The organism is Bradyrhizobium sp. USDA 4502, assembly GCF_054063355.1.
The window spans coordinates 3,805,640-3,861,227 of the sequence record NZ_JBSSGF010000001.1 but is presented as its reverse complement, the minus strand read 5'-3'; the positions used below and the strand labels follow the sequence as shown (position 1 = coordinate 3,861,227).

The window sequence follows — 55,588 nt, the reverse complement described above, 5'->3', positions numbered from 1 at the left end:
CGCCGTTCTCGCCGCGGCGGCAGACGGTGACTCCACTGGCGAGGAGATGTCGCAGGTCATCGCAGGAATTAGGGACGGGAAGGATCTGCTTGCAGTCGAGCGGGCTCGCCTCATCGCGTTCGCCGTCACGATTTTCAATAACCCGCCCAAACTTTCGAGAGTCATGAAGCGTCTGGCAGAGCGCAGCGATGCCGAGCGGGAGGCCATCGCCAACGCCGCAGTCGCCGTGGTGAGCGGTGACCGGAACGTCCGGCCCGATGAGGTCAGATTCCTCGAACGGCTTCATAAGGCCTTAGGTCTTCCCAAGGAAAGGGTCTATTCCGAACTCCATCGCAGCGTTCCGCGACGTGATGAGCCGGTGCCGCTGTCCGTCGAGAGACGCGAGGCAGGTGTGCCGATCCCCGAGGACAGGCCGGCCACCGTCATGACGACTGCCGTCGCGCCGCCCAATCCGGCCGCCAGTATCAGCATCGACGCCACGCGCCTGGCGCGAACGCAACGGGAGACGGCGGCGGTTTCGGAATTGCTGGCAAATATATTTGAAGAGGAACCGACGTCCGTTCCGGTCGAGACGCCGGTGGCCTCCGCCGCGAACAGAACAACCTTCGAGGGACTGGACCGCCCGCATACGGAGCTCGTCGAGCTCCTCGAGCTGAAGGGCGCGATTGGCAGGGGCGAGTTCGACCAAAGGGCCCGCGCCATGAAGCTTCTCGCGGATGGCGCCATCGAGCGTATCAACGATTGGTCTTTTGATCACTTCGAGGAGCCTCTGCTTGAAGACGGCGACGAGATCGTCATGGTTCCGCATTTGCGGGAGCGACTGGCTGAACTGAGAGAGACCGCGGCATGAACAAGACGCCGAAGACTATTAAACCTAAGGACCGGGACACGATCATCCAGGCGCTCAGCGCTGGCGTGGTGCCACGGGTCGGTCTTGCTCACATCCAGGTTGGTAGAGCCGCCGAGATCGGCGCGTTGCTGCGTGACGTCGACCGCATCGCGGACGGCGGCGCAGCTGTCAGATTTGTCATCGGCGACTACGGTGCTGGCAAGACGTTCTTTGCCAACCTCATCAGGCTGATCGCTCTGGAGCGGAAATGTGTGACTGTTCATGCTGACCTGGCACCCGATCGCCGCATTCATGCCAGCGGCGGGCAGGCGAGAGCCCTCTATTCCGAGGCGGTCCGCAACATGGCCACCCGGACCAAACCCGAAGGCGGTGCTTTGGCGGCGGTGGTAGAGCGGCTCATTACCGACACCGTCAAGGAAGCTGGGGAACGGCAGGTCTCGGTTGAAAAAGTGATCGACGAGAAGCTCGCACCGATCCAGGAATTTGTCGGAGGGTACGATTTCGCGACCGTCCTCAAGGCCTACTGGCGCGGCAGCGAGACCACCAACGAAGAACTCAAACTTGCGGCGCTCCGGTGGTTGCGCGGAGAATTTACGACCAAAACGGAGGCGAACAAGTCGCTCGGTGTGCGGACCATTATCGATGACGACAGCGTTTATGACTCGCTCAAGTCGCTTGGATGTCTGACGAAGGTTGCCGGCTATGCCGGGCTGCTCGTGATGTTCGACGAGATGGTCAATATCTATAAGCTCCAAAACGCCCAGGCGCGCAAATCCAATTTCGAACAGATATTGCGCATCGTGAACGATGCCCTCCAAGGCAACACCTCCCATATCGGCTTTGTCATGTGCGGGACGCCGCAGTTCCTGATGGATACGCGGCGGGGCCTCTTCAGTTACGAAGCGTTGCAATCGCGGCTCGCCGAGAACCAGTTCGCCACCAAAGGCCTCGTCGACCTTTCGGGCCCGGTCATCAATCTTCAGAGCCTGACGCCGGAAGATCTCCTGGTTCTATTGTCCAACATCAGGATGGTGTTCGCAGCCGGCGATCCGTCCAGATATCTGGTTCCCGATGACGCCTTGACCGCCTTCATGGCTCATTGCGATCGGCGTATTGGAGAGGCGTATTTTCGCACGCCGCGGACCACGGTGAAGGCCTTTGTCCAGTTGCTCTCGGTTCTTGAGCAGAACCCCGGCGCGAAGTGGCAGGACCTTCTGGGGGAGGTGCAGGTTCCGGCAGATGCAGGTGGACAGGCAGATTTGATGACGGACGGCGGGACACAGCCCGGAGGTGACGATGAACTCACCAGCTTCCGCCTCGGGACTTGAAGTCGCCTATCACCTGCTTCATCCCAGGATCCAGCGCTGGATACGCGATCAGGGCTGGGATGAACTGCGTGAGATCCAGGCGCGTACGATCCTGGCCGTGCTGCAGGGCGATCGGGACATCTTGATTTCAGCGACGACGGCGGCCGGTAAGACCGAAGCCGCGTTTCTTCCCATCCTCACGTCGATTGCGGAACGCAAGGTCACAGGCTTCTCCGTTCTCTACGTCAGTCCGCTCAAGGCGCTGATCAATGATCAATTCCGCCGCCTCGAGGGATTGTGCGAGAGCATGGAAATTCCGGTTGTGAAATGGCATGGGGACGCTCCCCAGGCCGACAAGAAGAGAGCTATGAACCGGCCGGACGGCATCGCTCTCATCACCCCGGAATCGATCGAGGCGATGTTCGTCCGTCGCCCTGCCGACGCCAAACGTCTGCTGTCATCCGCAGACTTCATCATCGTCGACGAACTTCATGCCTTCCTGCAAGGGCTACGGGGGCTGCATGTTGCCAGCCTGTTGCGGCGGATCGATGCGATGTCAAACAGACCCGCCCGACGCGTCGGGCTTTCCGCGACCATCGGCGATCTTGATCAGGCCTGTTCGTGGCTACGGCCAATCGATCCCGCGAAGGTCGAACAACTCAAGGCCAAATCCGATGCGCCTGAATTGCGCCTTCAGGTCAGAGGATATGTCGAACCTCCCGACCTCGACGATCCCGATCATGCCGAAGGAGGCGGGCCCGCAACCGGACAGGAAAGGCCGCACCGGATCGCGCTCGATGCGATCTCCGACCACCTGTTCGAGACGCTGCGCGGCGAGAACAATCTTGTGTTCGGCGGATCGCGGCGCACAGTGGAGTCCACCGCCGATCGCCTGCGGCGACGCTCCGAGACGGCCAATGTCCCCAACGAGTTCTACCCGCATCACGGCAGCCTTTCCAAGACACTCCGCGAGGAGCTCGAAGACCGTCTGAAGGACGGCAGGTTGCCGACAACGGCGGTCTGCACCTCGACGCTCGAGCTCGGGGTCGATATCGGCTCGGTCAAGTCGGTTGCGCAGATCGGCGCACCGCGTTCGCTCGCGTCATTGAAGCAGCGATTGGGACGCACGGGGAGGCGCCGCGGCACGCCGTCGATCCTGCGCATCTATCTGCGCGAGCCGAACATCGACCAGAAATCCGGTATCCTCGATCGACTTCGTCCCAACACGATCCGGTCCGTCGCTGTGGTCCGCCTGTTGCAAGAGGGGTTCGTCGAAGAGGCCCGCATCGTCCCCGAAATCGCCTCGACGCTCATCCACCAGATGCTGTCCGTGATCATGGAGCGCGGCGGGATCAGGCCCAAGCCTCTGTATGATCTGCTCTGTGGAGCTGGACCGTTCTCGTCGATCTCGACGGCCGAGTTTGCCGGACTGCTGCGGCATCTCGGCAGTCCCGAAGTTCGTTACATCGAACAGGCCGGTGACGGGACCTTGATGCTCGGCCAGGAGGGCGAGAAGGTCGCGCAGTCCCGCAGCTTCTTTGCGGTGTTCGAATCGAACGAGGAGTGGCGGTTGACGGCGGGCGGGCGAACGCTCGGAACCCTGCCGATCATGCATCCCGTGCACAAGGACGGGCTGGTCGTTTTCGCGGGCCAACGCTGGATCGTCCAGGACATCGACGAGCAGACGAAGACGTTGGTGATCGCACCTCACCCAGGTGGCGTTGTGCCGCGCTTCGAGCCTGCCGCCGGTGAGCCGGCTCACGATCGGCTGATCGCCATGATGCGCGAGGTCTATCTCGCCGATGACGTCCCGTCTTATCTCGACACCAGGGCGCGAGATCTGCTGGCTGAAGGGCGCGACACATTTCACCAGCTCGATCTGGAGACGCGGGCGCTGGTTCCGGAAGAGCGCGACCTGCACGTCTTTCTTTGGCGAGGATCGCAGGCGACCGCGGTCTTCAGCGCGGCTCTCGCGATGGCAGGCCTGCAATCTGGCGGGCATGAGCTCGGGGTCTCGGTTTCCAAGATCAAGGAGGGCGAGCTGCGTCCGATCCTGTCCAAACTTGCCGGAATGCAGCAGATCGATCCGGACGACGTTGCCGCATTTGTCGCCAACATCAAGGTCGGCAAGTTCAGGGAGCAGGTCCCGGAAAGCCTGGCAAGATCATTGTGGGTCCGCCAAAACCATGACAAGGTCGGGGAAATATCCGCGATGGCCGCGCTGGCAAACTGTTCGTAGCGAAGGACTGTTCCGATGCGCGGAGCGCCGCGAAGTCGGATGCCGAAGTCAAGCGCGGCAACCAGCCTTCCGGCCTACCCGGGGATGAAGCGGCTTTCGCTCCGGTGGCCGTAGTAGCACCGCCATTTCGACGATGAAGGCCGTTGAGGGCAGTAGTGTAGAGCTCGCAGATTTCGGTGCGCGGCGTTCACGAGTCCCCCACACCCTGGCCTACATAGACGATACCGGCCTATCCTCAGGGCGAACACCGTCGAAGCTCGCTCTGTTCAGATCAGAATTGCTGCCAGGACCGGTCTCTTCTTTCCCTTGGTTCCGATGAAATCGGAGGGGCGATCCTCGAACTTCGACATACCGGTTCTGGGTGCGAAGCATTGGTCGACTGGCTTCAAGAACATGGCGCTCGAATCCGCCACGCGCAACGTCCCGCTGTCAAAGGGGTCGTGGCGGTTCGCGCAGAGGCGGGTGCAGGGTGACAATATGAAGGCGTGGTCGGTTGGGCCGCGCCTCCATTTTTGTCATTCTCGATATCGCAATCCGCAACATTTGCCGTCACACCGCGGCAAGGAGAGAAGGCGTCGCATGAACCCATCGGATCCTGTTGCGGCGCCCCAAGTCAAACTGACCGAGCCAGTAGCCAGGAGACGTTCGCCCCACGTCGCGTACGCTCCTGCGCTCAGAACTACACCGGCTTGCCCGTATATGGCATCGACGCGGTCAAGCCGCCATCTACCGCGAACGCTTGGCCGTTGACATACGACGCCTCGTCGCTCGCCAGGAACAGCCCCATCGCCGCTAGTTCGTGCGGTTGTCCTGCACGCTTGAGCGGATTGAGCTGACCGATCCTGTCCGAACTGCCGCGTTCCTTGGCACGATCGAAGGTCGCCTTGGTCATGCCCGTTTCGATCAGGCCGGGACACACCGCGTTGATGCGGACACCGGTGCCGGAGAGCGAATAAGCGGTGGTTTGCACCAGGCTGATCACGCCGGCCTTGCTCGCGGAGTAAGGGTGTCCGCCGGCACCTGCCCTGAGGCCCGCAACTGACGCAGTACAGATAATCGCGCCGGATTGTTGCCTCACCATATGCGGGATCGAATGCTTGACCGCCAGGAACGTGCCGATCAGGTTGACGCGCAGGACTTCATGCCAGTTCTCCACGGTCTGTTCGGTTATTGGCGTCCGCCCAGCGCCGATGCCGGCGTTGGCCCAGACCACGTCCAGCCTGCCATAAGCCGCGACAGCGCGATCGATGAAGTTGACTACGTCCTCCTCCAAGCCGGCATCGGCCGTGACAGCTTCCGCTATGCCACCGGCTCGCCTTATCTCCTCGACGGTCTCTTTCACACTGTCGCTGCGATCGACTGCGATCAGCTTTGCTCCGTCCCTGGTGAAGAGCAGCGATGCCGCACGCCCGATGCCGCTTCCAGCGCCGGTGATGATGACGGATTTACCTTGGAGGCGGCCCATATATTTCTCCCTTCTGGTTCACGCGCCTTGCTGCGCGATTGACGTGTCCTGCAGCACGTCCGTTCCTCACGTACTGCGACATCAAGCAGGATGAAACAGCAGACCTTCTGTGAAAATAGAAAAATGATCGCTCGCTCAGAAAACTATTTTCAAGCGGCTCGGCACACAACCACAGGAGAGGTTCTGGACACTCAGGTCTGCGGCCGCGGCGAGATCAAGAATTGACTTTAACTCAAGCCACCAACCAAAGAAGTCGCCTGCCTCACAGCTTGACAGTTTTCTTGCGCGCTCTTTAGAAGCATTTGATGCTCTAAGCCGTGCCAAATGAGCCGCGGAATCGAACTGAGGTCGTCGACGGATGGAGCCGAAAATGCAGACAATCACAACGGTCGCCGAGCTTCGCAGCTCCCTCGCTGAGGCTCGCAGAGCCAACAAGCGGGTCGGAGTTGTGCCGACAATGGGCTATCTCCACGATGGCCACTTGGCGCTGGTCGAGGCCAGCCGGGCTCAATGCGACGTCACCGTGGTCAGCATCTTCATCAATCCCACTCAGTTCGGACCAAGCGAGGATCTCAGCACCTATCCTCGCGACTTTGAACGGGATGAGAAACTGTGCCGCGACGCCGGTGCTGCGATCCTTTTTGCGCCGGACGTTCAGGAAGTCTATCCGACTCAATTTGAGACCTTTGTCGAGCCGGGTGAACTCGCGAAACCGCTATGCGGAGCATTTAGGCCTGGACATTTTCGTGGTGTCGCGACGGTCGTATGCAAGCTGTTCAACATGGTGCAGCCGGACATCGCGTTTTTTGGACAGAAAGACTTTCAGCAATGCGCGGTCGTTCGCCGCATGACGATCGATCTCAATCTTCCGATCGAGATAGTCGCCGTGCCGACCGTTCGGGAGCAAGATGGACTCGCGATGAGTAGCCGCAACCGGTATCTCAGCGAGGAAGAACGTCGGCGGGCCCTTGCCATCAGTCGTGGGCTGTTCGCTGCGGCCGACGGGTTTCGCTCAGGTGAGCGTAACGTGAAGAAGCTGATCGCGATCGCGATGGGGCATTTGGAGCCAGTTGACCGAGTGCAGTATCTTGAACTTGTCTACAGCGACACGCTCAGGACCGCGGAAAGTCCATTGCGGCGACCCGCGGCGCTGTGTGCCGCAGCTTACGTCGGCTCGACCCGGCTGATTGACAATGTCCTATTGGCATCGCCAACTTCGTAGCGCAGTTCAAGGGCAATGGGGCATCCCCATCCGATCACGGCGAGCGGCTGCGAGCCGATCGCCTACACGCCGCGGCGGGGCGGACGTCCGGCGCAAGCGCGCCGCACGGCTTTCAGCATCGCGCGCCCATAGGATGGCGCGATGGGCGAACAGGAGCCACGAGCGTGCGGCCCCGTAGGGATGCCGCGGGTTGATTTTAACTCAAGGTACCCACCCAAGAAGTCGTTTGCGCGGAGCGCTGTCAAATCATACCCGAATGCTGACCTAGGTCGGTCCGGCCCAAGAGCGCCAATCGGGAGAGGAAGCTTATGACCCGTCACGTTGGTCTCGTGAGCCGCGAGGCATCGTCCCGGTGTTCAATCGCCGTCTCAAGCACGGCCTCAAGTGCCAGCCTCACGTCGTCAAACTTTCATCAAGCGTAACGCCGGCTTGCCATTCACGTAACGGAGGCGGTCACCAAGGATGTCGAGCAGGGGCTGCAGCGATCGCGTCTATTCCTGACATTCGCGATCGTGCGATGAAGAGCGCAGACGCGAGGAAGGACATGGCATCCAGTCCTTCACGGAAAGCGGGACGCCGCAATGCTCCACGCGCGCTGACATGGCTGTCGCAATTTTCGGAACACCCGCAACATGGCCGCGCGAATCGCGACTAGGGACTGGAAGATTGGAGAGAAGAAATGAATATGCACGGCCTGTTTTGCAGGTGCGGAGCGCACCATCATCCCACCGCCGCCGAACACGGCTCGGCAATTCCACGCGCCAAGGGCGAGACAGTCGCAAGCTTGGTATTCACTGGAAGCGGCCTTGAGTGGCAGGAGCGCGCAAAGCCGCGGATAAAGGCGTCCGTTGAGGCGATAGTCCGGCCGATCGCGTCCACTACCTGTGATCTCGATCACCATATCTTGGCAGGCAAGACGCCAATTCGTGCACCATTCTCCATCGGCCACGAGGCGGTGGGCGAGGTCGTCGAGATAGGCGATGACGTCAAGACCGTTTCGATCGGCGATATTGTCAGTATTCCCTGGCATTTTAATTGCGGAACGTGTGACCGCTGCCTTAGCGGCCTGACTGCTCATTGCCGCAAGGTTACTCCTGGATCCTGCTACGGCTTGCCACCTGGCGAATGCGGTGGCTTGTTCGATGACCTGGTTCGCGTGCCTTGGGCCGACGGGATGCTGCTCAAGCTACCGGAAGGCGTCGATCCGGTTGCCGCGGTTTCAGCCAGCGACAACTTGTCCATTGGATGGGAGGTCACGGCCCCGCATCTGAAGAACAAGCCGTCGGCGCGCGTTCTTGTGATCGGAGGGGTGAACAGCATCGGTCTCTACGTCGCTGAGTTCGCGCGAGCTCTAGGTGCAGGTGAGGTTGTCTATTGCGACACGAGTGAGCGTCGCCTAGCGATTGCCACGCAACTCGGCGTCACGCCGCACGCAGGCCTACCCGACGATGCGATCGGCACGTTCGACCTCAGCGTTGACGCTTCGTGTGATCCCTCCGGTCTACGTCGAGCAATTACGGCGCTTGAGCCCGAGGGAGTTTGCGAGAGCGTCGGTATTTACTTCAGTGACGTGCCACTCCCAACGTATGCGATGTATAGCCGCGGCGTCCGCTTTCGTACTGGTAAGGGCAACGCAAGACATGCGATGGGGGCGGTCCTAAAGATGCTGGCCGACAAGCAAATCCGACCTGACCTAATCCATTCAGTCGTTTTGCCATGGGATCGCGCTGCGGAAGAGCTTGGCGCCTCTGATAAGCCGGTCTTCACCCGCTCCCCGATGACGCGTTGACATTTTCCAGATCTCGCCAGAACAAACGCCGTGGTTGCCAGCTCAGTCGATGCGTTCGACATGGTGCCAACCCAACTCAGGAGACCTTTCGCGCAGCCTCGTCGTGGTCTTCCAGCAGCGGCACATCTAGGCTTGAGATTTCCGGCATGGCCTTGCCGGCAATGGCTTGCAAGTCGCCGACCATGCCGACCGTGGATTCGATCACGGATACAATCTGGGTCTCGCGTTTCGCCCATTGGCGGCCCATGAATTTGCGTTCCCTGTCGAGATCGTCCCGCATATCGTTGAACTTCTCGACGACGGCTTCCACCCGCTGCCGGAATTTGGTGCCGGTGAGGTACTGATAGACCTGCTCCATCTTGGACTGCTGGCCCTGCTGAACCAGCCGTGAGCTGTTGACCTCGATCAAGGTCTGTCTCAGCGCCACGGCGACCGGAACGGCGCAGCGCGGATGAGCGACCCATACGCCGTCCAGCAAATCAAACTGCTCGATGTGCCTGGGGAGCGCCTGAGAGACAATGAGCGCAATATCGGCTCCGCAACGCCGCTGGTCATCGCGGAGCTTGGCCAGCCAGCCATCGCTCCACGCCTTGGTGCGCTTTAATTCCCACAGGATGATGCCGGCGGACTGGCCGATGGAACCGTTGACTTGCTGGACGACATCCGCGCCCAGCTCTCCCTTGCCGACCGGCTCGATGTGGTCAGTCGGGAAGCGTCCACGGAGGAGGTCTTCGAGCTCGAGCTCGAGCACCTCGCCCTGGGATTGCTGCGACCCTTGCTCGGCCTTGCGCTTCAATTCCTCGATCGTGCGCGCCATGGAATCGATGGTCTGGTCTTTTTCCAGTACGCGCAGCCTCGCGGCTTCATCCGCCTCCACCCTGGCCTTGGAGCGAATGTCGTCGACGGATGCCTGGACACGCTTTTCAACGGTGAGGTCGAGCTCACGCTTTGCCTCGTCCAGCGCGCGCTCCTTGCGCATCAGTTCAGCCTGAGCCTGCTGGGCCTCCGCCAGCTTTGCGTTGTTGGCTTCCAGGGTCTTGCGAAGTTCATCGAGTTCGGCGCCCTTTGACTGCAGTTCCGCGGCAGCGGCGTCGCGGGCTTTCCGGGCCTCGAGGGCGGCGATCTGGATGCGCTCGGCCGCGAGCCGCTGGGCGAGCTGGTCCTCAATCTGCTCTCGCGACCTCTCGATTTGCTCGCGTTCCAGCCGCAGGGCTTCGGTCTTGCGCGCGACCTCGGCATCCTTGCTGGCGAGCTGCTCCTGAAACCGGCGGCGTGTCGCCTCGATTAGGGGCGCGGCCAGCGACTCCGTCAGCTTGATTTCATGGCTGCAATTCGGGCAGTGGAGGGTGGGTTCATGCGGCGGATGGTGTGGCGTTGCGTTCGAATTCATGGTCCTGCCTGACTTGTCGCCATGCTGCCGCAATGGAGGCCGTCCGGCCGGTCCGCCGGGCTTACGCTGCGGATTTACCGTGATTTCCGCATCAATGGTCGAATGCAATGGGCTTGCGCAGCAGCTTTTCCACCGAAACCCGCATCAACTGGCCGATATGGACGTGAATCCGCTCAAGCCAGTTGTATATCCGGTTTGCGGCGCGCCGCGCCGCTGCTGCAGGTACCGGTATGCTCCTGCACAAAACGGTCTGCGGCTTCATCGGCATAGTCGGCGCAGGCCGGCCAAATGGGTTGGATCAACGGCTTCCATCATCGCGACCATGGCGGCCGTGGCGGCCTTGCTCTCCTCCAGCGTCATCGAGGAGAACCCGATCAGGTCGTCGATGCTGTCCGAGTGCGATTCCAGCTGCACGAGACGCTCCAGCGCCGCGATGCGCTCATCGTCCAGCGTGGCGTTATCCCTTCGCAGCTGGCCCATTTTCGAAGCGAAACCCGCGCTTCCCGGGCAACGAAACGCCAGGAAGACGTCGAGAACGCGTCGCAGCACGTTCGGCATCATGTAGCCATATTCATAATCCGTATCCGTGCTGGCATCGAACTTCAGCACGTGATCGACCAGGTAGTGATACTCGGAATCATATTCACGCAGCAGCTTCGACATTTCGACGATCGAAGATGAGCGCGCGCCAGTTCCTTTCGGGATCTTGACGTCCAGAAATAGCAGGCTTGCGGTCGGCGCCGTTGCTTCATTGCGCGGCTTATGGAGGCCTTTCCAGGCTTTCTTGAACTCGTTCATGCAGTTCTGATTGTGCGTCAGCACGAACACTTGAGCCGCATTCGCAAGCCGGCTCAAGAGCAGCGAGCAGGCATAGTTCAGCGCTCTGCTGTCCAGGCTCGAGATCGGATCGTCCACGATGACGATGCGGTCCTTGATTGACCGTCCTTCAGCCTCCAGCGTGGAGAGGAAATAGCAGATCGCGATTGCGGTCTTCTCTCCTTCGCTGGGGCTGCTGTCGATCGGCCGCCCGCGGCGATGAATCTCGTAGCCTTCCTCGACGCTGGAAATCGAGAGCTCGTTGTGGCCGAGATAGGCCTCTATGAGACGGTTGATCTTTTCTGCCGCTCGACCGTGCTCCTTGATCCGGGATCGCAAATCGATCGCTTGCTGCTGAAGCTGATTGTAGCTGGCCGTCGTCGTGTCGACGTCAGCCTGGGCGTCGCTGATCGCTTGGCTTACGTTCTGAAACTCACTTTTCTTGTCGGCGAGATGGTGACGTCTGAGCGCAAGACGGGCTTCGTCCTGCCGCTGGGTGAATTTGGCAGAGGATTCGTTGTGCTTTTCGATGGCCGAATTGAGCACGTCCGCCCATGCATTGACCAGGCCGAGGGCCGAGGCAATCAGCTTTTCGTCATTCCATGCCAATTCCTCTTTCAGTGCGATCGTCGGGCGCTGTAGCTTTGCCTCAATGGCGGCAATGGCTGGGCTGAGCACTGTTTCGACGGCCTCCTGCAGGCTGTCCTTGACCCGGATCGCTGCATCCTCATAGGTGCCGCGAACATCGGCCGCGATCTCTTTCGAAGGTGCAAGGTTGAGAGCCGCCTTCAGGTAGCGATCCCGCTCCTTGCCCAGCACGTCCCGCACGTTTTCGAGTTGCGCCACAAACTGCTGGAAGCCCTCGTCAAGGGCGCGTTCCAGCAACTGCTTGCGTTCATCCGACAGCTCTCCGCCGCAGAACAGGCAGCTCTCCAGCCGGTGCTCCCGGTGATAGCTGCTGCCTTCCTGGACCCAGAGCAACATCTCCGGATGCTTTTGCAGTTCAGCGATGATCGTGAGGCTTGGCGTCTGGAGGAGCAACGTGGCTGCTTTTTTCAGCGCATCGTCCGTCGCACTCGTTCCGAATCCAAAGAGATCGACCTTGGGCATCGCCTGTTCCAGCCGGCACACCTCGCGTTGGGCGGCCAGGCCCTGGTCGTCCAGTTTCGCATCGGCGCCAAGGTCGAGATTGGCGTAATCCGATGTAAGCTGCGGCGCTTCGTACTTGCGGCTGGCTTGCCGCAGCTCCGCAGAGATTGCCCGGGCGCTGTCGCGCTTGAAGGCCGTAAGTTGTTGCTCCTTTGTGCGATGCAGGCGCTCGGCGGCGATCTTCCGCTCATTTGCCGCAGGAAGCGCCGCCTCGGTCTTCGCGAGCTCCGCTGCCAGCTCGGCCTGTTCCCGGCCGATGTAAAACACAGGCTTGGCCCGACCCGCGGACCATTGCAGATTGAGATTGATGAAGTCTTCATTGAAGACGGCGAGGGGACCGGCGAGGCCGTTACCGGGCCCAGCCTTGATCGTCGTCCCGTCGCTGGTCAAAACCTCGAATTCGCAACCGGCAGGAAGCCGCGTTGGTGGCGGATCGTCTTGCATGGCGGCAAAGCAGCGCGAGAGCGTGCTTTTTCCAGATCCATTGAATCCGTATATCAGATTGAAGCGCTTGAACTCGATACTTGGTGACTTCGCGTTCCTGTCCGCCAAAACACCGGCGTGAGCCAGCTTGGAAATATTGGAAATCAACATAGCAATCCAGCACCCCAATCAACAAACGTAACAATCACGACAGATGTGCGAATGCAAGCACTGCTTGTATCGTTCTTTGCTACAATCAAATTCCACGCGGCAAAATCACGGGGGCGGGGAGCGGACTTTGACGCCGGTGCGTTGGCACCACAGCGTTCGCCGCCGGCCCTCCGGAAAATCAGTTGAAGCGCATCCACGTCGCACAGCGGGTTTGGCGGCCGTCACCAATCAGGATCGGATGTGGACAGGCAATCCCGGCGCGCGGTGAAGGGCGCCCGTTGCCGGCGCTCCAGCAGGCCTATGACGCGCCGCGATCCTCAATACCTCAGTGCCGCCGAGACCGGGCGGCTGTCCCGCGCAAGGCAACGGCGTGATTGGCGCAACGGCTTACCGCCATGCGACGTCGCAAAAGACGATACCGGTGGTGGCAGGCACAGGAGCCTCAGAACCAGCGCACTCACGGCCCATCATCCAGCTTGCGAAGTTCGCGGGCCAGGTCTTTGACCGCTTGCGGGGCACTTGACCCATTCACGTCGCCGAGGATGCCGCGTGCGCGTTCCGGCGAAACGACGGCGGGGCCCATCGGATAGGCCAGCCGCAATCCCTCATAGTCCCGGTCCGATGGCAGCAGATTCTCCTTCGAATAACAGACGCTGGCTTCGCCGTTCTTCAGGAACGACGACTTGAAGAAGTACTTCATGATCGACAGCGGATCATAGGAAGACCAGGTGTAGCTGTGGCTGTCTTGATTGAGCTGCTTCAGATTGGTTTCATACTCTGCGTTGGTCCAGCCGTAAGCTGAGAGAACTGCGTCCTTGATGAATTCGGGCTCGCACTTCGCGGCTGGCGACTGATGCTCGTGATCGAAGCCAAGCGCATGCATGATTTCGTGCATGGTGGTTTGCTGGGCCGTGTCCGGCGAATAGTCGGTTGCGATGCCTTGGAGCATAACCGACGGCCCGTCCTTGACGTCCGGATGATGCGACGTCCGGCCGATATAGGCCGCGCAACATCCTCCGGAGAAGCTGACGCGAATGTCGCTCCTGGTTCCGGGCGCTGTGCATGACCTGAAGTCCGGTGCTGCGCCGAAATCAATTGCGATATTGACGTTCTTCCCGTCCAGCAGCTTCGCGACCGACGCCAGTACCAGCGCTTTCTCCTCGCTGCTGCCGCCATAAAAACAGGCCTTCAATTTCTGTCCCGGATTCCACAGCAACAGCCGGGAGTAAACATACTTCGCGTCGGGATCGAGCGGCTCAGCGAGCTTCTGCAGCGCATTGACATTGAGGTCCTTGCTGAGCCGGACGGACTTGTCTCCCAGTCCGTGCAGATCGTGGGCCGCCGCCGGAAACACCAGGCCGACCAATGCTGTCAGCAACAAAATGGTCCGTGAGGTTGTCATGATCCCGCGTATCATTTTCGCCCCCTGAAATCTGCTTGCGTCCTAAAAAGAGTATCAATACGGTATAGCCCGTTAAACGGGAAGGCTGACGGACATGAAATTTTCACCGTGGCCCATTTTTTTTGTATTTTTATCGATTTGTTTTCCGGCGCAAGCAGAGCCGGTGCCATTTCCGGGGGAGGCGGACACGCAACTGCCGAAGCGCCTGGCATTGGTCATCGGCGTCGAGAACTATCAGAACAGCAGCGGACTGTACCTCAGGCCGTTGCCCGATGCCGCACAGGATGCACGGGCGATCGCCGCGTTCTTGCCGCAGCTCGGCTTCGAAAAGCCCCAGCTCGTCATTGGGACAGACAGCAACATTTTTGTAACCAAGAATATTATCGAGGCGGCGATCGATGATTTCATCGGCAGTGCCAAGAAAGCAAAAGACGATAGCGGGCGGCTGCCAGTCCTGCTGGTGTATTTCTCTGGACATGGCTTTAGCGTCGATGGAGCAAGCTATCTAATTCCTTCAGACCTTTACGCGACGAACCTTAGCCAGTTTAAAACGTCATCTGTGCCGTTGCTGGAAGACATTGTGCTGCGGCTTCAGAATGAGGTGGAGCCGGCGCTGCAAATCATCATCACCGACGCGTGCCGGACGCCGACGCCAGCAACGATAAATGCCGCGCCCGGCACCAAGGACCTCATAAGCGGCACCGTCGATCCGAACCATGGCCGGGCTGCGGTCAAAACCGAGCTGGGAAAAAATCGCTCGCTCTTCTTGTATTCGACCCTGGACGGCAATCCGGCCTTTGGTACCGCTGGAGCTGGCGGCCGGTTCACGAATGCCTTGAAATCTGCCCTCAGCACCGTGGTCGCGCGCTCCGCGGCTGAAGACACCAGCCGGGTTTCGATTCGGGAGGTGTTCGACCGAGCCAAATTCGAGATGGACACCGCTGTGACGGGCAAATGGCAAAAGCCGTTGTTCGATGACAGCTTCGGATCGTCATTCTATCTGCTTCCGACCGTCACCGAGTTCAAGCTGGAGCGGGCGTCCTATGACAGCACCACGCTTGACGCCGGCGTGAGTGCGCGAGCGGCCTGGGACAGGCGCGTCTGCAATCTCCGCGAAATGCTCTTTCAGATTTCGGAATATTCGTATTACTCGCAACGCGTCATTGACGAGATGTTCCGGCCCCCCGCCTGGGGACCGCTCGACTGCGCAGCGGTACAGTCATTGGGTGGAGGTCAAATTGGCGCGGCCGCGCCCGCGTCCAAGGACGCGGGGAAATGGAACGTTCCAAGCTTGTCGGGCCCAAGCGCCTTGCCTTCGCAGGTGCGGTCACAAACCGGTCAACGGGGTGAGCGATTGCAGCGCGGTATCGACGGCTGGAGGATCGCATCGGAGCTGCAGATCGGCCGCATTGTCCCAGCGGCCGAGCTAACTACGCCGGCGCCTGCGCCATCAGGGCGGTCGTCGAATGTATTCGCTCAACTTTCGACCCCGGACAGTTCGACGGGCGGGGTGACGGTTCAGAAGAAGCCAGACTTTGGCGATGCCGCGACGGCAATCTCGCAATCGCCGCTTGTGGCCAATGCACCGCCGATCGCATTGCCGCCGCCCGATGTGCCGCTCGACCAGGCTGTCGTGGCGAAGGTAAATCTGTTCCTGCGGGAGATGGCCGATCCTCAATCGCCGCCAAAAGCGGTCATTCCTGCCGGAGAGTTTCTCCAGGTCATGAGTACATCGCCTGGACGAACCTGGCTGCTGGTCAAGCATGCAAGTCTGGGTTCGGGATATGTCTCGGGCGATCTGATCGAGGCGGCGCTGATGAAGTTGAGCAAGCTCGTGACGTTCCAACCCAACCAATTTGAGCTGGACGAAAACGCCAAGATTCAGTTGCTTGGCGCGTACGGACTGCTGGGCGGCGTTGCGATCGTCGATGCCGTGGCTGAATACCCGGACACGGATGGGACGCTAGGTTTTGCCAGAGCATCGGGCGCCGCGAAATTTGTCAGCGATGTCGCGACACCGCATGAGCCGAACCGCAAGAGCCAGCTCTACATTGCCGTGCGGGCAAGCAAGGACAAAGCGAGCGTCGCGGCGGGCTCCGTGCGCATGACCATTCTCGGTCTTCCACTCGATAGAAAGACGCGTGCCGCGCTTGCGCAGGTCTACCAATCAGGAACCCCGATCAATCTGGACATCGTCAAGTCGGCGAATCCGGCCGACCCGTCGAGGGATCCGGATGTTGATCTGCGATATTGCAACAGCCTGGGCGGCGCCTGCTCGACGCCGAAGCTGAAAGCGGACACGGTCGATCCACTCAAGGTCGAATTGGGCAAGGCGTTGACGGGCGGCGCCGACTCTCAGCCGCTCAATGATGTGTTCAGGAAGCTCCAGCCACTCGTCAAGTTTTGAAGCCTGTCTGTTCAGGCAGATTCTGATTGCGCTTTTTTTGAGGTGATTGGCCATGATTCGGCGGTTGATGATTTGTGCGGCGCTTTTGACTGTCATTATTTGTCATCCAGTCCAAGGCGCGAATAAGAGCAAGAGCTGTGGCAAGGATCTTGGTCAAGGTTGGACCCAGTGCGACCGAGACTGGTGGTACACCGTCACGCAGGGGTCGCGGCTACTGCCGCTCGGCTGGATCCAGGCTCTCGAACTGCCCAATGGCCGCGGCATGTTTTTGTCCGACGACAACATTCGTCGCTTCAACTATCTGACCAATGCCAAATCAGAGACCAACCCGTACGGCCTTCCTGTCGGGTTCGTTGTCGATTCCGGAAATGGTCAGCAGGCGTCGATGTGCCAGGTGCTGCCCAAATCGTGCGCCGGGGAGGTCATGCAGAAGCCGTGGGTGGGCCTCAATTGTTCGGCCTGCCACACGAATGAGATCACCTATCAGGGCAAGACGTTGAGAGTAGACGGCGCTCCCACGCTGGCCGACTTCCAGGGCTTGTTCTCCCAGATGTTGGACGCACTGATTGCAACGGAAGCAGACAACGGCAAATTCCAGCGGTTCGCAGACGCTGTGCTTGGCAATCAAAACGCCGTTTTCGCGCAGAAGTTACGCGGCGAGCTACAGGAAGTGATTGCTTGGGAAAAAGCGCTTCGTGACAAGAACGCATCCCGTGTCCAGTACGGCTTCGGCCGCCTCGACGCGCAGGGGCATATTCTGAACAAGGCGTCGCTGCTTCTCGGGGTCGATCCTCAATTGCAATTCCCAGCCGACGCTCCGGCAAGCTATCCCCACATCTGGAACGCCCCGCAGCACGACTTTGTGCAGTGGAACGGACTTGCGCAGAACAATCTCGAATACACGATCAACGGCCGCAAAACCAATGTCGGGGCGCTGGCCCGCAACGTGGGGGAGGTGATAGGCGTATTCGCCCAACTCGATCCGTCGAGGTCGGATTGGCTTGGCGGTTACAGGTCGAGTGTGCAGTTGGAGAATCTGATCGATATCGAGCGCCGGCTCGGGCTACTTCAATCCCCAAAATGGCCCCAGGAGCTTGGTCCGGAGTGGAAGATCAAAACTGAGCTGCTCGATCAGGGGAGGACAGCCTTCAAAGCGCACTGCGTCGAGTGTCATACGCCGCTCGCGTCCGACGATTTGAAGACGCCGATCGTCGCCGATATGCGATCGATCTCGGATGTCGGGACGGACCTGGCGCTGGCATGCAACACGTTCTTCCATCAGTCGAAGTCCGGGTGGCTGGAGGGCCGCAAAACCCTCATCGTGGTTGGCGCTTCGATCGCCGCCACCGATTCGACGGCGACGATCCTGCAGAACCTAATCGCAGGCTCCGTCATTGGCGGCCGTGAAGCCCTGGCAAAGAAAGCCATCAAGGACCTCCTGACCCCGCGACCGCGACCTGAGATTTCCGCTGCTCCTCCGCCTGGTCCCTCTGTTGAGTATTTGCCTGGCGTGACCGACGTGGAATTGAAGAAGCGAGCCGAGCGGTGCCTGCTGGCGGCGCGCACGGACTTCAAGACAAAGAAGCTCGCCTACAAGGCAAGGCCCCTCAATGGAATATGGGCAACGGCGCCCTATCTTCATAATGGTTCTGTTCCGACCTTGTACGATCTGCTGCTGCCAACGACGCTTCGAAACACGGCACCGTTGCCGGCCGCGGGCACTTCGGCGAGCAGTTCAGCCAACGGCGCGCCTCCTTCGACTGTCCGGCCGGATTTCTTTTACGTAGGAAGCCACGAATTTGATCCCGAGCACGTCGGATTCAAGTCACAATCACCGGCTGCCGAATTCAAATTCGAGGTTCGAGCGCCGGACGGGTCGCCGATTTTTGGCAACTACAATTCGGGCCACGAATACGGCACCGATCTAAGTGAATCTGATCGAAGGGCCCTTGTGGAATATCTGAAGACTCTTTGAGGCAGCTTGGTGTTCGTGGCCGAGCGTAAGGTTCTACAACTGTGCGGTGGACCATGCGACTACGCAACTACGTCTATTTGTCGAAGCGCAAGCTGGATATCTACTTTCCTCAGGTGTCCAAGCCATTTTGGGAAGGCGCCACCACCAAGGTCGGGTATGACGTGAAGGTTGCTAAAGCCGAGATTAGGGCCACTGAGAGCCCAGCCAGTACGGATCACGAAAAGATCGAGCGCGTTGTCAGCTTTCTCGACAGGGATTCGTTGGGACGATAGAGCGTCCTAGAAAGTTTTTCTCTGGAAGCTTCTCGGCCAGATCTATCGCGGACGGTGGTATCGTGTTCTTTGGTGGGCTGATCACATCTCCGGAGGAGAAGAGTTTTCTCGGGCTTGTCTGCTCGATCGATAACATGATCGGTCTCCGCGCTAGCGATCTAGGGACAGAACGATGTCAGATAATCTTCCGGTAAAGTCTCGCGAATTCACTGCTGTGGTCGTCGCTTCGATCGCAGCCTTCTTCGCGGCTTTGGCTGCTTTCGCAGCATCGGTCCAGGCCTATGTCTCTTGGGAGGGACGATCGGATGTTGCGAAAGCGAGCTTGGCTTCGATACTCGCAGTTCACTGCAACGAAGCTCTTACTATATTGGGCCATATGGAAAACAGGAACTACAGCATCAGCAACGATAAATCTGCCTCTTGGAATCAACTGCTTGACACGGAGAACGACGCCAAGCGCCTCAATCGCGAGGTGGCCTTGTTACAGGGGCCTCCGCGGGCGCTGATCGACAACCAAAAGGACTTTGTGCAGCGATACGTTTCGTCAAGTCATGCCCTTTATGATGCCATCCTCGAGCAACGCGCTATCCTCGATAAAACGGGGAAACTTGATCCCGGCGTTCAGAAGATCGGATACGCACTCCGTGACATGGCAATAGTCATTCCGGATATTTGTGCAGACGATCACTTCGCTCAGAAATAAGGATGACAACGCTTCTGTGTCCGTTAACAGTCGATCGCAAGACGCCAACAGCGCAGCGATATGGCTCGACGAAGGTGCAGGAGCCGATGACGGCGTGGCGCACCAAAGTTCAAGCGTTACGTGTCCTGCGCGCGCATCTGTGTCTGTGCCGCATGTCATGTTCGCGGCACGGCCAGCAACTGCAGGAGATCGTCGGTGCGGATGGCCTCGAACTTGATGGCCAGATCAACCAGCTGGTCGCCGCGATGGCGACCTACAAGACCAACAATCCGAGTTTCGATCCGACCACTGCAACTCAGATGCCGAGCGATGCCACTTTGCAGGGGACCATCGGGACCGCATGGCGATCATTAGACGATCGCGGATGCTGTAACTTCGGCGAAGATAGCCGCGAGTATTGTGAGATTTGTAAATTTAAGTCGAATGCAACGGGAGACCGCAATGGCTAGCTAGTCATCTGGAACGAAAGTTCGTCACATTAGTTGATGGCTCGAATCTCTATAGAGGAGAGCGTTGTGGCGAATGCAGGTGTAAAGGGCCGGCCGATCGCGCCGCTGGTGCTGAGTCAGCAGGAGCGGACGTACTTGGAGAGGCAAGTTCGTCGTCATCGTGTTGCCCGGTCGCGATCTGAGCGATGCCGCGCGATCCTGCGATGTGCGGATGGCTTGCCAAGCAAGTCCGTCGCTGCCGAACTCGGTCTCCACGAACACACTGTTGGCAAGTGGCGCCGCCGATTTTTGAAGGATCGCTGTGATGGCCTGCTCGACGAGGCCCGCCCTGGCCGCCCTCGCACCATCAACGACGATCAGGTTGCTGCGGTGATCGAGCGGACGTTGCGGACGACGCCGGCCGATGCGACGCACTGGTCGATCCGCTCGATGGCTGCCGAAACTGGCTTTTCCCACACCACGATCCGCCGAATGTGGGCGGCGTTCGGCTTGCAGCCGCACCGTAGCCAGACGTTCAAGCTGTCGAGCGATCCGCTGTTCGTCGACAAAGTGCGCGACATCGTTGGGCTTTACCTATCCCCACCAAACCGAGCCCTGGTCCTCAGCATCGATGAGAAAAGTCAGATTCAGGCACTCGATCGCGAGCAGCCGGTCTTGCCGATGATGCCTGGCGTGCCGGAACGTCGCACGCACAGCTATGTGCGGCATGGCACAACCTCACTGTTTGCCGCGCTCGATGTTGCTTCGGAGGGCTGCTGACACAACGTTGGCAGTAGTGAAGCCTTACCTTCGTTCGGATTGGATCATCCTGACATCGATGGAAAGGCAGCCAGATGAGCTTGGCGAATTCAATTGTGGGCGTTTGGAAGTACGTCAGCTTCTTCGACAGGTACGTCGAGACGGGAGCGATTGTGAAGCCTTTCGGCGAGAGCCCAAGCGGCTACATTGTTTACACGAAGGGTGGGCACATTTTATTCACCCTTGTGGGTGATCGGGACGTACCGAATAGTCCGAACCCATCCGCCCCCGAGAAGATCGCTTTGTTTTCATCGTCCAGCTCCTGCGGTGGACGATATCAAGTCGAAGACGATGACTCTGTGACCGTCACTTGGGACGCCTCTTGGAACCAATGGTGGACGGGGCGGTCTCAGAAGCGTCAGATTGAAATCGAAGGCAACAAGATGACGCTCACATCTGCTCCGACTAAGAGTGTTGCGACGGGAGATGAAATTGTCTTTATCGCGACACTGGAACGGGTTGAGTAGCCGTGCCTGCTAGGCGGGCCAACAACTCTGGCTGGCTAAGGATCGCTTTCGGCCCATCTGCGACCTCGGAGTTGTCCGCTCTTGGGCCGCTGTGCGGGGTGCCGGACATCAGCCGGCCAACTGCTCAATAGTACATGCCCCAGTTTGACCGCTACTGACACGATCGGTCGCCTCAACCGGACCGTTGGACAAGGAAGTACTCCCGCGACAGGGAGCATCTTTCCATTGTGTGGGTTTTTGCTTGATGGTTGAGGCGGCCGTCTTGTCAACCATGGACCACTCCAGCCATCTCGTCCTCTGCCGCTGCAACGACACGATCAGGTTGATCTGTCAGCAAGTCCTGCGGCCTCTTCCCACCCAGAAAACTGTTGACCGAGGCGAACCAGAAAGCAATGCCCCAGTCATCCTTCCGTTTGCGAAACACGCTAAGCACTCTTGCCAGTCCTTCGGCTGGCCGATAGCCGATCGAGGGATCCAAAGCGTAGCGAGGAAAGTAGTCGACCTCGCGATGGCGGACGGTGAAGATCTGCTTGTTTTCCTTCCACCTGTTCGGGTCGGAGAGGGGATTGCTGTCGCCGAAACCCGCAATCTGGACGATCTGCGCGGCAGTCAGCCAATCCCCGCTCTCAAGTACGGCTTTGCGCGCTTTGGCCGCCATGCGTCCCTCGGCTCTGGCGAGTGTTCTAGCGCTCGACAGTTCAGTTGGCTTATCGACTGACGCCATGGGCCAGACTCCAATTCAAGGCGGTTTGAACCTGCGCAAATCTTGCGCAGATTACCGGGGCGCGGGCTACCCTGATCTCACCGCTCTCCATCGGCGGGCACGATGTCGACCGCACTCAACTGGATACCGACCGCGTCCACGTTCCCTGTGGCTTTTCGCAGCATCAGAGTCAGTTGAATGGGCTTGCTCGCCATGTGCGAAAAACGGTGTGATTGCCAGTTTTACGGTTCGACCTAACTTGCTTCTGGGTAGGAATGCGCGCCCCGTGCAGCTCTCAGAGCGACTTATGAGGTACGCAGTCTCAAGGAGACGACATACCGTTGTTTGGTTAAGTCTCATTTTTGGGGATCAAGTTCCAAATCTCCCCAAGGGCTTCCAAAGCAATCTCGCAGGCTTTGTCGATGAATTCTTCACCCCGCGGGGTAGAGTTGATCACCTGTCTCATTTCCGATTGATACTTGTGCTTAGTAAGAACCAACCGGTTTTGCGCTGACGCCACGACATGCTGAGTGATTGCCGGACACTGGGCAATCTCAGCCAGGGCTGAACGATCGTACAGACAGATCGCGGCTAGGTCGAAGGCATCGCGTGCCGTGTAAGTGGATGCTCGATAGACCAACTTTTTGGTCGCGATTTCCGCTGATCGCTCCGCAGCAACGGAGCGTTCGCCAATCTTCAGCTGATACGTCGGATTGTCGATGTACGAAGGCGCGTTCAGAAAATCGATCTCGCCAACGTCGTTGAGGGTGAGTTTCAGATACTTACCAGGCCATTGCCACGTATCGCAAAGCGACTTGGTGACCGGGTTCATATTCGGCGCCAGGTTCTTCAAAACGGCGCTCGAGTCCAAGAAGATATCGACGTCGTAACTGATCCGATGTCCCAAGAGTAGCGCTAAAGCGGTGCCGCCGCCGAACGTCCACGGTCCGGGGCCCCCATCCAGACTATCGAGCGCGACCAGCGCTTTCTGCATGAGATCTTCCCATCTCGAAGGAAGCCATCTCCCTGACCCATCTTTCATTCTCTGACTCCGTGACCTGCCAGGTGTCGATTGCCTTCAATAGATCGTTGAACGTCACGAAATGATCGATGACGAGATTGTGGAGGACGGAAACATCGACCTCGTCGAACAACGCTTGCACGTACACTCGCCATTTTCGCTCGGAAATCTCGCCCCTCAAACATGCCAGCAGCGTACCTTCGTCGATGCGGACCGGCATCGGCGTATTGATCGTGGTCACGGCTGCGGTCAGATTCTCCGACGCGCTTTCCAACATTTTCCAGGCACCTGACTCCGACGCTTCTACCTACGAACAAAAGGGCGACATGGCGCAAGCTGCGAATATGGTGCCATTCCGAGAAAGGCTCAACCGGCGCCAACGTCACATCGTTAACTACATCCCGAGGCCCGGCCCGAGCTCATGGTGGCTTTCGGGGCTGGGAGCTTCGATAACCTCGATCCTGCCAAGGGACCAATCGGGCTGCTCTTCCAGAACAACAGACACCCCGACGCCCAGTCGCGTGAGGAGGCGGTACAGCCTTTCGACGCTGTAGGTCTCGGTGCGCCCGTTGCACAGTTCTGAGACTTTCGACTGCGCGAGGCCCATGATCTGGCCGGCCTGGATCTGGGTCAGATTCCGCTTTTCGATGACGCCGGCGATCTTGGAGACAAGCTTGGCCTTGAGCAGTTCCTCTTCAGCGTTAGGGAGTCTGAGGTCGACGAACACGTTGCCCGAACCGACGCGTCCGAGGGTGGAAGTGATGGTGCGCTTGCTATTTCGATTCATTTCGCTTCTTCCGTTTTCGTCGATGACCCGCTGCCGTAGCGCGTGCCAAGCCAGCAATTCTTCGATCTGCGCCTTCGTCTCTGGATGTTCTCAATCTTTCTGGGGCGCCTTTATGCGCTGGACGATCCGATTGATGTACTGGTTGTGCCTGCCAAGGGGCAAACCCGATCCGACGTCTCAGGTACTCATCTAGGGAGGCGATCAATTCCTTAGGAGCGCCGCGCGGAAGATGAGTCTCCGCTAGTTCTCTCTACATATATATCCCAATTGTGGTATAGTACAAGCCGGGTGGAGATAAGTGTTCGGGGGAGTAGGAGCAAACGTAAAGCGCTGGGGCTCTGGCGATAGAGCCTAGCTTGATCGGGTTGAACGCCGTCTGATCTTCGCGGCGCCCAGGTTGGCACGAGGAGCGCATTATGTTTCGCAAGACTGTAAAGCGAAGGACGACGCGAACCTTTGGTGCTCTTTCTTGTTGCAGGCTGGTTATCTATATTTTGAAAGAGGTTCACCGGGAGTCAGCTAAGGCGGGAATTGAGGCCGGTTCAAGCAATGAGCGACGGATTGAACGAAGGAATTGTCGGCGACACCGCAAACCTGATTATGCATCGACCGATCGTGCGGAGGCTCTGAAGTGTGGGACGTCCTCAATAAGTTCGATCGAAACCGGTTTTCCGGGTCAAACCTGTTGTCTTTCGATCCTCCTTTGTCGGATGTGGCAATCGACTGGTGGCGAGATCATATTTATGCGCAACACGGACTTTACCCAGAAGACCTCGGAGAACTTCTTTCTGCCAGCGCGACCGGCGACAAAGCCATAACCATCGTCGATCTTGACCCGAAGGTCGGCTCGTTCGTCGTCCGCATCAAGGGATTTCCGAGTGATAGCGGCGAGGCGTGGTGGACCCAACGCAAGCTGGATCTCAGCGGTCCACTGTTCGAAGCGCAGCGGATGCTCATCCCGAGCGAAGACAGACAAAAGGGCAAAGGCCGAATGCTCATGGCCGATCTGATCGATACCGCGGCAAGATTCGGCATAAACACGATCACTATCGAAGCGCAGGACATTGGGCGATATGCCTGGGCAAGATTTGGATTCGTACCCGACCGTACTGCCTGGATGCGGAGCGTAAGGGTCGAAGCTCGTCGGCGTCTCAAGATGGCGACCGCTGAAATTTCCCCAACCGCTATGGGCCTGTACCGTGACGTCCTGGACGGCGAAAATCCGAAGCTCATCCGCGAAGTCGTGAGTTGGCGTGATCCTGTCACAAGCATCGTAAGGTTCAACAAGGACACCGGTCTTCCAGAGAAGGTGCCGCTCGGACAGGCCTTACTGCTTGAAACTCAAGAGCAATGGTATGGCACGTTCGAATTGGATGATCCGGAGACGATGGAAATCTTCGAGCGATATATTGGGAGGAAATGATGAATTCAGTGAAATACGAGTCCAATACGGAATCTAGGGACCGGGAGGACTTCCTCAAACTCATTCCCGTTCCGGACGACGTGTTTCTCGCCGCCGCCAAACGTGCAGTCATTGCCTCCGGATTCTCTGCCGACGCAGTGGGAATACTGCATCCGGAGAACCACTCCGAGCCTTCCTGCCGTTGATGTGCGCCGCCGAAGCTACTCGGATGGACCACTGGTTATTTACGAAGCAGGTTTAAGATTACCGGAAAAGTGCTTTATGTACGTACGACGTACGGATAGGAGTTGTACGCCATGACCCGCGATCAGATTGTAAAGGCCAGCAAGGAAGCGTCTCGCAAGGTGGATAGTCCGAAGTCCGGAACGCCCGCCAGCAAGAAGCACGTCACACGCTTGGCTGAGATCAAGGCTCACAAGATTGCCCGGCAGAAGCCGGCTCCCGCAGAGCACCAGGAGCGCCGGAGGGCTTAGTCCCATGTAATCACCTGAGGTGTGGGATCAGGTTCAAGGCCGCCGTTTGGCTGCCTTTTTCATACGGGGGCCGCGATGCTGTGTTCTTGTTTTGCTTATAGCCAGAGCCCCCCGCGTGACACCAAGCAGGGTTCAGCAATACCGCAAATCCGATAATGGCCTCTAGCTGAAGGTCTGCTCGACCATGTTCACGTCAGCTCATTGGGGTTGAGTGGACGTCGCCCGGTTTGGTGGTCCAGGGCGGCGTTTGACCCAAACCGGAAGGCCGACAACCGTAGACGCAATGCTAGGCTTGAGCCGCGCCAATATGATCTCGTCGTGGTATGTGCCATCGATCAGGATCGCGCCTCGTTTGACGCCTTCCTCCATGAAGCCGACTTTTCGGTAGAGGGTTGCAGCTATAGGATTGGTAGGGGCGATGATCTGGATGGCGCAATGGGTATTCCCGAGCACGACAAGCTCTCGATAGACGATTTTTTCGATGCCATTTCCGGCAGCGAGGTTCGCTACGAGCTCGTAGGCGGCGTAGCCTATGCCATGGCCGGCGCCAAAGAAGGGCACAACGTCATCTGCAGCAACGTCCAGACAGCCTTCGTTCCGGCCGGGAAGAAGAATGGCTGTCGTACCACATCAAGCGACACGGCCGTTCAGACCGGTCCGGACACGATCCGATATCCCGAAGTCGTGGTGGATTGTGGCCCGCCCAATGCATCCGCAATGATGGCCTCCAAGCCGACCCTGATCGTCGAAGTCTCCTCGCCGGGCACCGCCGTCTTTGACTACGGAGACAAACTGCGCGAATACCAAGATTTGAAGAGCGTCGTCACGGTTATTCAGATCGAGTCCGAGATTGCGCTCGTTAAGGTTCATCGACGGCAGGAGGACGGAAAGTGGACCGAGGAAAAGTTCGAGGAATTTGACGTCGGCATTCCACTTCCGACGCTGGGCACATCCATCACACTGAACGAGATCTACGATACGCTCGATGTGAGGCCTCGACCGCGTCTCCGGCTGTAAGAAGCGACCATACTCCTCGTTAACCGGCAGCAGCATGTTCTGAAGGCGATCGGCGAGTCCGAGTTGAGGACACTCTGACCATCGGGCCTGAAGCAAAGCCACGCCGTGCTGGCGGGGCTTTTGTGTTTCAGACTAGGGGCCAACCAATCCCACCCACCGCACGCACCCCGCACCCCCGATTACGGGACCAACTTATTGGGGACCAACTTTGCCGACGGCTGCACGGCTGCAGCTGCACATTGCAGCTCCTCGATGTAGAAAGCTGAAAGCTTCGTCGATCCGTGGATCTCACACTTCTCGCAAGCCTTATCCACTTCTAACTCGATCCGCCGGTCTGGTCACTCCGCCGCTTGCAACAGATCGTCCGTCGCGTGGACTGCAGGTCCCCAAAGGGGCCAACCACGCTTCTTGCGGAATTCGATACGTCGTTGCAACCGCTCTTCTCCGTATCGAGCTCGATAGAACATCTCCGCCATGTAGTCGCGATCCAGGAGCAGGGGGTCGGCGGCGATCGCGCGAGCCGCCCAGTTCTCGCACCAGGCGACCCAAGCGTGCATCATTTCGCGTTTCCGGCGGACCGCCGGATCGGAGGAATAGAAGTGCGCCGTGACGTCCTTAGGGTCGACCCCCTCGAGATGGTCCAAAATGACGGCAGCTTCTCCCTTCGCGAAGCCAAGATCCCGTTCTCCGTAAGTGGCGAGGGCGTACCGAACCGTGTGGGGAGACATGCTGACGCCGGGCATTATTGAAAAATAGTCATTGAAAAGGCCGGCCTCGGCATGTCCACGGCTGGCCTTGGAACGTTTGTGCGCTGGAAACAGCCAACCCTTGCTGCCCTCAAAATCTGAAAGTGGATCAAGGCGCCTAACCGCCTCGGCGGCAAACCCAACGCAGGGGACCAAGTGGAAGCGGTTGCCGCGCTTCGTTCCGCTTTTGCGAAAGTAGGGTGGCATGTACCATGCTTCCTCACCCTCGATTTCCAAGTACGCATGGAAGCGCGTTGTATGTGCGCCGGTGACCGCCCGGCGACGCTGGCACGTGCCGATGATCAGCTGTATGCCCAGGGAGATGCGCTCGGGGAAATATCCCTGACGCGCGATTACGAGAGCTCGCCCAACCTCGATTTCGGGAGGCGCATCGCCGTGCTCAGCTTCCGGATCGAATTCCTTCTCGCCAATTTCAATTCGTGTGCGTGGAGGAGCTCGCAGTTTCAACATCACACCATCCGCCACGTTCGTCTGATCCTGGCGGGTAGCTTCCGCAAGCCAGTTCCAAAAACGTCTGATTGTTCGAACCATGCCTTCCGCCATGGCTTCTGCTCCACGCGCATGGACTGCAGCGACGGCTTCCGCCATTTCATTTCGCGTGATGGTGTTGACCATCTTGTCGTTGAAACGACAAAGCTCGCGAGGCTGCAGTTTCTTCCTGTAGTCGATGACCGTTCCCTCGCGATTTGTGCGTACTGCTGCAGCCAGGAACTCGCCCTTCGCTTGCTCCCACGTCCATGAGGGTTTTGGACGGGCAGCCTCACGCTTCAGATGCGCCTCTACCGAAATTCCGGCCGCACAGGCTGCGAGAAAGTGCGCGGGGTTTTGCCCATTGCGCGCCATCTCGTTGACAGTGTTGGCCCGCTTGCGGGCGTCATCCAGGCAGAGCCCTCCCACGCTCTCGTCGCCCTCCACGACAGGGCCGAGATCGTAGCGACGCTGGTGCCCGACAAGCATGACGCGCACGGACCAGCGGACGCAGGTTGCCTTCACGCGAAGCTGCAATCCGTGGCTCTTCGAATCCGTCTTGTCATAGCGCTTTTGGCCCTCGCGCTGGTGGCGCAAGGCGGCCTTCACCGTGTTGAGCGTGATCAACTCTGGCAATTTTCACTCCGGGTCATGCGCTGTTGACGTCCAAGCTGGGGCGAACTTGGGTCAAAGAATGACCAACCTGACCCAGAGTCAAGAACGGGACCGTCGTTAGCGGTTGAGGGAGCTGATTTAAGGTTAAGCTGTTGAAATCATTGGGCAGTAAATCGCGATTTACTGCCCAATCTCCGCATTTGGAGCAGCTGATTTTGATGACCCAGGATAACTGTAAATCAGCCGCCTCATGGCTTCGCAGGTTCGAGTCCTGCCTCCCCCACCAGCCTTCGCTCGCTTCGCGAGCTACGGCTCGGCAGGCCGGGAAAACTCCATCGTAGCGAAGTGAGTGAAGGCTGCCACGCCATAGCCCGAAGGGCGACGGCGGGCTGTATCGGCGAGGCATGAGGCGCTTCGCGACCCACGGCTCTGCAAGCCCGGAAAACTCCATCGTAGCGACGTGAGCGAAGCTAGGCCACAGCCCGCTCATCCATTCGACACCCGCTTCTTCACCCTATCCGCGCAAACAGCTCCAGCCGCCGCCGGCGTTCCGTTGCTCGGCCCGCGAGTGCAATGGTAGATTGCGCCATTTCATGATTGAGCCGTTTCAGAGGATATGAAGAAAATTTTGCACTGGGACGCTTCTGCAGGAGATGACCCGGCGCTGATGGTTGCCTGCGTCATCTTGCTCGGGGTCTCGATCCTGGTTTCGATACCGGCATTTGTCGGTGGTGGCGGCCAGGCCGGAATCGATTTTTCATGTTTCTGGGGCGCGGGCGCGATGGCGCTCGAAGGCCATGCGGCGGCGGCCTACGATTGGGAGCAGCTGCATCAGCAACTTGTTCTCCGGGTGCAATCCCTCAATCACGCTCCGTATCCTTACGATCAGGTGCCGGTTCCGTTCTTTTATCCGCCGGTGTTTTTCCTGGTTCTGGCGCCGCTGGCGCTGCTGCCGTTTCCGGTTGCGTTCTGGGTCTGGAGCGCGGCAAAGCTGTCTTGCTGGCTGCTTGTCGCTCATGCCATCCGGCCACGCTCCGCCGCGCTGCTGCTGGCACTCGCTGCTCCGCCAGTATTCTACGACTTCATTTCCGGCCAAAGCGCACTGCTCGCCGCATCGCTGCTCGGCGGCATCCTGCTGACATTGGACAGGCGTCCGCTTCTCAGTGGAATCCTGATCGCGCTGCTCATCTTCAAACCTCAGTATGGCGTGCTGCTTCCCTTCGTGCTGATCGCCACCGGACGTTGGCGCGTCGTCATCACCGCCGCTCTGGTGATTCCGGTCCTCCTGCTGCTCGCCGGGCTGATCTTCGGTTGGGATACCTTCGATGGATTCCGCGCCGCCGCCACCTTCGCCACGACGCAATTCCACCTCAGTGGCGCGCTGCCATGGTACAAACTGCAGAGTATCTATGGGCTCTTGAGAGACGCCGGCCTCGGCTACGGTTTGGCGATGGCGGTCCACGTCGCCATCGCATCCGTGGTTGCGATTGGAGTGCTGATCCTGTGGCGCGGCCATGTCAGCTTCGCCGTAAAGGCCGCGAGCCTCCTGGCGGCAACGCCGCTGATTTCTCCTTACTTCGCGATCTACGATATGCCGATCCTGGTGGTCGCGTTGCTCTTTCTCATGAACGCCAGCGCGGGCCGCCTCGCGTCGCGTTCGGGTCGAAGCGCCTTCCGGATCGCTGTCAGCGTCGTCTTCGTATTGGGATACGCTTTCCCGTTCGTGCGCACGCCTCTCGGCCCCATGATGTGCGCAACCGTGATCGCGCTGATCTGGATGAGATACCGGCAAGAGGCCGGCGAGACAGCTACAGGCGAGGAGTTGCAAAAATCCGCGACCGTCGGAGGCTAGTGTTCCGATCGCGAACAGTCGCGAAGATCATTAGGATCAGCCGTCCTGCTGCGCTGGCGGCGTTGCCGTGCCGGGCACAGCCTCCGCGCCAACCGGGTGCCTGGTGCCCGACGGATCGTCGCGCTTGAGCATCGAGGCCCAGGCGAAAAATGGATAGGCCAAAAGCGCCAGGTACCTCGTGGGCATCGGATGATCGACGCCGAATGCCGTCGGCTTCTGCGCTTCCGGAAGATAGAGGCTGCCGAACAGCACATCGTAGAACGAGAACAGCCCGGCGTAGTTCTTGTCCCTGGCTTCCCGCTCGCTGCTGTGGTGCCAGTGATGAAACTCCGGCGACACCAGGACATGGCGTAGCGGGCCGTAGCCCAGGCGCACGTTGGCGTGCGCAAGCCAGGATTGCCAGTAGTAGATCGCAAGATAGGTCCCGATCGCCTCCGCGGAGAAACCGAGCGCGAACAGCGGGAACAGCGAACCAACCTTCATGAAGGTCACGTCAAGCGGGTGCTGGTGGATCGCGGCGAGCCAGTCCAGCTCTTCGACGGCGTGATGAACGGCATGGATGCGCCACATGGCGGGCACGACATGCAGGATGCGGTGGGTCCAGTAGATGCCGAGGTCCCCGATCACGATCGCGATCGGCGCCTGAGCCCAATACGGGAGATCGCTGACCGCCTGCTTGACGGCCGAGGGCAGGATCGATTGATTGACCAGCGTCGCCAGTGCGATGATCGCGGTCACGCCGATGAACACCAGCCAGCCGTTGAGAAACAGGAAGGCCATATCGGTCGAAAGACCACGCCTGAAGATCTTCTGCTGCCTCGCTGCAAAGAGTTGCTCGAACGGCACGAAGATCAGGGGCGCCAGCAAAAGCTGATATTGTTCCAATAACTCGCGCATTCAAATGGCCACGTGAAATGGCGACAGCCTACCACCCCGGTCCCCGATGGCGTCAATCGGAAACGAAACCCGGGTTGTGGGAGCGTTAATCAGCATCCCCGTGCCGCTACGGGGATCACCGGTGTCCGGGAGCCGGGTTCGTCCGCATGCCCCAATCCCACCGCGTCACTCCATCCTTGCGAACATCTCCACCAGCGTCTCGCGCAGCCAGCGTTGCGCGGGGACGGTGTCGTTGCGCTGGTGCCAGAACAGGCTGACGATGCGCGGCGGCGCCGGCAGCGGCACCGGCATGGCGTGCAGATGGGGCGCGTGGCGGGACTGGGCGCTGAGATCGCGCGGCAGCACGGCGATCAGGTCGGACTGGCGCACGATCTCGTAGGCGGCATTGTAGTGGTTGACGGTCGCGACCAGATTGCGCGACAGCCCGCGCGAGGCGAGAAACTGGTCGTAGGTCGGCAGCGTCTTGCCGGCGAGGCTGACATCGACATGCTTGGCGGCAAGGAAGCTCCGGGTGTTGAGCCGCTTCTGCCTGGCCAGCGGATGGTCCCGCCGCATCATGCAGGCATATTCGACGGTCCACAGCGAGCGTGAGCGGATCACGGCCGGCGGCTGCTGCGCCTCGTTGACATAGACGCTGAGCACGCAATCGACGCGGTTGTCCTCGAGCCGGTCGCCGATCTCCAGGATGGTGTTGGGCACGGTGTGGATGCGCGCGGACGGCGCTACTTCGCTGAAGCGGTTGAGCAGCCGCGGCATCACCAGCGAAGATACGTAGTCCGACATCGACAGGATGAATTCGGCCTGGGTCTGTCGCGGATCGAAGGCGTCCTCGTCGAGCGCGTGGCGGACATGTTCGAGAGCATCGCCAATCGGCTGCCACAGCGCCACGGCGCGCTGCGTCGGGCGGATCCCGCTCGCGGTGCGCACGAACAAGGGATCGCCAGCGCGTCGCGCAGCCGCGCGAGCGCGTTGCTGACCGCGGGCTGCGTCATGGTCAGCGCGCTGGCGGCGCGCGTGACGCTGCCCTCGGTCATCAGCGCCTCGAAGACTTTCAGCAGGTTGAGGTCGAGCGTGCGGAAGGACACGAGCAATATTCACGGGGGTGATGTGCTAGATAACGATTATAAATTATTCGGATAATATTGCTTTGTCTATCATTCCCCGGCTGCCCCTGTGGCGCGTGCCGCTGCGGGGCGAGGGGGACTTTCATGTCGATGATCTCGGCGCGCATCGAGCGCCTGCCGTTCGCGCGGTTCCATGTGCACCTGCTGCTGATGGGCGGCCTCGGCTATCTCTTTGACGCGATGGATGCCGCCGTGCTGGCGTTCATCCTGCCGGTGCTGCGCACCGCCTGGGGGCTGACCAATGTCGAGACCGGCGTGCTCGGCAGCAGCACCTTCGTCGGTTATCTGTTCGGCGCGCTGCTCGCGGGCACGCTGGGCGATCTGATCGGCCGCCGCGCGGTGATGATGTCGGCGCTCGCGCTCTACAGCGCGGCCTCGCTGGTCAGCGCGGCGGTGGACAGCTGGCCGGCGTTCTTTGCCGCCCGCGTCGTCGCCGGCATGGGCACCGGCGCGGAGAGCGCGATCATCGCACCGTACCTCGCGGAGTTCGTGGCGCGACGTTACCGCGGTGCCTTCACCGGCGCGCTGGCGGGCTTCTTCTCGTTCGGCTTCGTCGCCGCCGCCTTGCTCGGCTATTTCATCGTGCCCGCCTACGAGAACGGCTGGCGCATCGTGCTGGTCATCACGGCCGTGCCTGTCGTGATGCTGCTGTGGTGGCGGAGATCGCTGCCGGAATCGCCGCGCTGGCTGGAAAGCCGGGGCAGGGCGAAGGAAGCCGAAGCAGTGCTCGACCGGATCGAGGCGAGCTTCGCGCGAGAGGGCCGTGCGCTGCCGCCTGCGGTCGCCGAGCCGGCCACGCCAGTCGCCTCGTCGGGAACGCTGTCGAGCAATTTTGCCGCGCTGCTCGCCGGCCGGCAGGCGCGCATCACCACCATGACCTGGATCATGTGGCTGTCGATCACCTTCAGCTACTATTCCTTCTTCGTCTGGATTCCCGGCCTCTTGGTGCAGAACGGCATGAGCATCACCAAGAGTTTCGGCTATTCGCTCGCGATGTATTGCGCGCAGGTACCGGGCTATTTCACCGCCGCCTTTTTCAATGAGCGGATCGGACGGCAGGCGACGATTGCGACCTATATGCTGCTCGGCGGCGTCAGCGCGCTCGGGCTCGCCTTTGCCAAGAGCGATGCGGAGATCATGACGGCCGGCCTGCTGCTGTCGTTCTTCATGAACGGCACCTATGCGGGCGTCTATGCCTACACGGCCGAAGTGTTTCCGACATCGATCCGGACCACGGGTGCCGGGCTTGCCTCCGCGATCGGCCGCATCGGCGCGATCGTGGCGCCGATCCTGGTCGGCTACCTCTACCCGAATTTCGGCTTTGCCGGCGTGTTCGGCGTCACCACGTCCGTCCTCCTGATTGGCGCGCTGACCGTGGTGCTGATGGGCGTGCCGACGCGCGGCCGGTCGCTGGAAGACATCGCAAGCGAAGCCGCGTGATCGCGGCGCCTGGGAGATCATCATGGCTACGACCCTCTTCAAGAATGCCGCGCTGCTCGATCCGCTGCGGCCCGATCTGCTCGAGGGCCACCACGTGCTGGTCGAGGACCGCCTGATCAAGGAAGTGTCGGATCGGCCGATCGAGGCTTCCGCCGATCGGGTCGTCGACCTCAAGGGCAAGACCCTGATGCCCGGCTTGATCGACCTGCATGTGCATGCGGTTGCGGTCGAACTCGATTTGTCGCAGCAGGCGCGGATGGCCAACGTGCTGGTGACGCTGCGTTCGACCATGCTGTTGCGCAGCATGCTGAAGCGCGGCTTCACCACCGTGCGCGATGCCGGCGGCGCCGGCTATGCGCTGAAGCAGGCGATCGACACCGGCCTCACCGACGGTCCGCGGCTGTTCGTCTCCGGCCGCGCGCTCAGCCAGACCGGCGGCCACGGCGACGGGCGCGCCCGCTCGGACTATCTGGCCGACCCGACCTGCTCCTGCTGCGTGCGGGTCGGCGCCATCGCGCGCGTCGTCGACGGCGTCGACGCGGTGCGCAAGGCGGTGCGCGAGGAACTGCAGATGGGCGCCGACCAGATCAAGATCATGGCGTCCGGCGGCGTTGCGTCGCCGACCGATCCGATCGGCGCCTACGGCTATTCCGAGGACGAGATCCGCGCCATCGTCGCCGAGGCGAGGGCGCGGCACACCTATGTGCTGGCCCACGCCTACACGGCGGAGGCGATCGAGCGGGCGATACGCTGCGGCGTGCGCACCATCGAGCATGGCAACCTGGTCGATCTTCCGACCGCGCGCCTGATGGCGGAGCAGGGCGCTTATGTGGTCCCGACCCTGGTCACCTACGAAGCATTGGCAAACGAAGGCGCGAAATACGGCCTGCCTGCGGCGAGCGTCGCCAAGATCGCCGACGTGCGCGACGCCGGGCTGCGCTCGCTCGCGATCTACCGCGAGGCCGGGGTCAAGATGGGATTTGGCACCGATCTGCTCGGACCATCGCAGCGCCTGCAGAGCGACGAATTCCGGATCCGGGCCGAGCTGCTCGGCCCGCAGGCGGTGATCGCCAGCGCGACCATTGTCGGCGCCGAGGTGCTCGGCATGGAAGGCAAGCTCGGCCGCATCGCGCCGGAGGCGTTTGCCGATCTGCTGGTGGTCGAGGGTAACCCGCTGCGCGACGTGACATGCCTGCTCGGCCAGGGCGAGCAAATCCCGCTGGTGATGAAGGCCGGCAAGGCCGAGGTGGATAGGTTGGGCGGGTAGGGTACGCTAGCCTGCCGCCGCAGGGGCGCACGGCCAAAATATCGAAAACAACCCCATGCAAAGTAGCGGGCGCCTGCCGGCGAACACGACAGCTTGACGCGTCGGGCAAATCAGCGGCATTATTCCATTATACAGAAATCATGCAGCTTCGCTCGTCTCGACCCCGCACGCGGGGCGAGGTGAAGCGGCCTCACCACACCACGCGGAGGCCGGCGGTGCCCTTGTAGCTGTGGTTGTCACCGGCGTCCTGCAGGCTGGCGCGGTAGGTCGCTTCGCCGAACACGGTGTAGCGGCCGCCCGCCCAGCTGTAGCTGCCGCCACCGCCGATCGAGCCCCAGAGCCGGTCGTTGGCGCTGGCGAAGCCGGTGCCCGCGACGTCGACGTTGGTGCCGTCGAGGAATTCGTAGTGCAGGTTGCCGATCGCGTAGAGGTCGGAGCGGGCGCCGTCGCTCCAGCTCTTCCGGTGATTGAGCGACAACCCGACGCGGCCGAGCAGGCTGTCGGCATTGCCGAGCGAGACCAGCGCGCCGAAGCGGTCGGTGAAGCCGTCGAAATCGACCTTCGAATAGGCGAGCTGCGCCTGCGGTGTCAGCGAAAATCCGTTGCCGATAGTGAACCGCTTGCCGCCCTCGACGCTGAACGCGTAACCGAGGCCTTCATCGCCGTGAGTCATGCTGCCGACGAGATCGGAGGTGAGATCGCCGCGATAGAACATGGTCTGCATCTGGCCGTCGATGTAGACGCCGTTGTCGCCGTACCAGGTCGCGGTGGCGCCGACGCCGGTGCCCTCGGCGCGGATGCGGCCGTTGCCGAAGAACGAATTCACGTATGCCGTCGTCAGGCCGTATTGCAGCGTGAGGCCGACGATCAGGCGGCCGTAATTGTTCTCGAGCGCGAGGCCGTCGAGTCCGGCCTGCGCCTTGAAGTCATCGCTGCTCAAGGTCGAGCCCGTGGTGTTCGACGGCCGCAGGCTGGTTTGACCGCCCTCGATGCGCCCCCAGAACGCCGATTGCGTCCATGAGCTCTCGGCCGTTGCCGCCGGCGTGACGCCCATCCGCGCCATCGCTTCGCTCGGGCCGCTATTGCCGCCCCAATAGCGGTTGCCGACGCGCTCCTGCAGCGAAGGCAGCGCGTTCATGCCGAGCAGCACCTGGGCGTAGTTCTCGTAAAGCGGCACGCCGGGCTGGTACAGCGGACCCGCGGGCGCGCCCCGCGGCGTCGGCGCGGTTGGATCGCTCGACGGTACCAGGCTGGAGCGCAGATACCAGTCGCCATCCGCCGGCGTCGCGATGCCGTTCTTCTGCAGCGTATAGGCATAGGCGCCGGCGACGATCGCCTGCTGACCCTGCAACGAATAATTGCCCGCCAGCGCGAAGACGCCGTTGGAGGCGCCGGTGACGTCGATCAGCTTGATGCCGTCGGCGGTCTGCGCGCCGCCGCCGCCGGCATTGTTGATCCGCACCGTCGAAGTACCCGACGTGCTTGCCGCGACCAGGCGGTCGGTCGCCGAACCGTCGCCGCCGAGCACGGTGTTGAACAGCAGCGTGCCGCCATTGCCGGCATAATTGCCGGCGACCGTCAGCGTCGTGCCGGGCGCCGCGCCGAACCGCAACGCGCCGGCGTTGCTGAATCCGCCGATGGTCTGGTTGAGGCCGTTGAGGTCGATCGTGGCGCCGGCGCCAGCGGTGATGGCAGACGCCGCGCTGAACGCATTGACCGCGCCGGCTTGCAGCGTGCCGCCGGTTACCGTGGTCGCGCCGCTATAGGTGTTGACGCCGGACAGGATCTGCGTGCCGCCGGTCAGCGCAAGCCGCCGGTGCCGCCGATGGCTCCGGAGAACGTGTCGCTGGCATTGGTGATGGTCAGCGTCTTGGTACCGAGCGCGACATTGCCGCTGCCGGCGAGGCTCTGGATGCTGGTGCCGGCGCTTGTGAGGCCGGAGATGTCGAACGCCGAATTCGCCACCACATGGCTGGAATTGCTGATCGATCCTGCGCCCGTCAGCGCCAGCGTGCCCGCGGAGATCGTGGTCACGCCGCTATAGGTGTTGGCGCCGGACAGTGTCTCGGTGCCGCCAGCAAGCGTCAGGGCACCGCTGCCGCCGATCACGCCGGCGAACGTGTCGTTCGCGGCGGTCAGCGTCAGCGTCTTGGCGCCGAGGTCGACGCTGCCTGACCCCGACAGCCGCTGGATGCTGGTGCCTGCGCCGGAAAGGCCGGCGATGCTGAACGTGCCGTTCGCGATCACCTGGCTGGAAGCGGCGATGTCGCCGCCGCCGGTCAGCGCCAGCGTGCCGCCCGCGATCGTTGTCGCGCCGCTATAGGCCTGCACGCCTGATAGAGCCTGCGTGCCGCCGCTCACTTGCAGCCCGCCGATGCCGCTGATCGCGCCGGCAAACGTATCGTTCGCATTGGTAATGATCAGGTCCTTGGCGCCCAGCGTGACGCTGCCGGCGCTGCTGCCGGCGAGGCTCTTGATGTGCGCGTTGGGGTCCGAGATGACCGAAATATCGAAGTCGGCGTTATCGACCACCCGGCTCGAGGTGGCGACGGCATTACCGGAGCCGGCGGCGCCAGACAGCCGGAACGTGCCTTGCTGGATCACCGTGTCGCCGGTGTAGCTGTTGCCGACGCCGGTGAAGTTGAAGATCCCGGCGCCGGTCTTGGTCAAGCCGCCGACGCCGCTGAAGCCATTGGCCTGGAGGACGGTGAACCCATTGCTATCGATGGTCAGTCCGCCCGCGGCGAGGTTGTTCTGGGCAGCCGTTCCGCTGGAGACAATGGGGGTGTTGATGGCCGCGCGGAACGTGGCGTTGTCAAAATTCACCCGGCCGTTCGCGTTGCCGACGCTGATGCCGAAGCCGTGATTTATCAGTGTGGCATTGCTGACATTGAGCGTGCCAGTGCCGCCCCCAACCGCGGTGCCGAGTATGATTCGGCTTGTAAAGTTGACGGTCGCGCCGTCGGTGACGTTGAGGGTGCCCGTACCGGAAAGGCTGACGGTGATCGTAGTGGCGTTCCACTGCGATCCGGCTCCCGTTACTGTGACGGTCGCCGTACCGCCTGTGGTATTGGAAATCCCGGACGTGCCGCTTGTCAGCGTGCTGCCGTTTTGAATTGTGAGGTGGGTCGTTCCGCCAGCCGCGCTCTGAACATTGAAACTGCCGGCGGTGCCGATCGCCCCAGGGGTCACGCCGAGAACGACGTTTGAGCCCGGCGTAATAACCACCGTAGCACCGCCGGCCGGAGCCGCTCCGGTGTTCCAGTTCGAGCCCACCGTCCAGTCGTTGCTGGTGGCGCCGGTCCAGGTCTGCGCCGCCGCCGAGCCCGGCATCAGCGCCGCGAGCGTGGCGACCGAGGCGCTCAGCAGCAGCAGGCGCTGGAAGTCCGCGCGGGTGCGGGATTGCGATGCAGTCCGGCGTGGATTGAGTGTGGTGTCACCAACGTGTCGTGCGATTGTCGCAGCCCCGATGCATTCGCGCATGGCGCTCAGCCCCTTGTTCTTGCCGCTGCCCGACAGGTTGCATTCCGGCAAACATTCGCCGGCAGCGGATGGGCGGCACGGTATGTGACTCACTGTGAGCAAACAAATGAAGCTTGGCGTTCCCCAAGCGAAACAGGAAGCAGTGTGCCCGCGATGCAACGTCCGCGCGCTGCAATTAATCGATCGCTAACCAGTTGAGTCCGTGCCGGGCGCGATAGCGTGCGGAAGCGGATGTGAAGGTTGCCGGGCAGGGCGGCCGACCACCGACACGCCCGATCACGTTACCGCTGGTGGCGTTGACGTTGCCGGGCAGAAGCACGACATATCGGTTCCTGATCCCACCCGCCGCTCCGGAGCAAGCCATGAACGCCCCCAACATCGAGTCCGTCACGCCGCAGTCTGGCGGCGACGTTGTGGCCTGGCTGACCAACGAGACCCGCGACGAGCGCTTCATCGACAATATCTTCGCCGAGCTGTGCATCCGGTTGCAGCAAACGGGTATTCCGCTCAAGCGGGCGACGATGAATCTGCTGATACAGCATCCGCAATGGCTCGGCGCCCGGATCATCTGGGGCGACGGCAAGCGCGAGGCCGAGATCACGCGGGTCGACTACGAGGTCAGGGAGCGCTCGGAATATATCGGCAGCCCGGTCTACGAAATCCACCAGGGCGCCGGCGAAGTGCGCGAGCGGCTCGAACGGGCGCCTGGCCGCACGCATGCGCTCTTTGACGAGATGCGCGCGCAAGGCCTGACCGACTATGTGGCGTGGCCGCTGCTGCATACGCTCGGCAAGCGGCATGTCGTGACCTTCGCGACCGACCGGTCCGGCGGTTTCGATGACGCTGACATCGCCGAGCTGCGCAAGGTGCTGCCGGTGCTGGCGCTGGTCAGCGAAATCCGGATGAAGAACCGCCTGGCGCGGACGCTGCTCGAGACCTATGTCGGCACCCATGCTGGTGAGATGATCCTGGCAGGCGCGACGCGGCGGGGCAGCGGCACCACGGTCCGCGCCGCGATCATGATCTGCGATCTCAGGGACTTCACCCGGATCTCGGATTCCTGGCCGCGCGACGACGTCATCGATCTCCTCAACGACTATTTCGACGCGATGTCGGAGCCGATTGCGCGGCACGGCGGGGAAATCCTGAAATTCATCGGCGATGGTCTGCTTGCGATTTTCCCGCTCAGCGATCCCAGGGCCTGCGCCAACCTGCTGCACGCGGTGTCCGAGGCGCGGCAAGCGATGGCGGCGCTCAGCGAAAAGAACAGCATGATGGGCCGCGCCCCAATGAATTACGGCATCGGCGTCCATGTCGGCGACGTCATGTACGGCAATATCGGATCGCGCAGCCGGCTCGACTTCACGGTGATCGGCCCCGCGGTGAACATGGCCTCGCGGCTCGAGGCTCTGACCAAGCAGTTGGGACGAAACGTGCTGCTGTCGCGCGCCTTCGCCGATCTGGTCTCGCACGATTTCGCGCTCGAGCATGTCGGCGAGCATTCGGTGCGCGGTTTCAGCGAGCCGATCGAGCTGTTTGCCTATCGGGGCTGAGGCTCGATTGGCCAAAGCAGCGTGACGTGCGGCGCACGCACCGGCTGAGACGGCCCAATGTCCAAAGGCTCCTGCCGTTAAGGAGATTGGCCGGACAGGTTTACTCTCGGTGCGCGCAGTAATTGCTGCTCGGCATAGTTGGCCAGACGATCGTACTCTTCGGCGATCTTCAGAAGATTCGCACGTGAGTTTTGGTATCTGAACAACTCCGCCTTGGCACGTGTCTTGGCGGCTCGATCCCGCCAATAGCCGGCGTTGGTCATGACGTTCTCGACCATGGTGCTTCCCCCTTTCTCAGGGATTGCCCATAGACCAACGTCGCCGCGACAAGTCCGCTCCCCGAGGAACCCGGAACTGGCGTTCACGCATGAAGAGTCACTGAAACATTCCGTTTGTTCCAGACGAAATTTATTCAAGCTGGATTCACACGCGTTATTTTCCGAAACGCCGGATCGCGCGAATCTTCGGATGCTGGGCGGGCTTTTTCATTAAGGAAATTTTCAAAGGCCCAGAGGGTCCGCCTGATTATCGGCACTGGCGGTTCGGCGTGAGCATGGGAATAGGACGGCCCCGGCAACGCGAGATGCCGGGGCCGTTTTCCCGTGGTGCCGGGAGTTCAGATCGAGGTGATCTTCTGCGCCGGCGCAGCGCGCTCGACGAAGCCCTTGGCGAGGGCGTGATAGACGCCTTCCTTGCAGATCAGGCGCGAGCTCGCGTGCGCAATCAGGGCCGCGGCCATCAAGGGCACGACCATCGCGTGATTGTCGGTCATCTCGGTGACGATCACGAAGGCGGTGATCGGCGCCTGAACCACGCCGGCGAAATAGGAGACCATGCCGAGCAGCATGATGGCCGACAGCGGCGCGCCGTGAAACAGCGGCGCGATGTTGGAGCCGAGCCCGGCACCGACCGCGAGCGAGGGCGCGAAGATGCCGCCCGGCATGCCGCTGATCGAGGCGAACGTGGTCGCGAGGAATTTCCAGACGCTGAAGCTCGCCGGCAATTGTGCTCCGGCTTCGAGCGCGGATTTGACCTGCTGATATCCCGTGCCATAGATCGCGCCGTCGGACGCAATCCCGCAAATCGCAGCCGCTAATCCGCAGACTGCGGCAAAACCGACTGGATAACGCTTGATCGCGCTTCCGACTGGATTGGCAAACCCGCGTGCCATTGTGATCAGGATGCGACTGAACAGGCCGCCCGCAAGACCTCCGGCAATGCCGCAGAGCGGGACCGCGAGCCAGTCGGTGCCGTTGCGCAGGGCCGTCGCGCTGGTGCCGAAATACGTATAGTTGCCCATCAGAGCGAGCGAGGTCAGGCCGGCAGCGATCACCGCGCCGATGATCAGGCTGCTGGTTCTCGTCTCGAAGGCACGGCTCATTTCCTCGATGCCGAACACGATCCCGGCCAGCGGGGTGTTGAAAGCGGCCGCGACACCTGCGGCCGCGCCGGCAAGGATCAGGCCGGGTTGGCGCCGCGGCGAGAAGCGGCCGAGCGCAAACATGATCGAGGCGCCGATCTGCACCGTCGGTCCCTCGCGCCCGACCGACGCGCCACACAACAGGCCGAACAGGGTGAGCAGGATCTTGCCGGCCGCAACGCGCAGCGAAACCAGGCTTTCGCGCGCGGTCTGATCGGTCAGATGGCGTGCGGCGATCGCCTGCGGGATCCCGCTGCCTTGCGCGTTCTGAAAGAAGCGGTTGGTCAGAAACACCGACAGCGCGAACCCGGCCGGCGTCAGCACCAGCGAGGCATAATGGAAACGGGATACCACCGCGCCGAACGCGATCTGCGCCAGATCGGCGAGCTGTGCCAGCGCGACGGCCGCCGCGCCGACCGCAATGCCGCCCAGCAAGAACAGGGCGCGGCGCTGCCAGCGCGCGGAGACCAGTCTGAACAGCCGCCTCTGGCGGTTGGAGGGGAAGGTCATTCTGACGAGTTCTGGCTCATGTCGTGGTCCGATACGCAGCGGATCACGTCATTCCTAGCACGCGTCGGCGGTATGCGAAGCTGAAGAAATCAGCACGGTGTGCCGGCGCAGCCGCCAAACTCCAGGGCCGAAATCTACCGCCTGAGGCCTCACTCTTCGGCGACCTCCGGGAGGTTCGCGCGTGAGTTTTGCTGTCTCAACGACTCCGCCTTGGCGCGTACTTTCCCGCCGTGACGCATGATTGAGGGACGCGGAAAAACTGGCACAAACTGCACTTTGCGCGGCTTCCGCCGCGGCGTATTTTGACCGCCCCATTGAAGGGCGCATGTCATGTCCGAAGTGATTGTTCGAGCGGGCATCGTCGTATTGGGACTTTGCCCAATCGCAATGGTTGCCGTTGCTCTGTTCATTTGATGGAAGCTCACCTGGCCCGACCGCGCCAACCGGGCCGGTAGACGGCCCCAGCGCCTGCCCTCCCAGGCCCCCATAGGTTGCTGGGGCCACTCAACATGGAGGCCGCCGGTTGGCGTCCTCATTCTTTGCCTGGTACCGAGTTGGGTACGTTACCGGGATCATTGCCGCGCGAATGACATGGGGCACTGAATCGAAAAGGGCCGTCGCATCGGCGGCCCTTTTCTGCCGGTCATAATAGGTCTGCAAAAAACTCAGTCGTGAAAAAATGCTCTGCAAAGAACGGCAACGCCGGCAGGGTTGGTATTACGACCGTCCTATCTCTCCGGAAATCCGGATCAGTACGGTGTTCCTGCGGTGGAACTCTTGGTCTGCGGATGTGTATCCGACGATCAATGATGGCGCACCGGAGAGGGTGCCGCCCCCATCAGGACATTCGCCGCGGGGAATCAGGACAACTCATGTCGCCGCGCTTCGCCAAGCATCATGTTGAGCATCGAGATGTGCTCAGCCGTGAGCTGTCGCTGCGTGAGGCTCACGGCCCATCCTTCCGGGATCGCGTCCAGGCGCGCCGTCCAGGAACCGACGCGGCGGAGCATGATTGTCACACGTTCGGTGCTGTCCCTGCCGGCAGTGTCTGGACGATCAAGGTAAACTCGCGGCCCCAGCTTGTGCCCCCTCGCTGGGGCCGTTTCTTTGGGGTGGAAGCGCGGCGCATTCAAGCAGCGATGGTCCCGCCGCCTATCTCCGGCGGCGCTGCTTGCTCGGAAACAGCCGGTCGCGGATGTAGCGGGAGGTCGGCGTCAGGCGAAGGCCCCGCGGCTTCTGCCAGGCGGCGCGGTCGATCTCCTTCTTGTCGCCGATCGCCAGTCGGCCCTTGGCGTTCTTGGCGATGAAGATCGCGTCGCTCATCCTGCGGCCGGAACGCTTGTTCCTGGCCGTCACTTCCTTCCACAGGCTCAGCCTGCCGAGCTTGAGCTTCGGCAGCTCCTCCTTGATCTCGCGCTTGAGGCAATCCTTCCCGGTTTCTCGCGCGCGCCTGCGCCCGCCGGGAAACATCCACAGCCCGTCAGATCGGCGTCTAACCAGAAGAACCTTGCCGCGCTTCGCGGCTACCAGCTTGGAGGACTTGGGCATTGGAGTACTTGGGCATTTGCTGCGCAATGATCGAAATAGAATCGACCCATTTTAACTTGTCTATTTGTGTAGACAAGTTCGATGCCACATTGTTCCACAGTCGTATGTCGGCTGTTTGTCTTTGACGGCTGCGATCTTCGCTGCGCGCGATCGGCCGTGGCTTCCTTGATCTCGCTTGATGTCCGGTACCTCACGTTGAATTCGTGAAAGCTGTTACGGCCGGTGACTGCAACTCACCCGGTTGCGTCGTGATAACGATACCCATGGCGGGCAGCTTTCACTGCTTGACTCAATGTTCTTGTTTTGTTCTAATTGCCCTCCACCGGGAATTGGAGGACGCCATGGACAACCGCATCAGCGAAATTCGCAGGCAGATCAGGGCGCTGCGCGTCAGCATGCTCGAGGCCGAAGCCATCATGCGCCAGCAGATCAACCGCGATGAGGACTGCGCCTTCGTCGCCGGGGATCTCCTGAAGATGCGGCTGGTCATGAGCCGCCTGGTCGAGGAGCGGGAGGTCCTGGGCGACCGCGATCCGATCATCGTGCATGCGAGCGTTGCACCGCGCCGTCGCGCCGCGACGTCAGCCTTCATTCGCCCGGCGAAGCGAGAGCTGGCCGCCGGCGAAGCGCGTGCATGACCGAGTGCTCGGGACGCGGCGGCTGCGCGCCGAGCTGCAAGACGTGATGTGCCGGAGGAAAAGATGAGAGAGCCGCTTCGGTATTTCCACGACAGCGATGATCACGCGCCCTGGATCAAGGCGCTGGCCGAGGTCCGGCACATGGCGACGCGGGAAGGCTGGTGCTTTCACCACGTGCAAGCGATCATCGTGGCGATCGACCAGTATGCCGAGGCCGCGCTCGGCAACCGCGAGTTCTTCCTCAACCGGCCGCAGACCGTCGGCCCGGTGAGGCGAGGCGACGTGCCCTAACACGCTGACCGGCAGGCATACGCATTCGACGTCGCGGTAGCTCAACGTGCTGTCCGCGGCGGCGAAAGGCCTCTCGCAGGAAGTGCCGACTATTTCGTGTAGCCTTGACTGCTGCAGTACCACCAGGATTCGGCGGGCGATGCGCCATGCTCGATCACGTACTTCCGGCAGGCTTCGTAGCTGACCGCGTACCGCTTTCCGCACGGTACCGCAGAGATGCCGAAATTGCTGGTCGAGCATGTGGATGCGGCGTGGCCCGTCGACATCGACAGGACGCCGATAAAGGGCAGGACCGCTAGAAGTGACAGGGTCTTCATCATAGCCATCGCCTCCCAAGTTGGAGGACAGCGGGGCCGCCGTCCCCGCCGAGAACCTACTACATCGCACGCCGTTCACCACCGGATTTCGCGGGTCTCATGCGCGATCCGCATCGTCACGCACGCTGTGTTCGTCGTCATGCCCGGCGCGTGACGCCTTCCGGGCGCAGGGGCCAAATGTCCCGGCCTGCCTGAGGCGGGCGGGATGGCCAATCCGCTGCCAGCGACATATCGTGACGGTCCGAGGCCGAATCTGAGGCGGGCCGTTCATCGCCGGGTCATGTCCATCCGGCCATCGTCAGCGCCGCGCCCGCGAGGGCGGCGGCATATTTGCGGAGGAGGTTTCGGATGATCAGGGGCTGGCAGGTTGCGACGTCGGCGCTCGCCATCGTCGTGATGGTTGCAACGCTGGGGGCTGAGGCGAACGCGGCGCAGTGCGGCAACGGGCCCGGCGGATTCGAAGCCTGGAAGCAGCAGTTCTCGGGCGAGGCGAGCGCCAAGGGCATCGGCGCCACCGCGATCGCCGCACTGATGCAGACCCATTATGCCAGTGCGACGATTGCCGCGGATCGCGGCCAGCGCAGCTTCGGCCTGTCGCTCGAGCAGTTCATGGCCAAGCGGGGATCTGCGACCATCGTGGCGCGCGGCCGATCGCTGAAGCAGTCGCAAGCCGCGCTGTTCGCCTCGATCCAGCAGCGCTATGGCGTGCCGCCGGGACCGTTGATCGCGATCTGGGGCATGGAGAGCGGCTTTGGCAGCCAGCGCGGCAATCAGAACATGCTGTCCTCGATCGCAACGCTTGCCTATGACTGCCGCCGTCCGGAGTTCTTCACCGATCAGCTCTATGCGGCGCTGAAGCTCGTCGACCGCGGCACGTTGTCCGGGAGCACGCGCGGATCGATGCATGGCGAGATCGGCCAGACCCAGTTCATGCCGAAGAACGTCCTCGCCTACGGCACCGGCAATCTCGACGTCGCGGCCAACGCGCTGAGCTCGACGGCGAACTTCCTGCGCGCCCATGGCTGGCGCGCCGGCGCCGGCTATCAGCCCGGGGAACCCAACTTCGCCGCGATCGAGGCGTGGAACGCGGCAGGCGTCTACCAGAAGGCGATCGCCATCATGGGACGGCAGATCGACGGCCAATGAGCGCAGGCGCGAGTTCCTTCATCGCCTGTTAACGCAACGATGCCCAGATCGTGCGCTGTGAAACGGGAGCAGATGGAGACCGGCTCCATGCTCAAGAACGGCACCTACGCGGCGTGGTTTCGAACGTCGCTTGCGGACGGTACCGGCATCGTGCACGTCGCCGATGGCAGGCTGTGGGGCGGCGACGCGGTCATGCTCTACAGCGGCACCTATGAGGTCGACGGCGAGCGCTTCTCCGCCGTGCTCACCACGCAGCGGCACTCCAGGGACGGCACGACCGTGTTCGGCACCGACGACCTCGTGGTGCGGCTCGAGGGCATCTGGACCGGCGCGATCGCGACCTGCACGGGCAGGGCGGATGCCGTGCCCGATCTCGCCTTCGAGGTGACGCTGATTCCGAGCCAGGAGGTGGCACCCGAGCCGCCGCCGGATCTGCCGCTGCCGAAGTTCGACCCCAGCAAACTCCCGAAGCTGCCGAAACGCTCCGGCCGCTAAGGCATGATCCGGAAACGTGCGAAGCGGTTTTCCCTCGCGACAAGCGCCAAAGCCGTTTGCGCGGGGATCACGCGCTACGCGTCGCGCGGGCCCGCGGTCTCCGGAAACGGCGCGCCGGGGATGTAGAGCTTCAGCGCGCGAATCTCGTAGACCGCCGACGGGTTGACGCTGCGCAGGTCGCGCGCCGCGGCGATCGCCTCCGCCTCATCGGCGCAATCGATCACGTAGAAGCCGAGCAATTGCTCCTTGGTTTCGGAGAACGGCCCGTCGATCACCATGCCGTGGCCGGGCCCACGCAGCGTGCTGGCATTGCGGGTATCGCCGAGCCGCGCAGCCGGGCCGAGCTTGCCCTTCAGCCGTTGATGGACCTCGCGCAGACCCGTCATCACGGCAGCGTCCTCCTCGGCGTTCCACGATTTGACCTCGGCTTCGACGTGATAGGCCAGGATGGCATAAAGCATCTGATGTGCTCCTTGTTTCTGATGCGACTGGCCCAAGGACGTCTCGCGGCGATCCGAGCCGACATTTCATCTGTAGCGGATCGGACGGTCTCTGGGGTGCGACAAGGTATCCCGCCGTCCGGCATGGCAGCGGCGAATCGCGCAGGCCAAAACAGCAAAAAGGCGCGGCGGATGAGCTTCCGCCGCGCCCCCGATTTTGATGTCTCGCTGGTCCAGGGCTGAGAGCGCCCCGATGCCAGGCTGATTGCTCAGGGCCTAGCGGGCGATCCCAGCGAGGTGACAGCGCTTGAGACAAGACACTAGATCACCTCCTTTCTTTGTTGATGGGACTTCGAATATAGGTGCCGAATCCGCCGCTGTTAAGGCCGCCTCCGGCCCAGCCGCGCCGGGAAACCGGCCGGATTGCGGCGAAATGGTTTCGTTTACCGGAGAACACAACGCACGCCGGGGCAGTTGAGGCCGCCGCCCGGCCGTGTTAGGTGAACCCGAGATGCGGGTGTAGCTCAATGGTAGAGCAGCAGCCTTCCAAGCTGAATACGAGGGTTCGATTCCCTTCACCCGCTCCAATGATTTCAGGTACTTTTCTCATTCCGCGGTTTCCATTCGGACATCAGAACTGTTGCTCATTCGGACAAATGTCCGCCTTTCGTTCGCACTGAGCGGCGCTTCTTTGTGCCGGTGGCGATCTGCTTCGTGGTGCGCTTGACGTACTTCGGGAGCACCTTGACGGTGGTGTGCCGGCTCTGTGCGAGGATCTCGCGGTCGGTTAGTTCCGCGTCACCTGTCTCGGTCAGGCCTCCATGGCGGAACGATGTGAACGACAACTCGTCACGCAATCCAGCCGCACGAATGATCTCCTTCACCTTGCGACTCATGTGCGTGAAGTCTGGCAGGTCCGGCTTCGGCCATGTCGGCCAAGGTCCGCGCTTACCCCAATCCCGGACCAGCATAAGTCCGCCGATGCGTGCCCGTTTGATCGCGTCCAGCTCCGCCATCAATTCTGGATATAGCGAGGCGCCAGCATCGTCGAAGAGCGGCACCCAACTCTCGACGCCTGTCTTCTCGTCAACCACGCGAACAAGGTCAGGCTTGTCCTTCGGACGATAGTGGGAGATGTCGAACGTTGCGAAAATGTCAGTCTCACGCTGAAGCCACTCCCATCCGATCAGCGCGGCCGTGGCGAGCGACGACATGCCCATCTCGACAGCCTTGGCACGGAACGCGATCAGCTCATCGTAGGTCGCAGTTGGGGTCTCTCGATCGGACGACACGAGGCCCATCTTTGCGAAGGGATTGACCAGCGGCATCTTGCCTGGATTGCGACGTGAGCAGATATTCCACGCCCGGCGGCAGGACTTCATCGCATGGTTCACTGTCGTCCGGCGCTCGCGCTCCACAACGTTGCCGCTCTTGTCGGTTGTCTTGAGGACAAGCAGTTTCTCGTAGAGTTCGTCGGCTAAGGCGGTATCAATTGCTGTGACCCGCTTTTCTCCGAGACGCTTTCCGTCCTTCAGCACGTAGCCGCCGACGAGTTTGAATCCTACCTCATGGTTGCGCTTGGTCTTGGGGTCGAGCTTGGTGCAGCGTCGATCGGCGCGGTACTCAGCAAACACCCAGTCCAGCGTGCCCGGCGCAATGACTGCGGAGGACGTCTCCAGCGTCTTACCCCCAGCGCGCCATTCGTCGAATGCCGGCAGGAACACCTTCTCGGCTCGCTCGACTGCCTTCTCGTAGTCGGTGCCGAGCGGCGCATTCTGCACCTTGCAGCCGGCCTTCTTCGCCCACGATGGAACATGGAAGAAGTAGCCCCAGCCGCCTTTTCTTAGCGACTTTCGCTCGACGTAGCGCGGCAAGGGCAGGGCAGAGCGACGCGGTTTCATAGTAGCTTACGCAGCTCCTCCGATGTCTCAATGTCGCGATCTACAGCTTGCGGGTGATCCGCGATGACGATGATCTTTCCCGCGCTAATCTCGACACGTCCGACCTTCACGCCAGCGTTCACGCAAGCTTTGACGGCCTTGGTGACGTCTGCCTGTTTGAACGATGCCGGGCTGCGGGACATTTTTTTGCTTCACTCTTTGCCTTCGTGAAAGAGCTTTTTCGCCCGAATTGCCAGGTCAAGCACGTCGCGACCATATGGGAGAACGATTGCGCCGCCAAAATCGGTAAGCGCACTGCCGAGGTTCTCTGTCGTCACCGCGGTACAGTAATTGCGTTCCGCTTGGTTTCGATCCGCGTATAGAAACCAATAGTTTTCGATGTGATCCCAATGAATAGGAATCTTCGCATCCGGCGGCGCATTCGGCGAGATGCCCTCGCCCAACCATTCTGCGATGACTCGGATCCTCGCCATTTCTGCAAGGAGCATCGCGTGGACCGGCTGAAGCTTAAACTCGCTGATCAACCGATGCCCGAACACTACTCGAGCGGTCGCCGATGAATCGAAATATCTCCTGCCTCGCTCTTCCTTCATGTCGTAGAGAGCTTCCACTATCTCGCGGTTTGCCCAGTTTTGGAGAGTAGACGCAGTCAGGCCGGGGGCCAGCTTGATGACGTTGGCCGGCGTAAAGAGTGGCTTCTGCGCAAAGGACATGAACCAGTACAAAGGATGGTCTTTGTCCGCCAATTTCGCGACAGCGCGTTCAACTTGCTTGGGGCTGGTCATGGGTCCCGGCTATCTCGCCTAGATGTCATCTGACATTAAAGTGCCTGCAGACAGATTAGATGTCAAATGAATGCAAGGAACCGCCGGGGGATAACCCAGCGGTTCCGACAGGGGGAGGGGCGGGACGGCCCGGCGATCAGTTGACCGTGCCGCGGTGCTCGATCTGCTGGACGTCGCCGCCGGTCTCGCGGGCGATCTCCCGGACCGCCTGCACAGCAAAGCCAAGGGCGCCATCCACCGCGACGCAGGGCATCAGGATCGTCACCTGCGTGTCCCAAGCCGCGTCGCGCTCGACGCTAAAGTGCAGGCGGACCAGCCCGGCGCCGCACGGCTCGACCTTGTTGAGCTGGGTCGCGGTGAACTCCGGCGCGCGCCGGCTGCTTGCGGACCTCCTCATGCGAGCACCCGTTCCATATCCTCGGCGAGCGACCATGCGATGTCAGTCCGCGCGAACTGGTCAAACAGCATCGTGCGGGCCTTGGCCAAAAGGCCAGCGGTGCTGACGGCGGGGACCGTGGCCAACGTCTCTATGTGGGCAGCCCTCTGGCTCTCCATCGCCTCGTACTCGGGCCGCTGGTCGGCCTTATCATCGTCCTCGTTGGCATCGAGGAATGCCAAGAGGGCCTCGTCGAGCGCTGCCACGCCGGCCGCGGCGTCGACCAGGGCGGCGTCGGCAGCTACCGGTGCGGCCGCGGCACCGGTAGGGACAAGGGCGGCGACGACCGCAGTGGCGAGAAAGCGTCTTCGGGATGTGGTATTCGTGATTTCAGCCTGCGACATGGATCAAGCTCCAAGGTTGTGGGTCAGAGCCGGGCGGGAAGCTGAACCCTTCCCCTCGGCTCGCAATTGGGATATCCTAGTTTCATGGCGAAGTCAAACCGGGATATCCCAAAAAAGAAGCGCGGCCCTCCGTCGCAAGGCGGCCGCAAGCCGCCGCAGCTCGTCCGGATGGATGATGCCCTCACCAAGGCCATCGATCATTGGCGCGAGGGCCAAGAGGATGATCCGTCTCGTCCCGAGGCGATCCGCCGGTTGGTCGAGATCGGGCTGAAGTCCAAAGCCTAGCTTGCGTCCCGTTACCGTTTGCGGGAAAATGCGGTTTTCTACCCCTTATAGTAGAACCGCGATGCAGAACGCCCTCAAGATTTTAGGCGTGATCGTCCTTAGCGTGGTCGGGTTTGCAGCCCTGTTCATTGCGAACAGGAGCAACAGCACCGCCGAGTCGGTCGTCGCCTCGGCGGACAAGACGCGCGAGCTTTGCCGAAAGGCGATTGTCGATCAGGCAAAACATCCTTCGACCGTCGATATCCATGGTTTCACCGGCTATGCCACATCAACCACCCCGGACGGGCGGCGGCTCACAAAGCAGACGTTCACTGCGAAGAACGACTACGGGCTTGAACTGGCATATGACGCCTATTGCGAGTTAGCGCCCGACGGGAAGTTCAAATTCATGGTTGAGGAGCGGCCTTCGCGCTGATGGCGAGTCTCATTTCGGCGGAAAAATATCCGCGGCGCGCTGCTCGGCGTCACTTACTTAAAGACAACCGTACCGCGCGACTTGTTGATCGCGCTCAGGACCCAGCCGTACTTGTGGTCGAGAGTCTGAACTTTGGTCCAGACCACACCATCCTCCGACCTCCAGACCATGCATAGGGACACACCGCTGGCATCGTCGCCCTGAAAGCCACTGGCGATAAAGAACCCCTTGCTGTCAGGATTCGACACCTTGCGCGACTTGATGAACACGACGGACAACGCGCTGCCGCTCCGCGTTAAGCTCGACGTCGCATCTGGTAGTTGGATATTTGTCCAGTCTCTTCCATTGCTGGACACGGCAACACTGCAGATCGGTTTATTGACCCAGATCGGCAGCCCTGTCGAAAGCAGTCGCTTCTTGTAAGCAGAGCTTGCCACAAAGACACCGTTGCCAAAGCACGTCGTCGCCGCGAACTCCTTCGATGCCTGTATCGTCTTTTTCGTGGCGGTGCCCGCATCACCTTCGCTCTCTGATCTGTCGAAGTATGGTGTCCACGACCTGCCATCGCTCGATGTCGACGACATGAAGTTGAAGTCGCTAGTCGCGAAGAAGTTCGTACCACCGGACAGGGTAAATGTTCCGATATAGGATCGCGTGTACCCACCCGTGACCACGTATCGGCTGTTATCCTTATCGTAGGCCACCGAACCTATGAATGGATCAGGTGATCTGTCGCCGGGGTCATAGCCGGTGCCGATTGCAGCTTCAGCCACGCCGGGGAAAGGGTTGCCCTTTGCAAAGGTCTGACCGTCGAACGATACCGCAAGGAGGGCATTGTCATCCTTTGAGTACGAGACGAAGAATGCCCCGCCAGCGAAGCTGCAAGCCCACACGCGATCGGCCGCTACCGATGTGACGGGAGTCCATGTCAGCTTGCCCTGATCATCCAACACGCCGCGCTCGATGCCGCGCTCGATCGCGCCACCAGAATCCGCGACGGTGATGAAGCAGCTGCCACCGTCCCTCGTTTTCCCAAAAGCGACAAACCTCCGGCCCTTGCAGACAACCGTATTGCCGAGACCGCTGGCAGCATTGGACGATTTCCCAAACCCCTCATCCCACGTCGTTCCGTCTTTCGAAATTGTGGTGATCGTCATGGAGAGGTCGTCGTCGACAATTGGCGTTTTGTCTATGCCGAGCACAGCCTCCTGCGAGACGAATTGCACATTGACGATGTTCTGAAACGGATCGAGCCGATATGGCGGATTGATCCCGTTGTTACCAACCACCTTGCTTTCAGGCTCGTCGCTCTCGTCGATCAGGTATTGATTCAACAGCTTGACTTGAGCGTTCAGATTGACCTGGCTGACCTTTTCATCAAGGGCATTGATGCGCGGCTTATAGGTCTCGACGATCTCGTGCTCGACATATTGGCCCGCATCCTTAGTTGTGTCGCTGCCGTCGGACCCGTCCTTTTTCACGTAATCCGCTCCAGGCACTACATACGCCTTCAGCGTCGGGTCTGCATCAAACGCCGCCTGCGCGGCGTCATCGATGCTGGTATCGTAATGCACGATCTTGCGGACTTCGACTTTTCGAGACTGCGCCGTCTCGTCGAGCAGGAAGGATTCCTGATAGTTATGATCCCCCTTCCGCATTTTCATATATCTGATGGCGCGAACCGGAACCCATTCCTCTGGGTCGTTGACATCCTCCTCGTCAGGCGAGCATACCTTGACCACTACCGTTTTGCGCGACGGCGTCCCTTCCTCTTCGTAGCCGTCCTGCGTCGGGTCATCCGACCACTTGAATAGACGAACGACGCCCTGCCAGAATCCATGGGTCGACTTTGTGTCGCTCTTCGCGCGGTCGATGCGCTCGACGTCGACCCAAATGTCCTGCAGCACCTCACCCTTTTTGTTGGTGCCGACAATCCGCGTAACATGCGTTTTGCGAGACTCTGGCCTGTTCGTCATTCGACGCCCTCGATTATCTCGATCAGCGTTTTCCCTTTTTCCTCGGCGGTGAGCGCGGCCTGGTACTGCTCGAACAGCGAAGCCATTTCCGCCGTCATTTCCAGCTCTACGTCTCCTTCCGTGAGGCCCTCGGCCCGCAAGCGCTCGAGTTCGGCGTCGCAGGCTGCATCGAAAATCGATTTGAGTTCGGCTGCTGTCGGCGTGGTCATTGAGCGCAGGATACTCATCGCCTGGCGCTCCCATACCAATTGGGCTTTGCGCCGGTGGAATAGCGCTTCGCCTGATTGGCAGCGGCGCTTAGTTGGGTGACCGCATCAGGGTAGATTGGTGAACTGTCGGCGCCGCCCTTGTAGTCAAATACATCCTCGAAGCGCGGCAACCAGCGTGCCGCCGATCGCCGCAACAAGACCAGCGATACCGCCGGCGCGGCCGATCTTACCGAACTCGCCGATCGCCCCAGTTCGAGCCCGGCATCCTCTGCAGCAGGCTTGATCGTTTCGAGCGCCTTCTTGATACCCTCGATCGCCTTTTTACTCTCTTCAGTCTTGCCAGTGATCCCAGCGAAGAAGTCGCCGAAATCACCGAGACCTGACTTAGAGTCCTCGATCGTCTTGTTGGTCGCTTCCAGCGCCTTGGCGCCGATCTCGGTACGCCTCAACTTGGCCTGGACGTCTTCGGCTCCTTCGAGCGAGATGCGTTGAACAATCCGATCAGCCATTGCGTTGTTCTCCTCTATTCCGGCTCGCCGGCTTTTGCCTTCAGGCGCTTGATCTCTTGCTGCAGGATGTTGATGGCCGTGGTCGCCATGTCATAGGCCACCTCACAAAGGTCGTCCGGATCCTCGGAGTTCAGCGTCCGCGCCAGATCGCGGACCATGCCGCGGGTGAGCGGGACCTCATTGATGGTGGTGAAGAGGTGCAGGCCTATCGGTGCATCGTCCGGTGCCTGCTGGTGTAGGTTTGCGGTTTGCGCACAACTTTGCGCAGCATGCACATTTTGCGCGGCATGCACGTTTTGGATTGATCGAGCCTCAGCTCGCCGACGTCGACCGCGCCAGATCGATTGATCGAGATTGCGGTCCCGATCCTGAAGCACCTCAGACAACAGCACTTTTCCGTCGTGGCTGCGGACTTGGCCCTTCGCGATCTGCCGCGACAACGTGCTGTGCGAGATGCCGATCTCGCGAGCCGCCTCAGAGATGCCGAGCAGCTTTTCGGTCAAAGTGTGCATGCTTGCGCAAACCCGGTGCATAAGTTTTCAGTTCTGACGCTAGCGATGTCGAGCCCTCAGCTGTCCCGTATTGTTTTTTTCCGCGTGACAGGACCCGGAAACGCTTAGTCGCCCGATGGGTGCTGCCGACCCTCCCGGGCCTGCCTGCGCTGCTCGTAGATCGACGCTACCCACTCGGGGGCGAATGGGCTCTTCTTTGCCGCTGGGACGCTTGGGGCCCTCTGGGTGGGCTTTGGGGTGGTCTCGCGCTGCTGACGGCGCTGGTTGAAGATTGCCTTGGCGTCGAGGGTCATTTCGTCTGTCCTTTCCGTCGTGATCCGTAGATGTCTGCAGCGAGATTGTTCCAGCTCATGCGGTTGTTCATGCCCGCTGCTTCCGCTTGCGTGACGACGCCGATAGCGCCGAGGGCAGTGCTGCACCGTTCAGCGAGGGGTGGCGCTTGCTGGGCGGTCGACTGGCTGGCGATGCTCAGGCAGGCGACGGCGTCCTTTGCCGGCATGTCGGTGTGGTCCGCCAAGTGCTCGGCGGCCGCCTTCATGGGACCGGTGGCGAACATGGATTTGGTGATGAGGTCGCGACGCTCGGCCGCTGCCTCGATCGCCGCGGCGCGTGCCAGCTGCTCACGGTCGTACCAGTCCAGGTGCAACGTTGCAGCGACCCACTCCACCGAACCGGGCCGGGCTCGCTGCTTGCGGGGCGGCGAGGCCGGTCGGCTCTTTCGCTGAGCGTTCATGTAGTATCCATCCACGTTCAAATCTCCGCTGCGTGGAGAAGGCCCGGGGACGCGCGGCCAAAGGAACAAACACACGCGTCCCCGGCAAAATGCCGGCACAACACCGCTCCATCTTCGGTGCGCCCGACGGCCGGCATAGCTTCAATCCCTCTTCGGTGCGGGCATATCGCTGGCAAGGCCGAGCGCTGCGCGCGGATCCAGATCTGCCCGCGGCAACAGCCCAGCAAGTTCGCTGAAGGCCGCCTCGTCGCGTTCGGATGCCAGCGTGTCGGCATCGATCTCGGCGAGCTTGGCGATGCGCTGCTCAACGGTGAGTGCGCTGGCATCGTCGCCGGCGCTGGCCAGTTCGCGATCAATCGCCGCGATGAATTCCTTCGGGAACAGCCAGGCAAGCAGCCCGATCGGGTCTGTCAGATAGACCGCGGCCGCACTGCCGCCGTGCTGGGAAACACCGACGCGCTTTTGGGGAAACTCGATCGGCTCCAGCCGGTCAA

The 55,588-nt window shown here is 61.0% G+C and carries 54 protein-coding genes, 1 tRNA gene and 2 pseudogenes (2 of these 57 cut by a window edge); 27 read left to right on the top strand and 30 right to left on the bottom strand.

What is annotated here, in order from left to right; all coding sequences use genetic code 11:
- The 3 genes in view from ACVW1B_RS17865 to ACVW1B_RS17855 are tightly spaced (each overlapping or abutting the next) and all read left to right on the top strand, a layout consistent with a single transcriptional unit that may run on beyond the window.
- Positions 1-850, top strand: partial view of a tellurite resistance TerB family protein gene (locus ACVW1B_RS17865; protein WP_456823040.1) — the 3' portion only. 1,529 nt of this gene lie to the left of the window's left edge; only the last 850 of its 2,379 coding nucleotides appear in the window; its start codon lies beyond the left edge, outside the window; the stop codon is at positions 848-850.
- On the top strand, positions 847-2,178 hold the full coding sequence (locus tag ACVW1B_RS17860) for an ATP-binding protein (protein WP_456821866.1): 1,332 nt from the start codon (positions 847-849) through the stop codon (positions 2,176-2,178). The genes ACVW1B_RS17865 and ACVW1B_RS17860 overlap by 4 nt, the downstream gene beginning before the upstream one ends.
- A complete protein-coding gene (locus ACVW1B_RS17855; protein WP_456821865.1) occupies positions 2,147-4,396 on the top strand; it encodes a DEAD/DEAH box helicase in 2,250 nt (749 codons plus the stop codon). Before ACVW1B_RS17860 ends, ACVW1B_RS17855 begins: the two co-directional genes overlap by 32 nt.
- Before the next feature lie 679 nt (positions 4,397-5,075).
- Here ACVW1B_RS17855 and ACVW1B_RS17850 read toward each other — a convergent pair.
- The gene (locus ACVW1B_RS17850; RefSeq protein WP_456821864.1) at positions 5,076-5,861 is read right to left on the bottom strand and encodes an SDR family NAD(P)-dependent oxidoreductase; all 786 of its coding nucleotides are present in this window, start codon (positions 5,859-5,861) and stop codon (positions 5,076-5,078) included.
- Between the two features lie 370 nt (positions 5,862-6,231).
- On the opposite strand from ACVW1B_RS17850, the gene panC reads away from it, so the two are divergent.
- Positions 6,232-7,083, top strand: a complete 852-nt coding sequence (panC, locus tag ACVW1B_RS17845; RefSeq protein WP_456821863.1) for a pantoate--beta-alanine ligase — start codon at positions 6,232-6,234, stop codon at positions 7,081-7,083.
- A gap of 679 nt (positions 7,084-7,762) precedes the next feature.
- Positions 7,763-8,872 (top strand): zinc-dependent alcohol dehydrogenase, encoded by a 1,110-nt coding sequence (locus ACVW1B_RS17840; RefSeq protein ID WP_456821862.1) that lies wholly within the window; start codon positions 7,763-7,765, stop codon positions 8,870-8,872.
- Positions 8,873-8,948: 76 nt separating this feature from the next.
- Here the strand turns inward: ACVW1B_RS17840 and ACVW1B_RS17835 are convergent, their stop codons facing one another.
- The 4 genes from ACVW1B_RS17835 to ACVW1B_RS17820 form a co-directional block, all read right to left on the bottom strand.
- Positions 8,949-10,262 carry a DUF2130 domain-containing protein gene (locus ACVW1B_RS17835; protein WP_456821861.1) on the bottom strand — a complete coding sequence of 438 codons (1,314 nt, stop codon included), beginning with the start codon at positions 10,260-10,262 and terminating at the stop codon, positions 8,949-8,951.
- Positions 10,263-10,353: 91 nt separating this feature from the next.
- A complete protein-coding gene (locus ACVW1B_RS17830) occupies positions 10,354-10,524 on the bottom strand; it encodes a hypothetical protein (protein WP_456821860.1) in 171 nt (56 codons plus the stop codon).
- On the bottom strand, positions 10,521-12,821 hold the full coding sequence (locus tag ACVW1B_RS17825; RefSeq protein ID WP_456821859.1) for an AAA family ATPase: 2,301 nt from the start codon (positions 12,819-12,821) through the stop codon (positions 10,521-10,523). Before ACVW1B_RS17825 ends, ACVW1B_RS17830 begins: the two co-directional genes overlap by 4 nt.
- 457 nt (positions 12,822-13,278) lie before the next feature.
- A complete protein-coding gene (locus tag ACVW1B_RS17820) occupies positions 13,279-14,238 on the bottom strand; it encodes a M12 family metallopeptidase (RefSeq protein ID WP_456821858.1) in 960 nt (319 codons plus the stop codon).
- A gap of 79 nt (positions 14,239-14,317) precedes the next feature.
- Between ACVW1B_RS17820 and ACVW1B_RS17815 the strand changes: the two genes are divergently transcribed.
- The 7 genes and pseudogenes from ACVW1B_RS17815 (at position 14,318) to ACVW1B_RS17785 (ending at position 21,294) form a co-directional block, all read left to right on the top strand.
- Entirely contained in the window at positions 14,318-16,630 is a 2,313-nt protein-coding gene (locus ACVW1B_RS17815; protein WP_456821857.1) for a caspase family protein, read from the top strand.
- Positions 16,631-16,682: 52 nt separating this feature from the next.
- The gene (locus ACVW1B_RS17810; protein ID WP_456821856.1) at positions 16,683-18,605 is read left to right on the top strand and encodes a di-heme-cytochrome C peroxidase; all 1,923 of its coding nucleotides are present in this window, start codon (positions 16,683-16,685) and stop codon (positions 18,603-18,605) included.
- Between the two features lie 53 nt (positions 18,606-18,658).
- Entirely contained in the window at positions 18,659-18,877 is a 219-nt protein-coding gene (locus ACVW1B_RS17805; RefSeq protein ID WP_456821855.1) for a DUF7019 family protein, read from the top strand.
- A gap of 172 nt (positions 18,878-19,049) precedes the next feature.
- Entirely contained in the window at positions 19,050-19,580 is a 531-nt protein-coding gene (locus ACVW1B_RS17800; RefSeq protein ID WP_456821854.1) for a hypothetical protein, read from the top strand.
- Positions 19,581-19,582: 2 nt separating this feature from the next.
- Entirely contained in the window at positions 19,583-20,029 is a 447-nt protein-coding gene (locus ACVW1B_RS17795) for a hypothetical protein (RefSeq protein ID WP_456821853.1), read from the top strand.
- 66 nt (positions 20,030-20,095) lie between these two features.
- A pseudogene (locus ACVW1B_RS17790) lies at positions 20,096-20,776 on the top strand (IS630 family transposase); the annotation flags it as partial.
- 86 nt (positions 20,777-20,862) lie between these two features.
- Complete coding sequence (locus ACVW1B_RS17785; protein WP_456821852.1) at positions 20,863-21,294, top strand: lipocalin-like domain-containing protein; 432 nt, start codon at positions 20,863-20,865, stop codon at positions 21,292-21,294.
- 265 nt (positions 21,295-21,559) lie between these two features.
- Here ACVW1B_RS17785 and ACVW1B_RS17780 read toward each other — a convergent pair whose 3' ends face one another.
- From ACVW1B_RS17780 to ACVW1B_RS17765, 4 genes are all read right to left on the bottom strand, one after another.
- Positions 21,560-22,018: a hypothetical protein gene (locus ACVW1B_RS17780; RefSeq protein WP_456821851.1), complete on the bottom strand. Its 459-nt coding sequence runs from the start codon at positions 22,016-22,018 to the stop codon at positions 21,560-21,562.
- A 328-nt stretch (positions 22,019-22,346) separates the two neighbouring features.
- The gene (locus tag ACVW1B_RS17775; protein ID WP_456821850.1) at positions 22,347-22,991 is read right to left on the bottom strand and encodes a nucleotidyl transferase AbiEii/AbiGii toxin family protein; all 645 of its coding nucleotides are present in this window, start codon (positions 22,989-22,991) and stop codon (positions 22,347-22,349) included.
- Positions 22,963-23,295: a hypothetical protein gene (locus tag ACVW1B_RS17770; protein ID WP_456821849.1), complete on the bottom strand. Its 333-nt coding sequence runs from the start codon at positions 23,293-23,295 to the stop codon at positions 22,963-22,965. The genes ACVW1B_RS17775 and ACVW1B_RS17770 overlap by 29 nt, the downstream gene beginning before the upstream one ends.
- 117 nt (positions 23,296-23,412) lie before the next feature.
- A complete protein-coding gene (locus ACVW1B_RS17765) occupies positions 23,413-23,805 on the bottom strand; it encodes a helix-turn-helix domain-containing protein (RefSeq protein WP_456821848.1) in 393 nt (130 codons plus the stop codon).
- Positions 23,806-24,436: 631 nt separating this feature from the next.
- Between ACVW1B_RS17765 and ACVW1B_RS17760 the strand changes: the two genes are divergently transcribed.
- From ACVW1B_RS17760 to ACVW1B_RS17745, 4 genes are all read left to right on the top strand, one after another.
- Positions 24,437-25,228, top strand: a complete 792-nt coding sequence (locus ACVW1B_RS17760) for a hypothetical protein (protein WP_456821847.1) — start codon at positions 24,437-24,439, stop codon at positions 25,226-25,228.
- Positions 25,228-25,413 carry a hypothetical protein gene (locus ACVW1B_RS17755; protein ID WP_456821846.1) on the top strand — a complete coding sequence of 62 codons (186 nt, stop codon included), beginning with the start codon at positions 25,228-25,230 and terminating at the stop codon, positions 25,411-25,413. The genes ACVW1B_RS17760 and ACVW1B_RS17755 overlap by 1 nt, the downstream gene beginning before the upstream one ends.
- A 111-nt stretch (positions 25,414-25,524) precedes the next feature.
- Positions 25,525-25,701, top strand: coding sequence for a hypothetical protein (locus ACVW1B_RS17750; RefSeq protein ID WP_456821845.1), 177 nt, complete (start codon positions 25,525-25,527; stop codon positions 25,699-25,701).
- Positions 25,702-26,136: 435 nt separating this feature from the next.
- Positions 26,137-26,718, top strand: coding sequence for a Uma2 family endonuclease (locus ACVW1B_RS17745; protein WP_456821844.1), 582 nt, complete (start codon positions 26,137-26,139; stop codon positions 26,716-26,718).
- Between the two features lie 338 nt (positions 26,719-27,056).
- On the opposite strand, the gene ACVW1B_RS17740 is transcribed toward ACVW1B_RS17745, so the two are convergent.
- The gene (locus ACVW1B_RS17740) at positions 27,057-28,589 is read right to left on the bottom strand and encodes a hypothetical protein (RefSeq protein ID WP_456821843.1); all 1,533 of its coding nucleotides are present in this window, start codon (positions 28,587-28,589) and stop codon (positions 27,057-27,059) included.
- Between the two features lie 646 nt (positions 28,590-29,235).
- Between ACVW1B_RS17740 and ACVW1B_RS17735 the strand changes: the two genes are divergently transcribed.
- The gene (locus tag ACVW1B_RS17735; RefSeq protein WP_253608098.1) at positions 29,236-30,420 is read left to right on the top strand and encodes a glycosyltransferase family 87 protein; all 1,185 of its coding nucleotides are present in this window, start codon (positions 29,236-29,238) and stop codon (positions 30,418-30,420) included.
- 36 nt (positions 30,421-30,456) lie between these two features.
- Here the strand turns inward: ACVW1B_RS17735 and ACVW1B_RS17730 are convergent, their stop codons facing one another.
- Positions 30,457-31,317, bottom strand: coding sequence for a sterol desaturase family protein (locus ACVW1B_RS17730; protein ID WP_253608099.1), 861 nt, complete (start codon positions 31,315-31,317; stop codon positions 30,457-30,459).
- 165 nt (positions 31,318-31,482) lie between these two features.
- A pseudogene (locus ACVW1B_RS17725) lies at positions 31,483-32,408 on the bottom strand (LysR family transcriptional regulator).
- Positions 32,409-32,525: 117 nt separating this feature from the next.
- On the opposite strand from ACVW1B_RS17725, the gene ACVW1B_RS17720 reads away from it, so the two are divergent.
- Together ACVW1B_RS17720 and ACVW1B_RS17715 are read left to right on the top strand one after the other, a co-directional pair.
- On the top strand, positions 32,526-33,881 hold the full coding sequence (locus tag ACVW1B_RS17720; protein ID WP_456821842.1) for an MFS transporter: 1,356 nt from the start codon (positions 32,526-32,528) through the stop codon (positions 33,879-33,881).
- A gap of 22 nt (positions 33,882-33,903) precedes the next feature.
- On the top strand, positions 33,904-35,148 hold the full coding sequence (locus tag ACVW1B_RS17715) for an amidohydrolase family protein (RefSeq protein WP_456821841.1): 1,245 nt from the start codon (positions 33,904-33,906) through the stop codon (positions 35,146-35,148).
- A 190-nt stretch (positions 35,149-35,338) separates the two neighbouring features.
- Here the strand turns inward: ACVW1B_RS17715 and ACVW1B_RS17710 are convergent, their stop codons facing one another.
- A complete protein-coding gene (locus tag ACVW1B_RS17710; protein ID WP_456821840.1) occupies positions 35,339-36,760 on the bottom strand; it encodes an autotransporter family protein in 1,422 nt (473 codons plus the stop codon).
- Between the two features lie 188 nt (positions 36,761-36,948).
- On the bottom strand, positions 36,949-38,682 hold the full coding sequence (locus ACVW1B_RS17705) for a beta strand repeat-containing protein (RefSeq protein ID WP_456821839.1): 1,734 nt from the start codon (positions 38,680-38,682) through the stop codon (positions 36,949-36,951).
- 311 nt (positions 38,683-38,993) lie between these two features.
- Between ACVW1B_RS17705 and ACVW1B_RS17700 the strand changes: the two genes are divergently transcribed.
- Positions 38,994-40,184: an adenylate/guanylate cyclase domain-containing protein gene (locus tag ACVW1B_RS17700; RefSeq protein WP_253608103.1), complete on the top strand. Its 1,191-nt coding sequence runs from the start codon at positions 38,994-38,996 to the stop codon at positions 40,182-40,184.
- A gap of 77 nt (positions 40,185-40,261) precedes the next feature.
- On the opposite strand, the gene ACVW1B_RS17695 is transcribed toward ACVW1B_RS17700, so the two are convergent.
- The 3 genes from ACVW1B_RS17695 to ACVW1B_RS17685 all read right to left on the bottom strand — a co-directional run bounded on the left by ACVW1B_RS17695 (position 40,262) and on the right by ACVW1B_RS17685 (position 43,662).
- Positions 40,262-40,462 (bottom strand): hypothetical protein, encoded by a 201-nt coding sequence (locus tag ACVW1B_RS17695; protein ID WP_253608104.1) that lies wholly within the window; start codon positions 40,460-40,462, stop codon positions 40,262-40,264.
- A 338-nt stretch (positions 40,463-40,800) separates the two neighbouring features.
- Complete coding sequence (locus ACVW1B_RS17690; protein WP_253608105.1) at positions 40,801-42,114, bottom strand: chloride channel protein; 1,314 nt, start codon at positions 42,112-42,114, stop codon at positions 40,801-40,803.
- Between the two features lie 1,152 nt (positions 42,115-43,266).
- Positions 43,267-43,662 carry an NUDIX hydrolase gene (locus tag ACVW1B_RS17685; protein WP_076831509.1) on the bottom strand — a complete coding sequence of 132 codons (396 nt, stop codon included), beginning with the start codon at positions 43,660-43,662 and terminating at the stop codon, positions 43,267-43,269.
- A gap of 341 nt (positions 43,663-44,003) precedes the next feature.
- Between ACVW1B_RS17685 and ACVW1B_RS17680 the strand changes: the two genes are divergently transcribed.
- On the top strand, positions 44,004-44,300 hold the full coding sequence (locus ACVW1B_RS17680; protein ID WP_076831506.1) for a hypothetical protein: 297 nt from the start codon (positions 44,004-44,006) through the stop codon (positions 44,298-44,300).
- Positions 44,301-44,363: 63 nt separating this feature from the next.
- Positions 44,364-44,591, top strand: a complete 228-nt coding sequence (locus tag ACVW1B_RS17675) for a hypothetical protein (protein WP_016843397.1) — start codon at positions 44,364-44,366, stop codon at positions 44,589-44,591.
- 89 nt (positions 44,592-44,680) lie between these two features.
- On the opposite strand, the gene ACVW1B_RS17670 is transcribed toward ACVW1B_RS17675, so the two are convergent.
- Positions 44,681-44,911, bottom strand: a complete 231-nt coding sequence (locus ACVW1B_RS17670; protein ID WP_225160192.1) for a hypothetical protein — start codon at positions 44,909-44,911, stop codon at positions 44,681-44,683.
- A 345-nt stretch (positions 44,912-45,256) separates the two neighbouring features.
- Between ACVW1B_RS17670 and ACVW1B_RS17665 the strand changes: the two genes are divergently transcribed.
- Both ACVW1B_RS17665 and ACVW1B_RS17660 read left to right on the top strand, forming a co-directional pair.
- Positions 45,257-46,054, top strand: a complete 798-nt coding sequence (locus ACVW1B_RS17665; RefSeq protein ID WP_038383190.1) for a lytic murein transglycosylase — start codon at positions 45,257-45,259, stop codon at positions 46,052-46,054.
- A gap of 87 nt (positions 46,055-46,141) precedes the next feature.
- Positions 46,142-46,549, top strand: coding sequence for a hypothetical protein (locus ACVW1B_RS17660; protein WP_253636029.1), 408 nt, complete (start codon positions 46,142-46,144; stop codon positions 46,547-46,549).
- Positions 46,550-46,623: 74 nt separating this feature from the next.
- Here ACVW1B_RS17660 and ACVW1B_RS17655 read toward each other — a convergent pair whose 3' ends face one another.
- A complete protein-coding gene (locus ACVW1B_RS17655) occupies positions 46,624-47,010 on the bottom strand; it encodes a YciI family protein (protein ID WP_028335390.1) in 387 nt (128 codons plus the stop codon).
- Between the two features lie 492 nt (positions 47,011-47,502).
- Between ACVW1B_RS17655 and ACVW1B_RS17650 the strand changes: the two genes are divergently transcribed.
- Positions 47,503-47,576: transfer RNA gene (locus tag ACVW1B_RS17650), tRNA-Gly, on the top strand.
- 57 nt (positions 47,577-47,633) lie between these two features.
- Here the strand turns inward: ACVW1B_RS17650 and ACVW1B_RS17645 are convergent.
- The 5 genes from ACVW1B_RS17645 to ACVW1B_RS17625 form a co-directional block, all read right to left on the bottom strand.
- Positions 47,634-48,890: a hypothetical protein gene (locus ACVW1B_RS17645; protein WP_456821838.1), complete on the bottom strand. Its 1,257-nt coding sequence runs from the start codon at positions 48,888-48,890 to the stop codon at positions 47,634-47,636.
- A complete protein-coding gene (locus ACVW1B_RS17640) occupies positions 48,887-49,072 on the bottom strand; it encodes a hypothetical protein (RefSeq protein WP_456821837.1) in 186 nt (61 codons plus the stop codon). The genes ACVW1B_RS17645 and ACVW1B_RS17640 overlap by 4 nt, the downstream gene beginning before the upstream one ends.
- Before the next feature lie 9 nt (positions 49,073-49,081).
- Positions 49,082-49,675: a hypothetical protein gene (locus tag ACVW1B_RS17635; RefSeq protein WP_456821836.1), complete on the bottom strand. Its 594-nt coding sequence runs from the start codon at positions 49,673-49,675 to the stop codon at positions 49,082-49,084.
- Positions 49,676-49,811: 136 nt separating this feature from the next.
- Positions 49,812-50,072, bottom strand: coding sequence for a hypothetical protein (locus ACVW1B_RS17630; protein ID WP_456821835.1), 261 nt, complete (start codon positions 50,070-50,072; stop codon positions 49,812-49,814).
- Complete coding sequence (locus ACVW1B_RS17625) at positions 50,069-50,455, bottom strand: hypothetical protein (protein ID WP_456821834.1); 387 nt, start codon at positions 50,453-50,455, stop codon at positions 50,069-50,071. Before ACVW1B_RS17625 ends, ACVW1B_RS17630 begins: the two co-directional genes overlap by 4 nt.
- An 84-nt stretch (positions 50,456-50,539) precedes the next feature.
- Between ACVW1B_RS17625 and ACVW1B_RS17620 the strand changes: the two genes are divergently transcribed.
- Together ACVW1B_RS17620 and ACVW1B_RS17615 are read left to right on the top strand one after the other, a co-directional pair.
- Complete coding sequence (locus ACVW1B_RS17620) at positions 50,540-50,740, top strand: hypothetical protein (RefSeq protein ID WP_456821833.1); 201 nt, start codon at positions 50,540-50,542, stop codon at positions 50,738-50,740.
- A gap of 61 nt (positions 50,741-50,801) precedes the next feature.
- Complete coding sequence (locus ACVW1B_RS17615; RefSeq protein ID WP_456821832.1) at positions 50,802-51,155, top strand: hypothetical protein; 354 nt, start codon at positions 50,802-50,804, stop codon at positions 51,153-51,155.
- 53 nt (positions 51,156-51,208) lie between these two features.
- Here the strand turns inward: ACVW1B_RS17615 and ACVW1B_RS17610 are convergent, their stop codons facing one another.
- From ACVW1B_RS17610 to ACVW1B_RS17585, 6 genes are all read right to left on the bottom strand, one after another.
- Positions 51,209-53,131 (bottom strand): hypothetical protein, encoded by a 1,923-nt coding sequence (locus ACVW1B_RS17610; RefSeq protein ID WP_456821831.1) that lies wholly within the window; start codon positions 53,129-53,131, stop codon positions 51,209-51,211.
- A complete protein-coding gene (locus ACVW1B_RS17605) occupies positions 53,128-53,358 on the bottom strand; it encodes a hypothetical protein (RefSeq protein WP_456821830.1) in 231 nt (76 codons plus the stop codon). Before ACVW1B_RS17605 ends, ACVW1B_RS17610 begins: the two co-directional genes overlap by 4 nt.
- A complete protein-coding gene (locus ACVW1B_RS17600) occupies positions 53,355-53,849 on the bottom strand; it encodes a hypothetical protein (RefSeq protein WP_456821829.1) in 495 nt (164 codons plus the stop codon). Before ACVW1B_RS17600 ends, ACVW1B_RS17605 begins: the two co-directional genes overlap by 4 nt.
- 14 nt (positions 53,850-53,863) lie before the next feature.
- Positions 53,864-54,352, bottom strand: a complete 489-nt coding sequence (locus tag ACVW1B_RS17595; RefSeq protein WP_456821828.1) for a hypothetical protein — start codon at positions 54,350-54,352, stop codon at positions 53,864-53,866.
- 298 nt (positions 54,353-54,650) lie between these two features.
- Positions 54,651-55,094 (bottom strand): hypothetical protein, encoded by a 444-nt coding sequence (locus tag ACVW1B_RS17590; RefSeq protein ID WP_456821827.1) that lies wholly within the window; start codon positions 55,092-55,094, stop codon positions 54,651-54,653.
- A gap of 141 nt (positions 55,095-55,235) precedes the next feature.
- Positions 55,236-55,588, bottom strand: the end of a protein-coding gene (locus tag ACVW1B_RS17585) for a hypothetical protein (RefSeq protein WP_456821826.1). The gene runs 664 nt beyond the window's last position; only the last 353 of its 1,017 coding nucleotides appear in the window; its start codon lies off the right edge, out of view; its stop codon occupies positions 55,236-55,238.

Excerpts from the sequence above, each read along its gene's own strand:
- ACVW1B_RS17860 (WP_456821866.1), top strand. The coding sequence starts at position 847 with ATGAACAAGACGCCGAAGACTATTAAACCTAAGGACCGGGACACGATC.
- ACVW1B_RS17855 (WP_456821865.1), top strand. The coding sequence starts at position 2,147 with ATGAACTCACCAGCTTCCGCCTCGGGACTTGAAGTCGCCTATCACCTG.
- ACVW1B_RS17850 (WP_456821864.1), bottom strand. The coding sequence starts at position 5,861 with ATGGGCCGCCTCCAAGGTAAATCCGTCATCATCACCGGCGCTGGAAGC.
- panC (WP_456821863.1), top strand. The coding sequence starts at position 6,232 with ATGCAGACAATCACAACGGTCGCCGAGCTTCGCAGCTCCCTCGCTGAG.
- ACVW1B_RS17840 (WP_456821862.1), top strand. The coding sequence starts at position 7,763 with ATGAATATGCACGGCCTGTTTTGCAGGTGCGGAGCGCACCATCATCCC.
- ACVW1B_RS17835 (WP_456821861.1), bottom strand. The coding sequence starts at position 10,262 with ATGAATTCGAACGCAACGCCACACCATCCGCCGCATGAACCCACCCTC.
- ACVW1B_RS17830 (WP_456821860.1), bottom strand. The coding sequence starts at position 10,524 with ATGAAGCCGCAGACCGTTTTGTGCAGGAGCATACCGGTACCTGCAGCA.
- ACVW1B_RS17825 (WP_456821859.1), bottom strand. The coding sequence starts at position 12,821 with ATGTTGATTTCCAATATTTCCAAGCTGGCTCACGCCGGTGTTTTGGCG.
- ACVW1B_RS17820 (WP_456821858.1), bottom strand. The coding sequence starts at position 14,238 with ATGATACGCGGGATCATGACAACCTCACGGACCATTTTGTTGCTGACA.
- ACVW1B_RS17815 (WP_456821857.1), top strand. The coding sequence starts at position 14,318 with ATGAAATTTTCACCGTGGCCCATTTTTTTTGTATTTTTATCGATTTGT.
- ACVW1B_RS17810 (WP_456821856.1), top strand. The coding sequence starts at position 16,683 with ATGATTCGGCGGTTGATGATTTGTGCGGCGCTTTTGACTGTCATTATT.
- ACVW1B_RS17805 (WP_456821855.1), top strand. The coding sequence starts at position 18,659 with ATGCGACTACGCAACTACGTCTATTTGTCGAAGCGCAAGCTGGATATC.
- ACVW1B_RS17800 (WP_456821854.1), top strand. The coding sequence starts at position 19,050 with ATGTCAGATAATCTTCCGGTAAAGTCTCGCGAATTCACTGCTGTGGTC.
- ACVW1B_RS17795 (WP_456821853.1), top strand. The coding sequence starts at position 19,583 with ATGACAACGCTTCTGTGTCCGTTAACAGTCGATCGCAAGACGCCAACA.
- ACVW1B_RS17785 (WP_456821852.1), top strand. The coding sequence starts at position 20,863 with ATGAGCTTGGCGAATTCAATTGTGGGCGTTTGGAAGTACGTCAGCTTC.
- ACVW1B_RS17780 (WP_456821851.1), bottom strand. The coding sequence starts at position 22,018 with ATGGCGTCAGTCGATAAGCCAACTGAACTGTCGAGCGCTAGAACACTC.
- ACVW1B_RS17775 (WP_456821850.1), bottom strand. The coding sequence starts at position 22,991 with ATGCAGAAAGCGCTGGTCGCGCTCGATAGTCTGGATGGGGGCCCCGGA.
- ACVW1B_RS17770 (WP_456821849.1), bottom strand. The coding sequence starts at position 23,295 with ATGTTGGAAAGCGCGTCGGAGAATCTGACCGCAGCCGTGACCACGATC.
- ACVW1B_RS17765 (WP_456821848.1), bottom strand. The coding sequence starts at position 23,805 with ATGAATCGAAATAGCAAGCGCACCATCACTTCCACCCTCGGACGCGTC.
- ACVW1B_RS17755 (WP_456821846.1), top strand. The coding sequence starts at position 25,228 with ATGAATTCAGTGAAATACGAGTCCAATACGGAATCTAGGGACCGGGAG.
- ACVW1B_RS17750 (WP_456821845.1), top strand. The coding sequence starts at position 25,525 with ATGACCCGCGATCAGATTGTAAAGGCCAGCAAGGAAGCGTCTCGCAAG.
- ACVW1B_RS17745 (WP_456821844.1), top strand. The coding sequence starts at position 26,137 with ATGGGTATTCCCGAGCACGACAAGCTCTCGATAGACGATTTTTTCGAT.
- ACVW1B_RS17735 (WP_253608098.1), top strand. The coding sequence starts at position 29,236 with ATGGTTGCCTGCGTCATCTTGCTCGGGGTCTCGATCCTGGTTTCGATA.
- ACVW1B_RS17730 (WP_253608099.1), bottom strand. The coding sequence starts at position 31,317 with ATGCGCGAGTTATTGGAACAATATCAGCTTTTGCTGGCGCCCCTGATC.
- ACVW1B_RS17720 (WP_456821842.1), top strand. The coding sequence starts at position 32,526 with ATGTCGATGATCTCGGCGCGCATCGAGCGCCTGCCGTTCGCGCGGTTC.
- ACVW1B_RS17715 (WP_456821841.1), top strand. The coding sequence starts at position 33,904 with ATGGCTACGACCCTCTTCAAGAATGCCGCGCTGCTCGATCCGCTGCGG.
- ACVW1B_RS17700 (WP_253608103.1), top strand. The coding sequence starts at position 38,994 with ATGAACGCCCCCAACATCGAGTCCGTCACGCCGCAGTCTGGCGGCGAC.
- ACVW1B_RS17695 (WP_253608104.1), bottom strand. The coding sequence starts at position 40,462 with ATGGTCGAGAACGTCATGACCAACGCCGGCTATTGGCGGGATCGAGCC.
- ACVW1B_RS17690 (WP_253608105.1), bottom strand. The coding sequence starts at position 42,114 with ATGACCTTCCCCTCCAACCGCCAGAGGCGGCTGTTCAGACTGGTCTCC.
- ACVW1B_RS17685 (WP_076831509.1), bottom strand. The coding sequence starts at position 43,662 with ATGCCCAAGTCCTCCAAGCTGGTAGCCGCGAAGCGCGGCAAGGTTCTT.
- ACVW1B_RS17680 (WP_076831506.1), top strand. The coding sequence starts at position 44,004 with ATGGACAACCGCATCAGCGAAATTCGCAGGCAGATCAGGGCGCTGCGC.
- ACVW1B_RS17675 (WP_016843397.1), top strand. The coding sequence starts at position 44,364 with ATGAGAGAGCCGCTTCGGTATTTCCACGACAGCGATGATCACGCGCCC.
- ACVW1B_RS17670 (WP_225160192.1), bottom strand. The coding sequence starts at position 44,911 with ATGATGAAGACCCTGTCACTTCTAGCGGTCCTGCCCTTTATCGGCGTC.
- ACVW1B_RS17665 (WP_038383190.1), top strand. The coding sequence starts at position 45,257 with ATGATCAGGGGCTGGCAGGTTGCGACGTCGGCGCTCGCCATCGTCGTG.
- ACVW1B_RS17660 (WP_253636029.1), top strand. The coding sequence starts at position 46,142 with ATGCTCAAGAACGGCACCTACGCGGCGTGGTTTCGAACGTCGCTTGCG.
- ACVW1B_RS17655 (WP_028335390.1), bottom strand. The coding sequence starts at position 47,010 with ATGCTTTATGCCATCCTGGCCTATCACGTCGAAGCCGAGGTCAAATCG.
- ACVW1B_RS17645 (WP_456821838.1), bottom strand. The coding sequence starts at position 48,890 with ATGAAACCGCGTCGCTCTGCCCTGCCCTTGCCGCGCTACGTCGAGCGA.
- ACVW1B_RS17640 (WP_456821837.1), bottom strand. The coding sequence starts at position 49,072 with ATGTCCCGCAGCCCGGCATCGTTCAAACAGGCAGACGTCACCAAGGCC.
- ACVW1B_RS17635 (WP_456821836.1), bottom strand. The coding sequence starts at position 49,675 with ATGACCAGCCCCAAGCAAGTTGAACGCGCTGTCGCGAAATTGGCGGAC.
- ACVW1B_RS17630 (WP_456821835.1), bottom strand. The coding sequence starts at position 50,072 with ATGAGGAGGTCCGCAAGCAGCCGGCGCGCGCCGGAGTTCACCGCGACC.
- ACVW1B_RS17625 (WP_456821834.1), bottom strand. The coding sequence starts at position 50,455 with ATGTCGCAGGCTGAAATCACGAATACCACATCCCGAAGACGCTTTCTC.
- ACVW1B_RS17620 (WP_456821833.1), top strand. The coding sequence starts at position 50,540 with ATGGCGAAGTCAAACCGGGATATCCCAAAAAAGAAGCGCGGCCCTCCG.
- ACVW1B_RS17615 (WP_456821832.1), top strand. The coding sequence starts at position 50,802 with ATGCAGAACGCCCTCAAGATTTTAGGCGTGATCGTCCTTAGCGTGGTC.
- ACVW1B_RS17610 (WP_456821831.1), bottom strand. The coding sequence starts at position 53,131 with ATGACGAACAGGCCAGAGTCTCGCAAAACGCATGTTACGCGGATTGTC.
- ACVW1B_RS17605 (WP_456821830.1), bottom strand. The coding sequence starts at position 53,358 with ATGAGTATCCTGCGCTCAATGACCACGCCGACAGCAGCCGAACTCAAA.
- ACVW1B_RS17600 (WP_456821829.1), bottom strand. The coding sequence starts at position 53,849 with ATGGCTGATCGGATTGTTCAACGCATCTCGCTCGAAGGAGCCGAAGAC.
- ACVW1B_RS17590 (WP_456821827.1), bottom strand. The coding sequence starts at position 55,094 with ATGAACGCTCAGCGAAAGAGCCGACCGGCCTCGCCGCCCCGCAAGCAG.